Source organism: Microcoleus sp. SVA1B4, from assembly GCF_036700545.1.
In the GTDB taxonomy this organism is placed as follows: Bacteria; Cyanobacteriota; Cyanobacteriia; order Cyanobacteriales; family Microcoleaceae; genus Microcoleus.
In genome coordinates this window covers 1-57,671 of the sequence record NZ_JAUBPB010000022.1, presented here as the reverse complement: position 1 = coordinate 57,671, position 57,671 = coordinate 1, and the positions used below count along the sequence as shown (strand labels likewise).

The following is a 57,671-nucleotide window of genomic DNA, read 5'->3' as shown; positions in this document are numbered from 1 at the left end:
AGATTAAGGATTTTCTCAAATTGATACTGGTGGGCGAGTTCCGTCAGATGAGTACCGAATTGAGCCAGGTCTGATGAAAGTTGAGCTACCAGTTCAACGATCGCAAAATCATCCCCACATAAAGCAGCATCTTCCAACTCAACCACCCATTCTTTTGGTAATGTCGCCAGAAGCATTGGATCGAGGGAATCTGGAACCCCAGAGGCAACAGAACAGAAATAAGAAGGAAAACAATCTGTTCCCCGTTCCCCCTTTTCTGTTTCCTCTTCCTCATATACATACTCTAAACCTAGGTATTGGGCCATCTTAAGAAATAGGGTCTGTTCCCGGAAGGGCTTGCTGATGTAGTCGTTGCAGCCAGCAGCCAAGGCGAGGGTGCGATCGCTCTGGGAAGCTTGGGCCGTAAGTGCAATAATGATACTGTTCTGTCCGTCTTCCATTGCCCGAATTTGCTTCGTAGCTTCGTATCCATCTAACACGGGCATCCGAATGTCCATCCAGGTTAGGTCGGGTTGCCATTGTTGCCAAATCTGCACCGCTTGCTGTCCGTTGGTAGCTTCTTTTACCTCTAATCCTAATTGTGTCAGTAATCTGACCATTAGCAAGCGATTTTCTGCTTGATCATCAACCACCAAAATGCGATGATCCGGTTGACCGGGAGCCAGCCCAATCACGAGGCGATTATTCTCTTCGGGTGTAACATTAACTCCACTGATGGGGCTGACGGGAAGGGTAAAGGTGAAGGTACTCCCCTGTCCCAGAGTGCTGCTGACAGAAATTTTTCCGCCCATGAGTTCCAGCAATTTGCGGCTAATGGTGAGACCTAGCCCAGTACCGCCGATCGATCGTCTCCCAGCTTGGGCTTGCACAAACGCATCGAAGATGGTACTGAGTTCGATCGGTGCAATCCCTACACCTGTGTCAGCGACTACAAACTGGAGAATCTGCCGAGTTGTGGTTAATGCCCCTGTACCGTCCGCCTCAATACTGACTTGCAAAGTAATGCTTCCCCGATCGGTAAATTTGATGGCATTACTCAGCAGATTGAGCAAAACCTGGCGCAGTTTTTGAGCATCGACAAGCATAAATTGGGGAACTTCTGGCGCAATCTCGAAACAAAGGTCAAGTCCTTTAGAACTTGCTCGTTGGGCCAACATATTTCGCAGGGAATGCAGCAGCGCAATTAAGTCTAATCCGCTTTCTTCAACTGTGCAGTGTCCCGATTCAATTTTCGAGAGATCCAGCACATCGTTAATCAAACTCAAGAGGTGATCCCCACTCCGTCGAATTGTTTGCAGGTCTTCTTTTTGGTTGGGAGTTAGGGAGGGGTCATGGGTCATCACCTGAGCAAATCCTAGAATTACGTTGAGAGGTGTGCGTAATTCGTGGCTCATATTGGCTAGGAAGGTACTTTTTGCCAAGTTCGCTGCTTCTGCTGCTTCCATTGCGTGCTGCAGTGCCAGTTCTTTACGTTTGCGATCGCTGATATCTTGCCCAATGCCCAAAAAATGCCCGCTAGAAAGCCGCACGTTTGCCCAAGATGTCTCTAACTGCTGTCCGGTGGCGGTCAGTGTTTTCATATCTTGCCACTTGCCGGTTGCTGATAACATAAAGTCCCCGACACTTTGACGATCAACTGGGTCAGGATAACACTCAGCTAAGATATCTTTTTGCTGCCAATCTTCTAGCGACCAACCTAAAATGTTTTCAAATTCCGGGTTGAGCAATTCCATTTGACCTTGCGCGTTAAATAAAGCAATCATCACTGGGATATTATCGACGATCGCCTGAAACATCTCTTTCTGATAGCGCAGAGCTTCCTCTGCCTGTTGTCGAGCCGTAATATCTCGCAGAAAGGTAGTAAAAATAATTTCACCGTTGATCTCGATCTTGGAAATGGAAGCCTCTGCGGGAAACTCTGTGCCATCTTTGCGCCGCCCAAAAATGGCTCCTCGCTCTGCCATTTGCCTTGCAGAGCCTCCATTATGGGCATAGTGGCGGACGTGGTGATGGTGAGCATCGGCAAGGCGCGAGGGCATCAACATCGCCAGGGGTTTCCCTAAAATTTCCTCAGCCACGTAACCAAAAATTTTTTCGGCTCCCTTGTTAAACAAAGTGATTTGCTGATTGGTATTGATGGAAATGATCGCATCGCTGGCAATTTCTAAAATTCCGGCAAATCGCGCTTGAGAGATTTTTAACTCGATTTCGGATTGTTGGCGATCGGCTTCGTTGCGTTTACGTTCGCTAATATCCCGGCAGATACAGAAGTTCATCATCTCATCTTCTAATTTCACCCGGTTCCAGCTAATTTCCACGTCATATACAGAACCATCCTTGCGGCGATGTCGCGTTTCAAACAGCGGAATAACCTCCTCTCTCTGGAGCATAAGTTGTAGTTCTTCCCTCGTCCATTCAGCATCCCAATCAAACACACTCATACTCAGGGTTTCTTCTAGGCTGTAGCCCAGCATTTGAGCAAAACTGGGACTAGCTTCGACAACTTTTCCGACCCTATCCATGACAACAACACCGTCCAGTGAAGTCTTGAAGAAGGCTTTACTCCGCAGGAGTTCCTGTTCTAGTGCAATTTCGGCTTTTTTGCGATCGCTAATATCTTTCATGAAGCAGTAATGCCCCAAAAATTGATGCTGTTCGTCGTAAGTTGAAATCATCACCAATTGCTTATAAAAAACCGAACCGTCTTTACGAACCCCTCTGCTTTCAACTTCAACTCTGCCCTCTTGCACCATCAGCCAATAGGCTGCAACCAGTTTTTCCAACTCATCGGGATCTACGGTTTTTTGCCAGGACATCCCGATCATTTCTTCTGGCTGATAGCCGGTCACGTCAGAATATGCTTTATTGACATAGAGGTAACGTCCTTGAGTGTCTATTTTGGAAATGCCGGACAGCGCATTTTTCATCACCTCACTCATTTCTCTAAGCTCTGCTTCTGCTTGTTTGCGATCGGTGATATCTTCTGAAAAACAAAGTAGGTACTGGGACTGATGCTGTTCGTCGTAAATGGGAATCTCCACCGTATGCAGCCAACGTTTTCCCAGACTATGACTGTCAATGACTTCTTCGAGAATATCCTCAGTCTTACCTTTTTCAAAAACTTCTCTATCCTTTTGGTCAAAAAAGATAGCCTGTTCTGTTGGGAACAAATCATAGCCACTTTTGCCGATCGCCTGTTCGGCTGAAATGCCAAATAACCGTTCGCTGGTTTTATTCCAAAACTGAAATACGCCAAATTGTTTAGGCTGTGCGTCCTTAACAAAAACCGCCACGGGTAAATTATCCAGAAGTGCTTGTAAGAAATTGCGAGTTTTTTGGATTTCCAGCTCCACTTTTTTGCGCTGGCTAATATCAATAAACGTAACTATAACTTTTTTAAGTTGACCTTTTTGATCTAACTCCGGGTAGGCATTAACTAATACCCACACACAACTATCCATTTCTTTTTTAATTCCTAAAACCTGATTTTTGATAGAACTTCCCGTGGATAAAACCTGATTCACGGGATATTCCTCTAGGGGCATCACGCTGCCATCTTCCCGCACCAAATGCAATGCCGGATCGCTCACGGGTTTTCCCAGCATTTGATCCATTGAAAACCCTAGTAATTCAGCGGCCGTTTCATTACAGAATTGGAGGCAGGTATCTGTCCCATGAATCACAAAACCCGCATTTAAGTTATCGATCAATTGCCGATATCTGGCTTCGCTTACCTGTAAAGCAACTTCAGCTTGCTTGCGCTCCGTAATGTCGGTGTGAGAGCCAGCCATCCGAATTACGTTACCTGCATCATCCCAAAGTGCTTGACCACGATCCAAAATCCATTTGTAGGAACCATCTTTGCAGCGAATGCGATGTTCTGTGATATAGAAAGGAGTTTTCTTGGCAAAATGATCTTGAACGGCTTGCATCACCCATCCCAAATCATCGGGATGTACCAGATTAGCCCATTCGTCTAGAATGTTTTGGATTTCATGGTCTTCATAGCCCAGCATTTCCTTCCAACGACTAGAAAAGAAGACCTCGTTGGTTTGAACATTCCAATCCCAAATGCCGTCATTATTCCCGCGTACAGAAAGTTCCCAGCGTTCTTCACTTTGACGTAGTGCTGCTTCTGCTTGTTTGCGGTCAGCAATATTCCGGGCAATCTTTGAGGCTCCAATTATATTCCCTGCATCGTCTTTAATGGGGGAGACACTCATCGAGACATCGATTAATGTTCCATCTTTCCTCAGCCTCTTTGTATCGTAGTGTTCGATGCGTTCTCCTCGCTGGATTTTAGTGATAATTTCGTTTTCCTCATCTCGATAGTCTGCGGGAATCACTTTTCTCCCTGATTGCCCTACTATTTCGGCCGCTGTATAGCCAAAAATTGTTTCGGCTCCTACATTCCAACTTGTAACTACACCCTCTAAATCTTTACTAAGAATGGCATCTTCCGAAGATTCAACGATCGCAGCTAGTCGGGCGATCGCAATTTCTGCCTGTTCTCGCTGGTGAATTTCCCATTGCAACTGGCGATTAGCTTTTTTGAATTTATCGACTTTGCCATAACTAATTTGTGCGAGATACACGACCCACATCAGGATCAAAACTAAAACTAAACCACCAATTAATACAACTCTTGGCCAATAAAATTTGACATTATTTAGTAGATATGAAGTTGGAAAAACCTCTATCCTCCAGTCTACACCATAGGCTTTCACTACAACTGTTTTATCCTCTGGTTTTTGAGGCAAATACTTTTGACCGTAGATCAAATTTGGGCCATCATATATAGCCACATTGTACCCAGATGACACTTTTAAAATACTCTCAAATAGAGTTTTAAATTGAAAAACTCCGACAATAAACCCATCAAACCGTTCACCTACAAACAAAGGAAAACTTGCTAAAAATCCTTTACCCCCTTGAACAAGTGAAATATTGCCACTTAAGATAGGTTGACGCAAATCACGAGCTACTTGCAAAGTAATTTTCCGACGTAGTTCCCCATTCAAATCTAGGTTTTGCGCTGCCTCATTCCCTGCCAGTGGTGCAACCCATCGCACTTTAAATGATGGATCGACTAATGCGATCGCCTGATAACCGTAAAAATCCTTTACATAAGCCTCAGCATCGGCTTCCCAAAGAGCCTTTGGTGTACCGCCATTGGCTTGCCAGCGACTCGCCATTTGCCGAAGCGTCAAAACTCGAATGGATAATCCTTCGGTTAGTTGTGACTGAATCGCATTGGCTTCCTGCTGAATTAACTGCTCAATGTGAATTTGTGCATTGATGGTTAGCTGTTGCCACGTAAATAAAACAGCAAAAGAAGCCACCACACCAAGCAAAAGAGGTAGCAATCGTTTAAGTGGTGTTTGGTCTAAACTTATAATGACTTTGCGTCGAGGGATCACCATAAATTAAGCGATAGATGAATAGAGCTGTTTTCGATTTATTGGGCTATAATTGGGTAATTTACTGAGGCAAGAGAGCTAAGTCTTGAGCCGGAAAACCAGTTAGTTATAAGGCACTATCTAAACTTTATACCCCCTCAAATGAGCTATTAGATTCCACTGGTAAAGAATGTTGTTCATTAAGCCCTAGCCCTCTAACTAGATTTAGAGATGGCGATGAGCAACATCTGTTCAGATTGTAAATAGGTGTTGTTTGCCAACATTGGCGACAAAACCAGTAGATTTGATGCTGGCGAACGTGACGGAGCATTTGATTCGAGCAGCAGGGGCACTGTGTCATAAAGACCTCTTTTTTAACTAAAGGCTATTTCACTCTTGTTGCAAAATGCTGTAAGCTCGCTTGAAGCAACGATAACAAGACCCTATACAAAAAAAATAAAGATTTGGTAAAGAATATAAAAGGGTTAAGAAAAAGATACAAGTTTAAACATTCCGTAATAAAAATAAGAGCGAAGAGAATTTTTATCCCACAATACGCACCTTGTAATATCACATCTGTTGTGTGATAATTATATACTATTCAGATGCAGCTTTTGAGACTCATTCCTACATAAAATAATTTTCCTGTTCCCTGTTCCTTGATTTGATCTGAGAGTCTAAATCCTAGCCCTACACCTTTGTATGAAGGTATCGCGGGCCGACAGTCTGGTGTAAAAGATGCGGTATCAGGAACAATCGATGCCTTTGCTAGCGACGGAATGCTGTTAGTAGGAGAAGCGCTGAGACAGGGTTTAAGTCCAAGCCAATATTCTGTGATACCGGAGCAGCCTTTAACCTGCATTTCTTACGGCATGATATTGCCAGCAAGTGACACTGAATGGCAAGAAACAGTCATTCGATTTTAGATTTTAGATTTTAGATTTTGGATTGACCCCACGGATAAATTCGGGGGCTTGAGGATTTTAGATTTTGGATTGATTCCACGGATAAATCACGTGGCGGGTACCATCAAGAAATTCTTGGTCAATAATTTTATTCGCAATCAAAGTTCGACGAATTTGTTGGAAAAAGTGCTGGGGCGCAATTCTCCTTTCCTACCGATGAGTGTCGCCGATCGAGATAAATGTATTGGAACCCAAATCGGGCAAGATGCTGGGCGCGCACCAGAAGAATAGGGGTCAATCGATTGCGCGATTTTAGATTTTAGATTTTAGATTTTAGAGGCGACCCCACGGATCAATGCGGGGGCTCTTCTGATTTTCGATTTTCGATTTGGGATTGATTCCACGGATAAATCACGTGGCGGGTACTACCTTTGAAATTCGTGGTCAGGTGCGGATCTTGTCAGGGCAAGTCCGATCGCTGTAACCAGTGGCGTCAATAGGCTCTAAACTGGATTCAGGAAGGCGCGCAGCACAGGTTTAGGAGGGTCATCAGTGACAGAAAAAAGTTATCAATCGTCTTCTCTACCAACCTACGCGCGAAAAGAACTGCGGGAATTAGTTCGATCGCAGTTAAGGGCCCTGTTGGAAGAAGGAGACTTTAAAGGAGCAAAAGCGATTTTGCACCCGGTTCAGGAAGCAGACATAGCTGAAGCTATCGAAGGCCTGCCAGAAACCATGCAAGTAATAGCTTTCCGCTTGCTTTCCAAAGACGAAGCAATCGCAGTCTACGAATATCTCGACTCCAGCGTTCAGCAGTCCCTCTGCGAAAAATTCAAACGCCAAGAAGTCATTGACATTGTAGACAAAATGTCCCCGGACGATCGAGCTAAACTGTTTGACGAACTGCCGGCAATATTAGTCCGTCGCCTGTTGGGTGAATTGAGCCCGACGGAACGGGAAGCAACGGCTCAACTTTTGGGTTACGAAGCCAGTACCGCCGGTCGGATCATGACCCCGGAATATATTTCTCTGAAAGAAAGCTTTACCGTCGCCCAAGCTTTAGACCGAATTCGCTCTTTGGCTAAAACTACCGAAACAATTTATTCTCTTTACGTCACTGACGCCGGACGCAGCTTGACAGGTATTTTATCCCTGCGGGATTTAGTCACTTCGCCCCTCGACAAAACTGTCGGCGAAATTATGACCCGCGACGTAGTTTCTGTTCAAACAGGAACGGATCAAGAAGAAGTAGCTAGGCTGATCCAGCGTTACGATTTTTTAGCTGTGCCCGTTGTAGACCGCGAACAGCGTTTGGTCGGCATCATTACAGTTGACGATGCGATCGACATTTTAGAACAAGAAGCAGCCAAAGATATTTATACCTTGGGCGGCGTCCAATCCGGTGGCGACAATTATTTTCAGACCGATTTAATTACCGTTGCCCGGAAAAGAGTCGTGTGGCTGTTTGTTCTGCTTTTAACTAATACTGTCACCGGCGCAATTATTAGAGCTCAAGAAGATATTTTGAACCAAGTAGTCGCCCTAGCAGCCTTTATTCCCCTGCTGACTGGCACTGGAGGCAATGTCGGAGCTCAGTCCTCAACAGTTGTAATTCGCGGTTTGAACACTGATGAAATTACAGCAATGGGCCCGTTTCAAGTAATTGTTCGCGAGGGGATGGCGGGAGCGCTGCTAGGAGCTATATTGGGAACTGTAGCGACGGGCTGGGCTTACACTCTGCAAGGGAGTTTACCAGTGGCACTCGCGGTGGGAGTGAGTTTGTTTGCGATCGCAATTTTAGCTTCTATTGCCGGTTCAGCTCTGCCTTTTCTATTTCGTTCTTTGGGTTTAGACCCCGCTTTAATGTCTGCTCCCTTTATTACCACCGCAGTTGATGTCCTCGGGGTCTTGATTTATTTCACTTTAGCTCGACAAATTTTGCAGCTTTAATATATTTAATTACATGGCTGTCAATAAAAAACCCATAGTAATTTTAAATTCCGTGATGTACAGCCTCCCAATTCCCAATTCCCTATGCCCTATGCCCTATGCCCAATTCCCTATGCCCAATTCCCAATTCCCAATTCCTAATTAACTTATGTCATCATCCAATTCACCAACAAAAATCCAAAATCCCACGTCGAGCAATTTGTTAGAAACTGCTGAAGTGGTTTTTATTGCTGCCTCTGCTGTGGGATTGGCTGCTAGTTTGGTTTGGGAACAGAGCGTTTATGCTCAAGGCGCGATCGTGATTGCGTTGGTGTTGAATTTTGTGAACCGGCAGAAGCTGCACAAGCAAGTTAAAGCAAGTACGGCGGCCACGTTCGATCGCGTAAATCAACAAGCAGCTACTACCGATCGCGCGATCGAGCAATTGCAACTTGCTGTAAATGCTTTAGACGAAGCTCTTGCTCAAACATCTCGCGAAAATCTCAATGTTGGGCCTGGAGAAAATGTACACTCTCTAATTTCAGCAATTGAGAACCTGCGCCAGCGACTAATAATTTTAGAAAAAACTATTAAAATGATTCAAAGCGAGATCGAACTCACCAGCCGCCAATTCAAACAGCGACCGGAGTTGCAACAAGTCGAAACTTTGACAACAATAATTCTGGACTTGCAGCAGTTTATCAACGAACTGCCACAGTGGGGCAATTTGCAGCAGCGACAGCTAACAGAACTTCAGCAAAAAGTAGACAATGCTTTGGCTCAACTATCTGAAGAAATTGCTGTGATTCCCAACCGCGTGCAAGATGCGCTAGCCCATCGCGGTGGGGAAATTAACCCACAGTTTGGTTCGGGTTTGAATGCCGATCAAAAGAATGGTTATCGACCAAAAACCCAGAATGAGAAAATTCGCCAGAAATATCCCAGAGCTTATGTCAAGTGGAGTCAGGATGAAGACGAAAATTTGAAGCAAGAATATGCTAGCGGTCAACAAATTGACGAATTAGCTCAGAGATTTCAGCGACAGCCTAGTGCCATTCGTTCGCGATTACAAAAATTAGGAATAATCAAATAATGGGAATGGTATAGACAAAAATGAGTAAATCTAAAATCTAAAATCTAAAATCGGCAATAACAAAACGATCGCCCTTTTTTTTCAAAAGAGCGATCGCTTTGTTTCTGTATTCAGTACCGGCTGCTAACAGCGGGCCACTAACATTACATCTCAAGGCTTTTTAGCCTGGGTCTACCTCATTTTAGAAATCTTGGGGTAACAAAGAACTTAAACGCTCCAACAAAGGATCGGAATTCCGAGGAGGAGCAACTTCAGCATCAGGCACTACATTATCATCCGCCACAGAGTCAGACTCAATCGGGCCAGGCTCTACTACTTTTGAAACTGGGGCAAAAGAAACTTGAGCAAACTTACTGTTAACACTCCCCTGCAACTGATCCAACTGCGCGCTGAGTTGACTCAGTTGATGTTCCAGTCCCTCCAAACGGCTTAATTCCTCTGCCGAAACATTGTGCTCAAACTCAGCAAATTTCACCACAAGTTCAGCAATACGCTGTTCCAACCGCTGAAAGTTCTGTGTAGAGCTAGCAGACTCAGATACAGACAAAAACTGCCACAAAGCTTGCTTGCAGAGATTGCTGAAAGTCTGATACTTCGTGAAAGCCAACTCTTTTTCAATAGCGGCCAGCAAAGTTTGATCCGCAGCATCTTCCGTAAACGCCACCGAGAAATTCGCCTTATTTTTTGCCCACAGTGCCATAGGGTTCAAGCCTTAATGCGTTACTTTATCGTGGCTAGCTGAGCCTCAGCATAAATAAACTGTCCCAAAGCATTAGCTTTCCGGGAAGGCTGAGCCAAGTGAGCCTTAAGATTGGCGTCTTTAAGCAAAGGTTGCAAAACCTCCCAGAAAAACTCGCCGCCACCGCCAGTCAGAACCACATCCGTCACACGTTCGGGCAACCACTGCACCAAACGTTCGGACAGTTCGTTAGCGAAAGCCTCTCGCAAATCCTTAATAATCGGATCTAAATTAGTCGGCTTAGTCGCTCCTCTGGGACGGTAGAAACGCTGGCCTTCGGGTTTATTCACCGCTTCCAGTAAAGACAGAGATTGAGGGTCTGCCCCCGGAATCTTTGAGGCAACTTGTTCGTAGAACTTGTTCATTGCGAAGGAATCGCTCTTTGAAGCCGCCCGGGCGAAACGGAAACGATCGACCATTAACAAATCGGTAGTTTGGTGTCCGATATCTACAACAGCCACCGACAGTTCCGGCAACTCCGGCGTAAACTCCTTGTTATCTTGAGCCTCGCACCAAATCAGGCTGCCGAACCCTTCCGGCATCACCCAAACGTGACTGATGTTAATATCCACCCGCTCGCCCCGGTACACCACAACGTGGGGAGAGCGCAGTTGGCTGATAATCTCTTCCTTTTCCTTCTCAAACTGATCCTGCGAATAAAACGGCAAACCCAGCACAACTGCTATTTCGCCTTTCATCTGGAAATATCCAGCACAGGAAAAGACCTTAACCAAAGCATCTACTACTTTCGATTGGTCAGCGCCACCGAGATTAGCGCCAAAATCTGCTGCCAATTGACCGATCGCGTAGCCCTTGCCCTGGTACTCCAGCCACATATCCAACAGAGGGTCTGTTGCTTTGGACTCAAAGCTGCCGCCCCGCACCTTTTCCACGGGCATAGTAGCCACGTTGGCAGGGATGAAAACAACGCTACTCGGGTTGCGACTCACGCAAGCTTTAGTTGCCGTCCGACCCAAATCAGCACTAATAATCGATTTGTTAGAAGCGACTTTAGTCTGCTGGGTCAGCATAGCCGAATTAGGAACAAGCTGTCTAGTTGTCATTGAAATGTGTTACCTCACTGAGCCTCACCATTATCATGCCTTATCCCTTGACACTGCCACGCTTAAAGACAGTGGGTTTTGCGGCGATTCTTCTAACTCTACCTAGATCGGTATCGAAATCAGCACCAAACATTATATTCGGGACGATCGCCCTTAATTGATTTTAGATTTTAGATTTTAGATTTTAGATTTTAGAGGGGACAACAGGGGGCGCGGTCCGGGGGCTTGTACCCTGGATGGTTTCGGTCGAGGAGTATTCTCGATCGATCGCGGCAATACGGCCTGTTGCCTGAGAGTGCATTGTTAAGTTAAATTTAGTTAAGATTCTGAGTGTAAACTTTTGTCGCACTTCTCCCACACCGCGATCTTACCCGATCTGTCCCCAATTCAAGGCATCCTCATTTATGAAAATTTCTTGGCGAACTATACTACTTTGGACTTTACCCGCCTTAGTCATCGGCTTTTTCTTGTGGCAGGGAGCCTTTGCGCCATCCCCCGCAGAAATGAGCAAGAATACCGCCAGCACCCGCCTGAGCTACGGTCGATTCTTAGATTACTTAAACGCCGGTCGAGTGACCAGCGTTGACCTTTACGACGGAGGTCGGACGGCTATTGTCCTAGCAGTCGATCCCGAACTGGACAATCACGAGCAGCGGTGGCGGGTAGACTTGCCCTCAAATGCCCCGGAACTGGTTTCGAGGCTCAGAGACTCCAAAATCAGCTTCGACACTCACCCACTACGCAACGACGGTGCTGTCTGGGGACTTTTAGGCAATCTAGTATTTCCCCTGTTGTTAGTAGGAGGGCTGTTTTTCCTCTTCCGCCGCGGTGGCAACGTGCCAGGGGGCCCTGGCCAAGCCATGAATTTTGGCAAATCCAAAGCTCGCTTTCAAATGGAAGCTAAAACAGGCGTACTGTTCGACGACGTAGCAGGCGTTGAGGAAGCCAAAGAAGAACTTCAAGAAGTGGTGACATTCCTCAAAAAACCCGAACGCTTCACCGCAGTCGGGGCGAAGATTCCCAAAGGCGTGCTGCTAGTGGGCCCTCCCGGAACCGGTAAAACCCTGCTGGCAAAAGCGATCGCAGGCGAAGCCGGCGTGCCTTTCTTCAGCATCTCCGGTTCGGAATTTGTCGAAATGTTCGTCGGTGTCGGCGCTTCCCGCGTTCGGGACTTGTTCAAGAAAGCTAAAGAAAATGCTCCTTGCATTATCTTTATCGATGAAATCGATGCAGTGGGCCGCCAGCGCGGCGCAGGTATCGGCGGCGGTAACGACGAACGGGAACAAACCCTGAACCAGTTGCTGACCGAAATGGACGGTTTTGAGGGCAATACTGGCATTATTATCATTGCTGCCACAAACCGCCCCGACGTGCTCGACTCAGCGTTGCTGCGTCCGGGACGTTTTGACCGCCAAGTTAGCGTAGATACGCCGGATATCAAAGGCCGCTTGGAAATTTTGGAAGTTCACGCGCGCAACAAGAAGCTGTCTCCAGAGATTTCTTTGGACGCCATCGCCCGCCGCACTCCTGGTTTTACCGGCGCTGATTTGGCTAACTTGCTCAACGAAGCTGCGATTTTAACCGCCCGCCGCCGCAAAGAAGCGATTACGATGCTCGAAGTTGACGATGCAGTCGATCGCGTGGTAGCAGGTATGGAAGGCACTCCTTTGGTGGACAGCAAGAGCAAGCGCTTGATTGCTTACCACGAAATCGGCCACGCGATCGTCGGTACAATCATTCAAGCCCACGATCCAGTTCAAAAAGTTACCTTAGTTCCTCGCGGACAGGCCCGCGGCTTGACTTGGTTCATGCCCAGCGAAGACCAAGGTTTGATTTCAAGATCGCAAATTTTAGCCCGGATTAGCGGTGCTTTGGGTGGCCGCGCAGCCGAAGAAGTAGTTTTCGGCGATGCCGAAGTAACCACCGGTGCCGGTAACGACTTGCAGCAAGTCAGCGGTATGGCGCGGCAAATGGTGACTCGCTATGGGATGTCTACCTTGGGCCCGATCGCCCTGGAAGCTCAGCAAAGCGAAATTTTCCTCGGCCGCGACTACACAGCGCGATCGGAATATTCCGAAGAAATAGCTTCTCGGATTGACGGACAAGTTCGATCGATTGTCGATCACTGCTACGACGACGCCCGCCGAATTATTCGCGAAAATCGCACTGTGATCGATCGCTTAGTCGATTTGTTGATCGAAAAAGAAACCATCGACGGCGAAGAGTTGCGCCTAATCGTCTCTGAATACACTTTTGTTCCTGAAAAAGAACAATACGTTCCTCAACTTTAATAGTTGTTTGAACATTAGGGACACGGCATTGCCGTGTCTTTAAAAAGTAGGGACGCAAGACTATTGCCACGTCCCTACTTTTTTATTAAACTGTCAATAATATTAAACCGCCCCTAAACGCCAATTAACGCAGATGAATACTACATTGGCCCTACATACTAAGAATTTGTCATTTTTTTTTATAGCAGCTTTTATTTTTGTTGGTGTCAATACTTTGAGCGCCCGCGCCGAAAAATCAAGATGTTTTGTAGATATTTGCATCGACTCCAGCAGCGTTGAATTAAGCAAATCCGATATTCCCGGTGCTCCCTCTTATCCAGTCAGAACTATTTTAGTAACTCAACAGTTTAGTAACGATAAATTGTTGGCGCAAATGGAAGTTGACTGCCAGCAACGACAGTTGAGAACGGTCAGAGTTAGCCAAGATGGCGAAAATTGGTCGAATTTCTCTCCGAAATGGACTTTAGTCGATGGCCACTCATCTTTGTCTCGGCTGGTTGACTATACTTGTAAATTGGCGATCGCAGAACAAGAGAATAAATAAGTATAGCCTTTCTCAGTAATATGAGGTGTACGCTTGATAAGCGGGCATAGGGCATAGGGCATACCTCACCAAGATTGAGAAGTGCTGTAACCCAGAAAAAAAACAGATCGCCTATATCTTCAACCATTGCCTTGCAGGTGCAAGTCTGTGTGCCCGTAAACTTAGCCGTTTCAACCGCCGAGTGTTAATATTACAATCAATCTAAAATCTAAAATCTAAAATCTAAAATCTAAAATCGGATGACCAACCCCACCGAATATCGGCAAAGACGCGAACAATTAATGGCCAAAATTGGCAGCGGGACGGCGATATTTCGTAGCGCACCCGCAGCCGTCATGCACAACGATGTAGAATATGCCTACCGACAAGATAGCGATTTTTTCTACTTAACCGGTTTCAACGAACCTGCGGCGGTAGCAGTGCTCGCGCCGCACCACGAAGAACACAAATTTGTGTTGTTTGTGCAGCCAAAAGACTTGGAAAAAGAAACTTGGCACGGTTATCGCGCCGGAGTAGAAGGCGCTAAGGAATTGTACGGCGCGGATGAAGCTTTCCCGATTAATGAACTTGCGGAAAAATTGCCGAAATATTTAGAAAAAGCCGATCGCATATACTATCACTTCGGGCGCGATCGTAGTTTCGACCAAACAGTCCTCAATCACTGGCAGCGCTTGATGGCAACCTATCCCAAACGTGGCACAGGCCCGACAGCAATCGAAGATTCCAACATCATTTTACACCCAATGCGGCTGGTGAAAAGCGAAACTGAATTAGCATTAATGCGAAAAGCCGCTAATATCTCAGTTGCAGCGCACAACCGCGCCCAAGAATTCGCTAAACCGGGCAGATACGAATATGAAATTCAAGCTGAAATAGAACATACTTTCGGCTTAAATGGCTGCACTCCCGCTTACCCTTCAATTGTTGCATCCGGCTACAATTCCTGCGTCCTCCACTACATCGAAAACAACCGGCAAATGCAGGAAAACGATTTGTTGCTAATAGATGCCGGTTGTGCTTGCGACTACTACAACGCTGATATTACTCGTACCTTTCCTGTTAGTGGCAAATTTACAACTGAACAACAGATAATTTATGACTTAGTTTTGCAAGCACAATTGCAGGCAATTAGTCAAGTATATCCCGGAAATCCTTACAGCAAAATTCATGAAACAGCGGTGCGCGTTTTGGTGGAAGGTTTAATGGATTTAAAACTTTTGGTGGGCGACATTGAAGAGATAATTAAAGAAGAGAAATACAAGCCATTTTATATGCACCGCACTGGTCATTGGCTGGGATTGGATGTGCATGATGTCGGCGTTTATCAGTACGGCGAAAATCCGCAAGTTTTGCAGGCAGGACAAGTGCTGACGGTGGAACCGGGGATTTATATTTCTCCTTATATTAAACCCGTTGAAGGACAGCCGGAGGTTCCTGAAAAATGGCGCGGTATTGGCGTGAGAATTGAAGATGATGTTTTGGTGACATTGGAAAGTCATGAAGTCTTGACGGCGGGAGTTCCTAAATAAAGGAAAAGTAGAAGGCTTTGGGGAGAAGTCAAGAAAGATTGATTAATTAAGTTAGCAGTAAAGGCTTGAGCTTTGTTAGTATGGGCTTGAAAAAGCTCAAGTCCGCCACTGCCAAACATACAGCCATTATGTGTATTGATCCTACCAAGATCGATCGACCTCTGGAAACCTGCGAAGCATTAGTAGCAGAGCAAAAAGCAAAAATTCGGCAACTAGAAGAGGATTTGCAGCAGCAGAGAGAATTGTGCCAGAAATTAGAAGCACAACTCAAAGCAGTCGAGAATGCTGGCGTTTCGGGTTCGGCAACAGAATTTGATATCACCGAGGACGATCGCATTGGGTTAATCACATCTCTGGAAAAAAGCCAGGAAATGTACCGAACTCTCATCAAACATTATCCCAATGGGTCGGTGTTTTTGTTCGATCGCGATTTGCGCTATACTCTGGTTGACGGCCAAGGTTTGGCAGTAGTTGGTTTGTCCAAAGAACTGTTGGAAGGCAAAACATTGTGGGAAGCATCGCCACCTGAAGATTGGCAACTTTTTGAGACTACATATCGCGCTGCTTTGGCAGGAAAAGAGAATACTTTTGAATATAAATACGGCGATCGCGTTTATTTAACAACAACTGTTCCCGTCAAAAACGACCGAGAAGAAATTTTTGCCGGCATGGTAGTTACTCATGATATCACCGAAAAAAAACAGGCAGAAATAGCGCTGCAAGAAATCAAAAATCAGCTAAAAATTAAATATCAAAAGCGCACAGAAGACTTAAAAACAGCTAACACTCAATTGCGGGAAGAAATTATCTATCGCTGGCAGGCAGAAGAAGCTTTGCGAGAAAGCCAGGAACAGCTAGAATTGTTTTTCTCTCAATCTTTAGATGGTTTTTTATTTATGATGCTGGACGAACCAGTGCACTGGGACGATACAGTTGACAAAGAAAAAGTTTTGGATTATGTATTTACTAACGGGCGGGTAACGAAGGCAAATGATGCTTTGATAGCTCAATACGGGGGTACTAGGGAAGAGTTTATTGGTCGCACGCTTTACTCTTTGTTATCGCACAACTTGACTGGTGGCAGAGAGATAATCAGGGAATTTTTTGATGCTGGCAGAATCCACATCGAAAATGAGAATCGCACGTTTGACGGGGTTCCAGTTTGGATAGAAGGCGACTATATTTGCATTTACGATTCCCACGGCAAAATCGTGGGCTATTTTGGCGTGCAGCGCGATATTAGCGATCGCAAAAAAGCAGAAGCAACCCTCAGAGATAGCGAAGAACGCTTTCGGGCAACCGTCGAACAAGCGGCAGTCGGTATTACGCACCCTGACGCAACAGGCCGCTATTTGCGAGTCAATCAAAAATTCTGCGAGATAGTGGGATATAGTGCGAGCGAACTGCTGTCGCGAACTTGGATGGACGTTACTTACCCAGAAGATATAGATGCAGATTTAGAACAAAACAAGAAATTATTTGCCGGAAAAATTGACAGTTTTAAAATGGAAAAACGCTTGCTGCACAAAGACGGCACTGTAGTTTGGGTAAATATTACAGTATCGCTAATCAAAGAACCGCTGAGTGGGGCAATTTACAATGTAGTAGTGACAGAAGATATTAGCGATCGCAAAAAAACCGAAGCAGCACTGAAAGAGAGCGAAGAAAGGTTCCGACAGCTAGCAGAAAACATTGAAAGCGTGTTTTGGATGGTAAACGTTCAACCCCAGGAAATTATTTATATTAGTCCGGCTTATGCAAAAATATGGGGCAGAAGCTGTGCTGATTTGTATGCTTACGGGCGCTTTTTTACAGAGTCTTTCCATCCAGAAGATCGCGACCGCGTTATTGCTACCTTCACGAAACAAATGGAGTCTGAAAAGGATATCGAATATCGAATTTTCAGATCTGACGGCCAAATTCGCTGGATTCGCGCTCGGGCTTTTCCGATTAGAAATCAAGCTGGTCAAGTTTACCGCATCGTTGGCATTGCAGAAGATATAAGTGAAAGCAAACAGGCAGAAAAAACCATTCGTGAAAGTGAAGAACGCTTCCGCCAGCTAGCAGAAAATATCCAAGATTCCGTCTGGCTAATGTCTGCAGAATTCACCGATTTATTGTATCTGAGTCCAGCTTACGAACAAATCTGGGGGCGCAGTCGCGAAGAATTGTATGCTGATCCATTAAAAATGATGGAGTGGGTGCATCCAGAAGATAAAATCCTGTTGGAAGAGGCAATGGGGCGAGTGTTGCAGGGCGAGTCCACCAATACCGAATATCGGATTTTTCTGCCAGACGGCACAATTCGCTGGGTGTGCGATCGAGCTTTTCCCATTTACGACGAATCGGGTAAAATTTACCGCATCGCCGGTATTTGCGAAGATATCAGCGATCGCAAATTGACCGATGCCCGCATCCAAGCAGCACTCCGCGAAAAAGAAGTATTGCTCAAAGAAATTCACCACCGAGTCAAAAATAATATGCAGGTAATTTCCAGCTTGCTGCAACTTCAAGCTCAATACATTGAAGACGAAGCGACGCTAACTTTATTTGAAGAAAGCCAGACCCGCATCCATTCAATGGCTCTGATTCACGAGCAACTTTATCAATCCGAACATCTCGATCGCATCGCCCTCTCCCCCTACGTCGAAAACTTGGTTGCTAATTTGTATCAATCTTTTGGTTGCGGCAACACTTCAATCAAATTTAATCTCAAAGTTGACCCCATTTATTTAAACATAGAAACAGCAATTCCGTGCGGTTTAATTATTAACGAACTGGTTTCTAACTCTTTAAAATATGCCTTTATCTCAAGTCTTGCTGGTGAAATATCTATCAATTTTAATGAAATAAATAATTCCCAATTTCATTTAACTATTCAAGATAACGGTCGCGGATTTACGGCGAATTTTGACTGGGAAAATACTGAAACATTAGGATTGCGATTAGTAAAAATGTTGGCTTACCAATTAGAGGCGAGTATTGCCATTGACAGTCAGCGTGGAACCTGCTACAGTCTGATTTTCCAAGAGTTAAATTATCGGCAGCGTATTTAACAAAAAATGAACCCTATACAAATTTTGGTTGTAGAAGACGAAGTTATTGTAGCCCAAGACATAGCAGGTCGATTAAAAAAACTGGGATATGTAGTAACAGCTACAGTTTCTTCAGGAGAAGAAGCAATTAAAAAAGCGATCGAAAACCCGCCCGACTTAGTGTTGATGGATATCGTGCTTAAAGGTGACATGGACGGGGTAACAGCAGCCGAGAAAATCCGAACTAATAGGAATGTGCCGACAATATTTTTAACAGCTTATGCCGACGATCAAACGCTGCAAAGAGCGAAACTTACAGATCCATTCGGTTATATTATCAAACCATTTCAACAAAATGATTTGCGGGTGGCGATCGAGATTGCCCTGCACAGACACGAAATCGAAACCAAGATGCGAGAATCTCTCAAAGCCGCGGAAGCAGTCAGAGAGTCGGTGGAAGAAAAATCGCACCGCCAAAACCAGTATATTTCAATGGCCGCTCACGAATTGCGGAATCCCCTCAACGCGATTTTAATCTCTGCGGAACTTCTCGATCGAACTCGCAGCAGTGACGAATCCCAAGTTAGAACCCTGCGGCTGGTGCACTCAGCTACCCAAAAGATGAACCAGCTAATCGATGATATGCTGTTTATGGGTCGAGCAGAAGCAGGCCAACTCAAATGCAATCCATTACCGATAAATTTAGTCGAATTTTGTCAAGACTTGCTCGATCAATTGCAGTTAGGAAATGAAGCCAAGCACAAACTAACATTAATCCCGTCAGATGTTACCAGCGCGATGTTAGATCAACAATTGCTGCACGGCATTATTTCTAACTTAATCGTCAATGCCATCAAATATTCTCCCAACGGCGGGCAAGTCACCTTGGAATTGGAATGCCGTCTAGCAGGCGAGGGAGACAAAGAAGCTATTTTCTGCTTGTCTCCTCAGTGTTTGTTTCCAAATTCCCAATTTACAAATATTAGCTCTACCTTACTAATTATGCGTATCCGAGACGAAGGTATCGGCATCCCAGAAACTGAAGTAGGGAAAATATTTGAAATGTTTTACCGCTGCAAGAATACGGGAAAGATTAAAGGTAACGGTTTGGGATTAACAATTGTTAAAAAAGCTGTGGAATTGCAAGGAGGGGCGATCGCCTGCGAAAGCAAAATCGGCGTTGGTACAACCTTCACCGTCGCCCTTCCTTACGTAGCACTTTCCTGTTCGACTCAACGATAAACAACTTAAATGCCACTACAAACACTAATCAAACTGTTGTAAAATCCACTCCACTGCTACCGCTAAATTTGCTGCAATAAAATCAGGTTTAGTATGGTGCTGATACTCCCCGCTCAACACGCTTTCCCCGTAACCAGTCTGCACCAAAATGCCAGTACAGCCGGCATTGTGAGCCATATCAACATCAGTCGCTTTATCTCCTACCATAAAACTATTCGGCAAATCCAAATCGTATTCCCAAGCCGCTGCTACCAACATCCCTGTATTTGGTTTTCGCCACGTTGTATACCGCGTAAATTCGGGGTTTATTCCGCCTTCTGCTGCGCTTAAATAAGGACAGTAATAAAGAGCATCTAACTTGGCATTTGCTTCATTTTCTAATAACTGACACAGGCGTTTGTGCAAAGCTTCTACGTGGCTAACCGGATAATAATCTCTCGCCGGGCCGGATTGATTGGAAACCAAACAGCAAAATATTTGTTTGTCATTTAAACGGCGTACAGCTTGGGCGACTCCGGGGATTAAATGCAAATCTTCTACTTTGTGAATGTAACCAGCTTCGATATTGAGGACGCCATCTCTGTCAAGAAATACTGCTCGTTTCATTGTTGTATTGTTTTTGATATAATATAAAACTCGGTGGCATCGGAATTGATATTACTTAAGCTTTTCGTCGGCTAGTCCTCCCGCCTACCCGCCAGCCCGCCAGGGAATGAATTCCCTGTCTCATAGCGAAAGTCCTCTAAAAGAGGACTGACTCATTCATTAGTCCTCTTTTAGAGGACTTCAGCTTTGAGGCAGGGGTTTCAACCCCTGTCGGACTATCGGTTTAACGTGTTTGTTGACTCCAATGGACACGGCGCCGTGTCCTCATCATCATTCTAAAATAGATTGTTTGCCTAGCCATTCGCGGAAACTATTATGATACAAACTATAGCAAATTTCTCCTCCAATTTCTTGTTTATTTAAGAACTCGATCCAATTGTCTAACACTTTTTCAACATCGTATTCATCCCGATCAATTATATTGGCGATCGCACTTACAGACAAACCTGTTGGGGATTTTACCAAAACATTGAGCACAGACAACTCGATCGCCGATAAGCCCTCACCTGTCATCCGCAGCCAGTGGTTTTGATAATAGGCTGCTAAACCGGGAGGAAGTTCACAGAGTAGTGAGGACTCTCCCAGATTAGCATCGGGGTGTGAATTCTCGTTAATGGCCCTTAACATCTGACTCAGATACATAAAATTGTTTTCGCTGACAGTGGCGAGTTGTTGGCAGAATTCGGGTTGAGTTAAATCCGGTGCGGTTGATAGGTATTGCTGAATGTAGTTCAGGGCATCCTCGCGATTTTGGGCGGGATAATCTCTTAAATCGAGAGTTTGAGAGGGCGTTTCAATTAACAAACCGGATTTTTCTCTCAAAAACGGGCGGCGGGCGAGGATAAAATAAGTACGATCGCCCAAATATCTCGGCAGATAAAACAGATTTGTGCTGGGAGGCTGACTGGTGCGGGCGATCGCGTCTACAGAATCAATGACTATTATCAACTTTTGGCGATCGTTTAATTTATCGCTAATTTGCTGAAGCAACAAAGACAGAAACCAACTCCCATCATGGGATTCGAGATTTTGAAGTTGAGATTTGAGCTTGACAATTTCGGATGTTTCCCCATTGGCGGCAAGGTATTTGTCAATCAGTTGAGTGCAGACAGAAGCCAGAAAATCTTCAGCTCGATTTTTGCCCTCAACTCCAGCGTTGTAATAGATACTGCGAGGATGGGCTCTGACATATTGGGCGAGGATGGAACTTTTGCCGCAGCCGGGAGTGCCGACTATTGTGAAATAACCGCGGCTGTGGGAGTCTAGAAAGTTGGAAATGGCAGAAAAAACAAACTTGCGCCCGACAAAATTCTCGGTTTTTTCTCGCCGGAGTTGCTGAAATTCTATTGGGTAAGCAGGGGTAGAGATGGGAAGTGATTTCATCCCTTCTAGGCGCAGGAAATATACGCGGCCGGATTCGTCGCCTACCACAATTGTGACTCCATCAGGTGCGATCGCGCAACAGGCGATCGAACTTTCACCTGTGAAAGTGGCAATGACTTTTCCAGTTGTTAAATCCCACACTTTGAGGGTTTTGTCTCTTGAGCCAGAAATCGCCCGTTTCCCATCAGCAGTGACGGCAACTGCATTTACCCAGTTGCTATGACATTTAAGGGTAAACTGTTCATTTCCGGTTGTTAAATTCCAGACTTTGATTGTGTTGTCTCTTGAACCAGAAATCCCCCGTTTCCCATCAGCGGTGACGGCTACTGAATTTACCAAATCGCTATGACCTTCAAGAGTAAATTGTTCATCCCCAGTTGTTAAATCCCAGACGTTGAGGGTGTTGTCCCACGAATCAGAAATCGCCCATTTTCCATCAGCACTGACGGCTACGGTATTTACCCAGTAGCTATGACTTTTAAGAGTAAATAGTTCATCTCTAGTTGTTAAATCCCAAACTTTGATGGTTTTGTCTCTTGAACCAGAAATCGCCCGCTTCCCATCAGCACTGACGGCTACTGAATTTACCAAGTCGCTGTGACCTTCAATAGTAAACAGTTCATTTCCAGTTGTTAAATCCCAGAAGTTGAGGGTCTTGTACCACGAACCAGAAATCGCCCACTTCCCATCACCACTAACGGCTACTGCATTTACTGAGTTGCTGCGATCTTTGAGAGTAAACAGTTCATCTCCAGTTTCTAAATCCCAGACTTTGATGGTGTTGTTTCTTGAACCAGAAATCGCCCGCTTTCCATCAGCAGTGACAGCTACTACATTTACCAAGTCGCTATGACCTTTAAGAGTAAATAGTTCATCTCTAGTTGTTAAATCCCAAACTTTGATGGTCTTGTCATGCGAACCGGAAATCGCCCGCTTCCCATCATTAGTAACGGTTACTGTATTTACCGAGTCGCCGTGACTTTTGAGAGTAAACAGTTCATCTCCAGTTTCTAAATCCCAAACTTTAATGGTCTTGTCATATGAACCGGAAATCGCCCGCTTCCCATCAGCAGTGACAGCTACTGCATTTACCAAGTCGCTATGACCTTTGAGAGTAAACAGTTCATCTCCAGTTGTTAAATTCCAGACCTTGAGGATGTCCCACGAACCAGAAATCGCCCACTTCCCATCACCAGTGACGGTTACTGTATTTACCGAGTCGCCGTGACCTTTGAGAGTAAACAGTTCATCTCCAGTTTCTAAATCCCAAACTTTGATGGTCTTATCCCACGAACCAGAAATTACCCGTTTTCCATCACCAGTGACGGTTACTGTATTTACCGAGTCGCCGTGGCCTTTGAGAGTAAACAGTTCATCTCCAGTTGTTAAATTCCAGACTTTGATGGTCTTGTCTCTTGAACCAGAAATCGCCCGCTTCCCATCAGGGGTGACGGCTACTGTATTTACCGAGTCGCCGTGACCTTTGAGAGTAAACAGTTCATCTCCAGTTGTTAAATTCCAGACTTTGATGGTCTTGTCTCTTGAACCAGAAATCGCCCGCTTCCCATCAGGGGTGACGGCTACTGTATTTACCGAGTCGCCGTGACCTTTGAGAGTAAACAGTTCATCTCCAGTTGTTAAATTCCAGACTTTGATGGTCTTATCCCACGAACCAGAAATCGCCAACTTGCCATCAGGAGTGACGACCACTGCATTTACCGAGTCGCTGTGACCTTCGAGGATACGCAGCACTCCTCTACTAGGAGGAGTGAAACAGGGTGTCAAAGGACGTAACCAAGGTGCTGCTTTGGACTGCTTGGCTACCTCCAGCATTGCCTGAATTTCTGGTTTTGTTAAGTGTGCCAAGCGCCCCCACAATTGCTCTGCGAGTCGTGTCTTATCTCGATTCAAAATATCGGCTGACATCCACAGTACCGATTGAATCAAGTTCAGGGCTTCCACTTTTTCTTGGTTGTACTCTAGGTGAGTTAATACTTCTGAACCGTCAACCAAATTCAAATCATCAATAAGTACCTGTACTCCAAACTCAGGATGCTGAATCTTTGCCATTAGGAAGTTAAAATCCGTCAGCTTTTCATAATATTTTCCTAAATTTCCCGACTTGACATAATTTGGCAGTAAGCTGCCCAGATAAGCACGTTGATAGTAAAGTTTTTCGGCTGCTAACTTGTCAGCAAATTCTCCCATCTCACGCCATCCTCTTTTCTAAATACTCAGTAATCCGTTGATTTACTTCCCGAAAGAGCTTCCGCTTTGAATCCATCTCCCGTTTTGCTTTCAGAAAGTCAAGGAAACTAGCATGATAGATGCTGTAGCAGATTTCTCCGCCTACATTCGGCTTTTTCAAATACTCCACCCACTCATTTAAAACCGCTTCTACGTCGCATTCATCTTCCTTAGCAATTCCAGCAATCATCTCGCGGGGAATCGGCGTTCCAATCTCTAACAAAATATACAATACAATCTCCATCAATTGCCCAGGCTTAGCTTCCAGCCCCATCCGCACCCAGTGGTTTTGATAATACTCTTGCAGCCCGTCTGGCAATTGCTTTAAACTTAAGTCATTGTAATCGCCCTTAGCAATTGCTGGCAAAACATAGCGCAAATACATAAAATTATTTTCGCTTTTGTCGGCCAGTTGCTCGACAAAATTTGTATCGGGAATGCTGCGGGTTTGAATCCAGTTTCTCAGTCCATTTTTATAGTCAGAATCGGCATCAAGAGCAAAGCGAATATATTCTTTGATATCATCCTGATTGAAATTAACATACTTGTTGTCTCTTAAATCAAACTCTTGTACCCGAACTCCAGGAGATACGGACAGCCGCTTATTTCCGAGGTTATAGGGTCGCCTCGTCAGCAGGAAATAAACCCGCTCTGGCAGAGTAGTCGGTAAATGTAAAAGATTTTCTCCCGCTTCTTGTGCGACTTCATCCAGTGCATCAATAGCAATTACCAAACGTTCGCCCAAAGTGAGTTTTTCCGCCACCTTTGCCAGTAAAGTTGGTAAATCGCCATCTTCTGAATTTGGCAATTGATAGCGGTCAATTAATTGCTGGCGAATGCTCTTCAAGAACAATTCTGGTCTGTTGCGGCCTTCGACGAGAATATTGAAATAGCAGGGAGATTTATGTTCGGAGACGTATTTGGCAACGATCGAACTTTTGCCCATTCCCGCATCCCCGATGATTGTAAAATAACCGCAAGGATTTTCGGTGATAAATTGCTGAAAAGCCTTAAAAACAAATTGGCGACCGCAAAAGGTTTTAATTTTTTCTGCTATGAGTGATTCAAATTCTGGGGGGACAGAATTTTGACCATACCAATCTTTTGGGTCAACAATATCTGTTGGTTCTATTCCTAAAACTTTAGCTATGTTCGTAACTGACCATCTTTCTACGCCATTGGGGCAGTCTTTTGTGCCGAGTAAGCGCTTAATTGTGTCCTCGGAAACATTAGTTTTATCCGCGAGTTTTTTGATCGTCAATCCAGCTTGTTGGTATGATTCTCTGAGCTTGATTTTTCCAGTTGCACTCGATTGAACTTTATCGGATTCGCGCATAGTAGGTTTTTAGATATGGTTGTTAGTTTTTCAGTTAATTAGATAATTCGATAGTCCTACATTCCGACAGGGAATGAATTCCCTGTCTCATAGCGAAAGTCGTCTGAAGACGACTAAAGATTAGTATTTTAGTCGGTTTCAACCGACTTTTGCTATTAGCCAGGGAATTAATTCCCTGGCGGACTTCGGGAAAATCCGACAGTCCGAAAGTCGTCTGAAGACGACTAAAGATTAGTATTTTAGTCGGTTTCAACCGACTTTTGCTATTAGCCAGGGAATTAATTCCCTGGCGGACTTCGGGAAAATCCGACAGTCCAAACTTACGCAGTCTGACCAAAGAAACCGGGTTTTTACCCGAATCTACGGGTGAGTGGGAAGTATTTTCGTAAAAACCCGGTTTCTGATTCCCCATTCGTAAATCCTAATTTAAATATTTCTGTCTGTCTAGGGCAGATAGGTTGTAATCTCCTGCCCTATCTGCCCCAAAAATTAGGGCAAAGCATAAATTTAAACTCGCCCTATCTGCCCTAGACTCTCGCTGTTGGCTTGGGTAGAGTAATTGTAGAAACAAAAACTTATCAGTATTTAGGAAAGGAAACAGTTATGAACTTTAACTTATTCGGCAACTCGCAACCTGATGAAGATTATAGCGAAATTAAGAAAGAAATGCTGCGAGAATCATTGCGGCAAGTTCGCCAAAGCTACAATCTTGCCCTTTTTGTCACCGCCGCATCGGCAATGGTTACTTTCGGATCGATCGCACTTCTATTTTGTGAGAAAATCTCAGAGGCTACTCTCACTGCTTCGGGCGGATTGTTGACAAGTTTGGGCAGCGTTGAGTTTGCCAAGCAAAAGAAGAAGGAAATGCAGCAGATGATGGATGATTTGGAAGACTAACATCGAGTTTTAGCTCCCCAACTTCTTTCCTCGTCCCCCGGCTTGGCTCCTGTGAAGCGCACACAAGCAGCGAGGCAGAGCCTCTAGATAGGGGTTCCCAGGCACGGCCTGGGAACCAGCTAAGATATCCTAGTTCTTAGCCGCCCCAAACCTTCTTTAAAACATCTTGAGGAGAGATGTCTGCCATTTTGCCAGTAGGAGATTTAATGCCCAAAAATCGATCGCCCTTTGGCAACAATTTCGCCGGTTCAGTCGGGCCAAACAAAGCTATTGTATAAGTTTGAACCGCCACAGCTAAGTGCATCGGCGCACTGTCCGTACATATCATCAAATTAGCAGCAGCAATGGTGGCAGCCAACTTGCCGACATCATCCGGCGAGATAACTTTTACATTCGGACATGACTCGACTAACTTTTTCACGAAGTCTGCATCTTCGGGGCCTTTCACAACAACAACTGGCAAATTCGGCTGCCGCTGCTGACAATCTTCAATTATTTGCTTCCAGTTGTCTGTAGGGTAAATTTTGTCAATACCTTTAGACACAGCTAATTGACTCGAACCGCCGTGAATTAGAATGTAACCGCTTTCTTTGATTCCCAACCGCTGCTGTTCGGCTTCCGCCCACTGAATGTCCTGTTTAGGTACATTAATTGCGATCGCCGGACAAGGATTTGTAATGTTAAATCCTTGCAGCAAATCATGGTACATTGAAGCGGCGTACTGTTCAGTTTTCAGCGGTACTGCAGCAGTGAGAAATCGAGCGCCGTTGGTTCCCGAATAGCCAACTCTCTGCGGAATGCCGGTCAGCCACAGCAGCAACCCTACAGTCCACCGCTGGCCGAGGGAAATAACTGCTTCGTATTCGCGATCGCGAATTACGCCCAGTAAATTGCCCAAATCTGCCATAGCGTTGCGGTCTTTGAAATTGTACGTCAAGACTTCTTTGACGGACTTGCAGACTCGGTAAGCACTTTTTGCCCTCGGTTCCACGATGACATCAATTTGCGCGTCGGGATAAGACTGCTTGAGGTCATCAAGAGTGGGGAAAAATAAAATTTGGTCGCCAATCCCGCCAGGGACAAGTGCTAGTATTCGCATCATAAACGATCGGGCTATTATTGATCGAGGTAGCTCTCAGAGATCGGCTCTCAACTATCAGCTTATAGTATTTCTAGACCTTAAAAGCTACTGGCTGACAGCTAAACAACTGACTCAAAAGTACAGGACGCTCTTATTATATATATCTAGTTGGGTTAAAAACGGTTAGTAAATGCACTTATTAATTCCTGCAGCAGGTTCGGGACGACGGATGGGGAGTCAGCGGAACAAACTGCTGCTGACTTTGCTCTCTAAACCTTTGCTGAGTTGGACTTTGGCTGCGGCTGAAGCTTCGCAGCACATTAGCTGGATTGGCATCATGGGTCAGCCAGACGATTTTCCTGATTTTAAAGCCATTCTGAGCGATTTATCTTTGGTTAAGCCCGTGGAACTGATTCAAGGTGGCGCTACCAGGCAAGAGTCAGTTTACAACGGTTTGCAGGCTTTGCCGCCGAATGCCGATCGAGTGTTGATTCACGACGGCGCGAGGTGTTTGGCAACTGCTGAATTGTTCGATCGATCTGCAGAGGCCCTCTTGACCTGTCCAGGCTTGATTGTCGCCGTCCCGGTCAAGGATACGATTAAGGTCGTAGATGAGCGTCGGATCGTGCGAGACACCCCAGACAGAAGCAATTTGTGGGCAGCCCAGACTCCCCAAGGATTTGAAGTGAAATTGTTAAAGCAGTGTCACGAAGAAGGGCGACAAAAAGGTTGGGAAGTTACCGACGATGCGGCTTTGTTTGAAAAATGCGGTTTACCAGTGCAAATTGTGGAGGGAGAAGAGACGAATTTGAAAGTCACAACGCCCGTAGATTTAGCACTAGCGGAATTTATTTTGCGACAGAGAACAGATAAGAGTAAATAGAATGTGTTGAGTATTTTTAAGAACGGGCAAGATGCCCGTTCCACAATCAATAATTTGTGTGTTGTGAAACAGGCATCTTGCCTGTTTAATAATTTGTGTGTGGTGGAACAGGCATCTTGCCTGTTCAATAATTTGTGTGTGGTGGAACAGGCATCTTGCCTGTTCAATGTTCAATAATAATTTGTGTGTGGAACAGGCATCTTGCCTGTTCAATAATAATTTGTGTGTGGAACAGGCATCTTGCCTGTTCCTTATGTTATCTTAGAAAGATCATAGCTGGAAGTAAAAAATATGATTTCTGTTGCACCGATCGCACCTCAGTTACTCATAGGCGAAAAGCGAGTAGTGTTGAGAAATATTACTTGGCAGGGTTATCAACAACTGCTACAGATTTTGGGCGATAACCGAGTGGCTACATTGATATTCGATCGAGGGATTTTAGAAATTACCATGCCATTAGAAGAACACGAATTTTCAGCACGCTTAATCGAACTTTTGATTCGGATTTTGGTAGTAGAGCTAGGTTTAAAAATCAAAACAATGGGTTCGACCACCCTCGATCGATCGGACTTAGAGCGCGGTGCAGAACCAGATAATGCCTATTACATCCAAAATCAGCCCCTCGTCGCCGGTCGTACAGTAGATTTAGCAACAGATCCGCCACCCGATTTAGTCGTAGAAATAGATATCACCCATACCGATATTAACAAGCCTGCTCTCTATGCCAGTATGGGAGTACCGGAGTTTTGGCGGTACAATGGTAGAGAATGGCGAATTTATAAGCTAGAGAACGATGAGTATTTGGAAGTATCTGTCAGCCCCACTTTTCCGATCGTGCCCAAGGAAAAGCTCTACGAATTCTTGGCAGCAGCGCAGGTAGATGAAGTAGAAGCGGAGGTGAATTTCCGCAACTGGGTGAGAGAGATGACGAATATTAATACAAGTGGAGGATGAAAGCAATGGAATATAGCGGTACATGGCGGATCACAGAGATGGCAATGTGGGATAGTGATTATTTGGACATGGAAGTTGAAGCCTATATCGAGATTGATGAAGCAGGTTCAGGAGAATTTCAATTCGGTTTAGTATCAGGTGACATTGACGGCGAAGTCGTAAAAGATGGAAAGGATCAGCGATTTGAGTTTACATGGGACGGTAATGACGAGAACGATGCTGCATCTGGTAGCGGTTGGCTCAAATTAAAGGATAAAAACTCGGTAGATGGTCGAATCAAATTCCACCAAGGCGACAGTTCTAGTCTTGTTGCAAAGCGCATGAAATAGGCAATCAGCGATCGTACTATTTTATGCCATTTTTTTAACCGCAGATGAACTCAGATAAAATCCCCTCCGCGTTCATCTGTGTCAGTCCGCTGATATCTGCGGTAACAAAATCCCAATCTAACCAATAACCAATAACAACTGACTGAGGTTTCTCATGAAGGATTAATCGGAAACTCACCCTCACTATCAACCTCTGGGGCACTTTTAACTAAATCCAAAAACGCAAACACGGCCGGAATTAACAGCCCATCCCTCAAAACAGCCACCCCGATTACCCTCTCAAAATCCGACGGTAAACTGCAAACTTTCACCGAAGATGGTATCGGTTCCGCGGCCAAACGGGGCAGAATAGCTGCACCCAAACCTTGCATCACCATACTGACAATCGTTGAATCTTCGCTGAGTTCGTAACCGATATTTATGGGAAAGTCCGCAGTCGTCAAATACTTGCGAAGCGGTATCGAACAAGCATTTTCAATCGGCTGCAAAATCAGCGGATAATTCGCTAATTCTTCCCAGGTAATCTTAGCAGTTTTACATTGCGCCTTCGGCGGCAGCAAAACCAGATATTTATCCCGCAAAATTTCTCTAGTTTCAAATTCATCGGAGATGGGAAGAGAGACAAAGCCGATGTCTGCTTTGCCCGATCGCAAAGCCTCTTCCACAGCTTGGGTATAATAAACTTCGGTAATGCTAACCGTAATTTTGGGGAAGCAACTGCGAAATTTAGCAATAATACCTGGTAGGATATGAGTGGCGACACTCCGAAAAGTAACTATCCGTACCTGGCCTCCCTGCAAACCTTTTTCTAAATCCGCTTCTTTTACCATCATTTCTAAGGCGCAGGCTATTTGACGCCCGTGACTCACTACCCTTTCCCCCACTGGCGTCAGTTGAGCACCGTGTCGCCCCCGGTGAAACAATTGCACTCCCAATTCTGTTTCTAAAGAGGCGATGGCGTGGCTGACGGCGGATTGGGACAGTTCCAATTGCAAAGCCGCCTCGCTAAAGTTTTCACAGTCTGCTACAGCTATCAAAGCTTGAATCTGAGAGAGTTTCATCCGCCGCGTATTGATTTCGTTCATAGCGTTTGTGCCAGTAGTACCCAAATTGTCACAAGGGCTTCGATATATCGATTTTATTCATACAAGCTATGCAAGCAATGCTTTGATTGTCAATTGCCGCAGAGTTAAGGTTAATTTATCAGGTAACAGATAGACTTTTACAGGGTTTGCACGACAACAATATTGTGCTGTACTTGCGTTGAATTTATTACAGTCGCAAGCTATTTTTTGTAGTTTTAGTGGTGCAATTTTTGTAAAAGTCATCACTTTAAGGTGTTGGCTATGTCTACTTACAACAGTCGGATCAACCCCCGAATCATGATGTTTTTTTTGATTGCTGATCGAGCTAAACCATCCGAAAAACCGAAAGGGCTATCTCTCTTTTCAGCTATAAAAAAAATTGGGCAGTTTTTGCTCTACCTCATTTCGAGTGAGGACGAACTGAGAATTTGGCAGACGTGCGATCGCTATGGTAACACTTGGTGGCACGGTTGCGATCGGGCTACAGGTCGCTCTACCTGCGTGGCGACGGATGATGAAATGCGCGCTTGGATCGATCGGCGTTATTGCCAATAGTAGTGTGTGGGTTGCGGGGAAATCAAGTGAAATACAGCCCTCAATTAGCAATTACCCATTAGCAATTACCCATTAGCAATTACCCATTAGCAATTACCAATTACCAAGTAGGAGATGCTATGCTTCAAATATCTTCCGAATGTGCAGCGCCAGATCGCATTATTCTGATGGAAAACGAGGTATACAGATTGCCTCAAACTCATCGAGAAATTCAAGTTTTGTCAGGAATTGCTTGGATCACGGTTGACCAACAGGACATCATCTTGCAAAGTTCTGAAAAAGTATCGCTTCCACCCAGCAAAAACTTTGCTGTCATATCCGCTCTCAACAATAAGCCGCTGATTATGGCCGTCTGGCAAGACAAAAACCCAGTCATGGGATTTTAGATTTTAGATTTTAGATTTTGGATTGAAGAATTGGGAATGACTGATTGTGTATGGGTTTGAAGCACGGGTCTACAGTTGCCTTCTTTTTTGAAACTGGTATCAGAACCTAGAGATGGAGAAAAAAATTGGCAGGAACACCCCAAAAAGCTCTATCTTAATAGTTATCACTTAGCTATTGGAGGACTCGATCGGTGCACCGCCGCTCTTACCACTTCAGCTATCTCGCAGCTATAAGTATTGTGTTATCGCCCGCACTCAGCTTGCTGGCAATTTCAGACGCCCGCGCTTATGCCCCAATTATAAATGCGAGGCGCGCCCAAGCGAGCGACCAGGCTCAGGCAACTGACCCCAAAACGCAAGCAGACGAACTCTTTGAAACAGGAGTAAAACAGCACCGCGAGGGTTTGTTTCGAGAAGCAATCGAGACTTTTGAGCAAGTTTTGGCAATCCGCAAGCAACTAGGCGACCAAGCGGGAATCGGAGAAACCCTCAACAATATGGGGGAAGTTTATGGTGAAATGGGTTTGAGGCCCAAAGCTTTGGAAGTTCTGCAGCAAGCTTTAGTCATTCACCGAGAAATCAGCGGAGGGCGTCGTATCGCGCGCACTCTCAATCTCATCGGTTTCGTCAACCGGATTGGGGACAATTTTTCCGAAGCGATGAAACTGCACCAAGAAGCTTTGGAACTTGCCAAAACTACCGACGACCAAATTGAAATTGGAGAATCCCTCCACAACATCGCGGCCGTGTACGCAGAACAGGTCAATTACGCCAAGGCGATCGAATTTTACCAGCAAGCGCGAACGATTCGCACGGCCGCCGGCGATAAACGCGATTTAGGCCGTACCCTCAATAATATGGGCGGCGTCTACTACAACATCGGCGACTTTAATAGAGCGATGGAATTTTACCACCAAGCTTTAGCAATTCGCCGGGAAATCGGAGACAGGGCTGGCGTCGGCCGCCTCCTCAACAACATGGCACTTACCTCCCGCAAACTCGGCAAAGATACTCAAGCGCTGATATATTTTCAGCAAGCAATACCGATGTTAGAAGCAATCGGCGACAAGACAAGTATCGGACGCTTGCTCAACAATATGGGCGCAATTCATGAAAGTCTCGGTCAAAATGCTCAAGCTCTCGAATCCTACGAGGAAGCTTTAAAAATTGCTCGTGAGGGCGGTGACAAAGCCGGAGAAACTACAGCGAGGGAGGGCATTAAGCGATTGTCTTCCAGTCAGCTTGTACCGCAATAATAGACTGTTAGTTGCTAGAACAATCAATCAATATAAGCTATGGATATCCGTACCGAAAAGCCAGAAGATGTAGAAGCTGTTCGCAACGTTAATATTGTGGCATTCGGACGAGAAAATGAGGCAAATCTAGTCGATCGATTGCGGGGAATTGCATCTACATTTTCCTTCGTTGCGGTAGAATCCGATCGCATTGTCGGACACATTTTATTCAGTCCGGTTGTCGTCGCAGGAAAATGTTCTAGAAATTTGTCGATTCTGGGGTTGGCACCAGTCGCAGTTCTTCCAGAATACCAGCGGCAAGGTATAGGAACGCTGCTGATTCAGGAGGGTTTAAAAGAGTGCGGGCGAGCGGGATTTCAGGCAGTGGTTGTGCTCGGTCATCCAGATTTTTATCCGCGTTTTGGGTTCATTCCTGCTAGTAGAAAGAATTTGGGATGTGAATATGATGTGCCCGATGAAGCATTTATGGTGTTGGAGTTAGAAAGCGGAGCCTTGCAGGATTGCAGCGGAACTGTGAAGTATCCATCGGAGTTTAGTCTCTGCGAGTGACTTTCGCGGCGGTTTTTCTTATGATGTATTATAAAAAAGCTGAACAGAGGCGCTAGAATTTGATTAATATCGCGATCGAAAGGTGAAATATGCAAAGCTCCATTCTGCTGGGCAGCGAAGAAGTGGCGAAGCGTGCTCAGAAGCTGTACGATGAGCAAATCCGTCAAGAAGTAGAGCGAGAAGAGAATATTGGCAAAATGGTCATTATTGATATCGAAACAGGCGATTATGCAGTAGACAAAATGGGTTTAGAATCCGCACGGCAGTTGCGGAAAAAGAATCCGAACGGTCGGTTCTTTGGGATTCGGATTGGGTACAAGGTTGCGGCTGCAATTGGTGGAGTGATGGAGCGGGTTTCAGAGTGATTTCCGGAATCGTAACCGATAGGCACGCGACGGTTTCTGTACCATTTCGTTTGCCCGATCGACCCGACGTTACAATTGAATTTGTGATAGACACAGGATTTACCGACTTTCTCTGCTTACCCCTGGAAGTTGTATCTATCTTGGGGTTGCCTTTTGAGTACAATATGCGTGCGAATCTGGCTGACAATAGCAATGTAGTGCTTCCGGTGCATACCGCTACGATTCTTTGGAATGCAGAGGAGCGAGATGTCCGCGTACTTGCAACAGGAGCAAGACCTCTACTTGGAACTGCTTTGCTGGATGGATATGAACTGGTTGTGCAGTTTACAGAAGGTGGACTGGTCACAATTGAGGAGTTGTAAGTTTTCAATAAATCCCTTGTGTCAGCGGCACAACTATTACCCCGCAAAGTTATTTAAACGCCCCCTTTCCCCTTCTCCCCTTTTGCACCTTGCAAAGCAAAAATCGGAGTTTGAGCAGATTTCCCCTTCAGAGCAACAGATCCCAAAGCCTCGCAAATAAAGTTTAGCTCGATCGACTCACACACCCTTTCACCAATCAAAATTTGGTTTTCCCCCGCCTTGCTCATCAACCGAGCCGCCGTATTCACCGTATCGCCGAGAATATTAAACTCCCTGCGCCCTCGCGGTTCCCCAACCTCAGCAGCAAACACCGGCCCCAGGGATAGCCCAATTTGACAGCTTACTTTTACTTCTTCACCCGCGATAATTACCAGAGGCAAACCTGCAATCATATCTCGGATCGCAATCGCCGCACTAGCCGCGCGGCTGGCGTCATCCCTGTTAGCGTCGGGCACGCCAAAATAAATCAGCATATCCGAACCGTCTAAGTGCGCCGTTACTTTTTGCAACACGCCTCCTTTAGCTGAGACTACAGCATCGATCGACGCAAACACCCTAGAAAAAGCCACTATCAGATTGACTTCTTCCTCCAGCGAAGCTTTGTCTACAGACTCTGGTAAACCAATCAAGTTGACAAACATCACCGTCGGTTCAGGAAAATCCGGCGGAATTTTCCGCCTGTCTGCATTTTCCACCAGCAGTCTCAGGATAGTTTTGGGAATATAACTAGCAAGGGGTTCAAGCCGATTCACAGCTTCCCCGATTTCTTTTACCAAGCCCGCAACGCTGCGATCGAGCAAGACCGAACTCGGCATCCGCCGCCCAGTCAAAGTGATATCATACTCTCCGAGTCGATCGTCCGTTAAATCGTCCGCCACCAAAAAATAACCCTGCTTCCCAGGTTCAAAACGAAATTGCTCTCCCAAAGACTCTCTAGCAGTTTCAGTCACACACACCCGCCCCACAGTCCCAGAACCCTCAGCTTGCTTGGCTTGCTGGACTGAATGCCCCAGCAGTACGTGAGCCATCCGCAGCGGCGTACCAATGTCAGCACTAATATAGCGCCCGCAGTGGATGCCCACCCGCATCCTCAAAGACAAAACACCCCGCGCCGTTTCAATATTGGCAAATTCAGCCATCGCCCGCTGCATCCGCAAACCCGCCCGCACCGCCCTCGCTGTATCCTCTTGGTAAACTCCTGACGGAAACTGCACCAGCATCGCATCTCCGGTAAACTCCAGCAAATCCCCGCCCGATTTGCTGACAATTTCAATCATTGAGGCAAAATAGTCGTTAATCACGCCCAGCAGGGTTTCAGCTCCCTTGCGCCCCTGGGTAGCGTTCGCTTCCAACAGCGAGGTAAACCCTGCCAAATCCGTGAACAGCAAGGTGCCTGTTTGCCACTGGTAGCGCACCTCGCCTGGGTTGGGCGGAGATTCGGACACGGGCCTGGGCACGTAGTCGTGGAGGATGTAGCGCAGAGTTCGCAGGTGATCGAAAACCCCCATTAGCGTTGCGGGGGACGGATCTACCCACGCAGCAGCGTACAGTTGGGCGGAAAGGAGCGATCGCAGTCGCAGTTCGATCGCAGCCAGGGGAGGATTGTAGGTTAATCTATTAATAATTTCCACCTAAGTTTATTCTTAAAAAATAGGGTAAGTTCTATTGATCGAGATGCTACACCAGTAACTCGACCTATACCATTATGATAAGTTTCCAGTGACTCCATACCAGCCAAACCCACAACCCACTAGAGAAACTTCCGAACGTCACAGCTTGCTAGCTCCCGATTTGATCCGAGCTGCTCGATCGGCCTATGGTATGTATCTGAAAGTGCATTCCGAGCAGATGCAGCGTCCGGCGGGTGTAGTTGTCAGTCAAGGAAGCGATCGAGGTCAGGTAATTTTTGCTTCGCAGCCGATTTTATTGCCCGGTGAACGTTTTGTTACTTTTGAGGAAATTGAATCTCAAATGTATTAATTGCTAATTGGTCATTGGTGGTAATTGGTAATTGATAATTAAGCATTGGGCATGGGGAATTGGTAATTAGTCACTAATATTATGTCCGCTCGAACGCTCGCACTAAAATAGGTTTCTAGTGAAGAGCCATGTTTTCAGGATTTTATGAAAACTTGCATTCTTGACTATTAATACCTTTTATGATGGGTAATTGACCGTACAAGCTCTAACAACTGAGAACTAACTATTGAGAAGTAACAAGTGATACATAACCCCAGTCAACAGTGAACAGTCAACAGTCAACTTAATGGAAATAATCTTTAATTGCCTTGTCATGGCGATCGTCTTTATTGTCGGATCGGCTATTGGCAGCTTTCTAAATGTGGTAGTCTATCGGTTGCCTGCGGGTTTGTCGGTGATCAACCCTCCTTCTCGCTGTCCCAAATGTTTAAATCAACTCAGAACTTACGAAAATATACCCGTTTTCGGTTGGCTGTGGCTCCGAGGCCGCTGCAATCACTGCCGCAGTCGGATTTCTGTCCGCTATCCACTGGTGGAAGCAGCTACGGGTTTGCTGTTTTTGCTAATCTTTTGGCGGTTTGGCGTAACAGTGCAAACTCTTGGTTTTTGGGCTTTGTTTAGCTGGCTGTTGGCTTTGTCTTTGATTGATTGCGATACAATGACTTTGCCTAATTCTTTAACTCGATCGGGTTTGGTGCTCGGATTGGTTTTCCAAATGGCGAAAGGTTTGTGGCCGACATTTAGTCCGATCGACTCGGTAAACTATCTGGTACTCGATGGGATCGCGGGAGCAGTTGTCGGGTTGTGGCTGTTTGACGCGATCGGACTCGCCGGGACGATCGGGCTGGGGCAGAATGCTATGGGCGCCGGAGATACCAAATTGGCCGCCTTGATGGGAGCTTGGCTGGGGTGGAAATACTTGCTGCTAGCGGGATTTATCGCCTGTATAGCCGGGGCTTTTGTGGGTGGCGGGGCGATCGCCCTCGGCTGGCTCGATCGGCGTCAACCCATGCCTTTCGGCCCGTTTCTGGCTCTCGGTGCAGCAATTACTGCTCTGTGGGGCGAAGCGATCTTATCTACTTACTTGCAGTTGTTTTTCCCGAATTTTAGTTTCTGATCGGCAGGCAGTCAGGCGCGATCGAACATAACATTGTCTCAAAAATTGGTAAAATTGTTCCGTGTCTTGGATTACACTTACAACAACTAGCTTTCGTTGGGAAGCGGAATTAATGCAGCAGCTCCTAGCTGCTCATGAAATCCCGGCCCGGATTGTAGACTTGGGCATAGCATCTTATTTGGGGGCTGGAAGTGCTACAGCCCTGCAAGTTCTTCCAGAACACCAGCGAACAGCATCGCTCCTCATCAGTCCCGTTGAAGATGAGCCAGAAGCGGGTGATTAGTCATTAGTCATTAGTCATTAGTCACTGAACAACTAGCAATTGACAACTAGCAACTAACAACTAACAATTACTAATTACCAATTACCAATTCCCAATTACCAATTACCAATTACCAATTACCAAGTTTTAATGTCTCTATTTGATTGGTTTGCAAATCGACGAAAATCAGTACCGAACTCCCAAGAACGGCCGGAACGAGAAATTGCGGACGGACTTTGGAATAAATGCGAAGCTTGCGGTGCCCTCAGTTATACCAAAGACCTGCGAGCAAATCAAATGGTTTGCTTGGAATGCGGGCATCATATCAGAGTTTACAGTGACGATCGCATCGAGCAGTTGATCGATCCCAACACCTGGGTGCCCCTTAACGAAGGACTGCACGCCACAGATCCTCTGAAATTTCGCGATCGCAAAAAATATAGCGATCGACTCCGAGAATTTCAAGAAAAAACAGGCCACCTAGACGCCGTAGAAACAGGCATCGGCAAACTCGAAAATTTGCCAGTCGCCCTCGGAGTCATGGAATTTCAGTTCATCGGCGGCAGCATGGGCTCAGTAGTCGGAGAAAAGCTGACTCGCCTCATCGAACACGCCACGCGGGAACGCCTGCCCGCGATTATTGTCTGCGCTTCCGGTGGTGCAAGAATGCAAGAAGGAATGCTCAGCTTGATGCAAATGGCTAAAATTTCCGGAGCTCTGGAACGCCACCGGGAAGCGAGACTGCTTTACATCCCGATTTTGACCCACCCGACCACCGGCGGCGTCACCGCCAGTTTTGCCATGCTGGGAGACATTATAATTGCAGAGCCAAAAGCTACTGTAGCCTTTACGGGCGGCCGGGTAATCGAGCAAACTCTGCGGGAAAAGCTGCCGGAAAATTATCAAACTTCCGAATACTCCTTCGCCCACGGTTTTGTAGACTTGATTGTACCCCGGACTCAATTAAAGAAAACTCTCGGTCAGCTTATCAGCCTCCACCAGCCCCAGCCTTTCTTGGCAGACTCGGAATTCCCCGCCCTCAATGGCAGCGATAGCCACGCTTTGCCCCCGCAGACTCACGCTTTCAAACTTTCTCCCTAAGCTGCCGCGCCGGAGGATTGTCTGTTGGTGAGTCCGGGGGAGAGACGAAAAATTTCTGAGGAATTGCTCAAAACCCGGCTTCGAGGAAAAATATTGAGTTGGGTAGCCTGAGATGTTGCACCATTCTCAATAAGCTTTTTAGGAACAGGCAAGATGCCTGTTCCACAAAGAGTGAATTTTCTTGTGGAACAGGCCGAAAAGCCTGTTCTTGAGAATGGTGCAAGATGTGAGGTAGCCAGACATTCACGCAGACACCGGGTTTTGATCCCCGGCCGCCCAACTCCTATTGGTAATAACGACCCAGCAGTGGGATGATATTGATCGGAAGTTGATTGGCCCTGAAGTTAGGCTGGGCAAAAATGCCTAGTCGCAGTTAGCGGTTAGTTAGCTTGCGATAGATCGAACAAAATCTCAGAACAAACTAACAGAACAAGCTAACAGCGCTTTCTAAAATTGTCCGGCTTTCAGTTAATAGCCGTCAACTCAATTTTGACCTGTCAGCGACCTAAAAATTATGGGTTTTGCAGACCTGTCCATCGCAGAAATAGCAGAGGACTTCAACGTCCCTGTTGAAGAGGTGATCCGCTTGTGCGATGAGTTGGAAATTGCCTACAAGCACCCTCAAACCCGTTTGGCTTTGGAGGATGTTAAGGCAATTATGTCCACTCTCGAAAAAAGGCGCGACTCAAAACTTCTTGCAGATTAGAGCGCAAAATTCCTCTACCTTTAAAGGTATGGCTGCACAAACTTTCGCCAGTTGTCGCAGAAGGAGGGAATTTTGAACAGAAATCTGTTTGCCAGCTATGCTCTCTTAGCGTTCAATAATTTGCCGGATTTTTTTAAGGAGAACCATGCTTAAAAGATATTTCATTGCTCTGACCGCTGTATTCTTGACATTTCAGTTATTTGTCAGCAGTGCGATGGCTATCGAACTGAGTCCTGAACTTCGCACTCTGCCTTTGAATGACAAGGGTACTCCAGTGGTGCTGAGCCTCAAACAAGTTGAGCAAGGCAAACGCCTGTTCAATTCGGCTTGCGCTCAATGTCACGCTGCGGGCATGACCAAAACTGACCCGAACGTGAATTTGAGCCCGGAAACTCTGGCTTTGGCCAACCCGCCCCGGAATAATATTGAGTCCCTGGTGGACTTTATGAAAAATCCCACCACTTATGACGGGTTTGAGGAAATTTCGGAACTGCATCCGAGCATGAAGAGTGCGGATATTTTCGCTGAGATGAGAAATCTCTCGGATGACGATTTGTACGCGATTGCCGGTCACATTCTGTTGCAGCCAAAAATTGTCTCCAAGCAGTGGGCTGGTGGCAAAGGCGCTCGCTAATCGATTTTAGATTTTAGATTTTGGATTTTGGATTTTGGATTGGGAGAGGGCTGAAGTTCGGCAAGGATTGCTGGCTGGTCGTTTTTCGCTCTAAAATCTGAAATCTAAAATTTACGTCCGGCTCATTGATTCTCGCAAAAGGTTGTAGTCCCTCATGCTGCGTCGTGGTGCTTTTGTCTGCTTTCTGTTGGGGATGTTAATTATTTTGCCACTCGTGCTGTTGGCTCCTCAACCTGTTTTGGCTGCTGCCGATTCTTACGTGAATAGGTATTTACAAGCCAGCGAACCTGTGGCTTTGGAGTTGGACTCTGAGGGACATACTCGCTTGTTTTCGGCTCAGGATTTGTCTGCGGGCAAGGTGTTGTTCGAGCAAAGTTGCCTGAATTGTCACGTCGGAGGTGCTAATTTGCCCGATCCGACGATATCTCTGTCTTTGGCTGACCTCAAGGGGGCAACCCCTCCCCGCAACAACATCAATAGTTTGGTGGCGTATCTGAGAGAACCCATGACTTATGACGGTACTGAGGAGACTTTTTGGTGCCGCCAAGTGCCGGAAAGCTGGATGCCACAGGCTGAGATTGAAAATTTAGCGGCTTTTGTGATCCGGGCCGCTCAGAAAGCTCCGGGCTGGGGCGTGGAGAATTTTGAGAGTTGAACTGCCACTGCCAAAAAGTGGTAAATTACTCGGAAGAAGGCGATACGAGTGTGCGATCGCGCCTGTTTTAACAGGTAAAATATCTAAAGAATCACCCTTTGCGTGTCCATTAGAGGAGAACTGCGTTGAAAAGACTCTTATCGATCGCCCTATTAGCGTTCGCAATTTTTACCGTCGGCTTTGGTCGCCCTGCTTTGGCAGGTGATGCTGTTAAAGGAGCTAAAATCTTTAGCTCCAACTGTGCTGCTTGTCACATCGGTGGCGGCAACGTGGTTATGGCCCAGAAAACCTTGAAAAAGACGGCTCTTGAGAAGTACGGCATGAATTCTCTGGAAGCTATTACCACTCAGGTAACTAAGGGCAAAAATGCTATGCCTGCTTTCGCCGGCCGCTTGAAGCCCGAACAAATCGACGATGTAGCAACCTACGTGCTCGAGCAATCTGAGAAAGACTGGAAAGGCTAAACTGCCTCTTGGAAGTCGGGCAACCTGGGCGGGTTTGATTTAATTTAAAACTTGTCCTCCCGATCGCACCCTCTCTCACCCTTTGGCGAATAAACATCGGTTTGCAGCAATCTTAACCTATTTGGGAAAGCGCGCCAGAAATCCGATTTTTATTAGCTCAAGGGCGAGGGAGGGACATTTTATTTTAGATTTTAGATTTTAGATTTTGGATTGAAGAATTGAAGAATTGAAGAATTGAAGATTTGAAGATTTGAAGATTTAAAGATTTGAGATTGCTAAATGCTGACTTTGTATAAACTGTCAAGCACCTAATATTAAGATTCATGTATTGAAGCCAGTCATAAATTGGAGTTGTGTGCTAGGATGTAAACCCTTTACTACCAAAGCCTTGAAATCCAAATTAAAGTCGATCGGGGATCTGGAATCTACACCTGCCATGAACGTAAAAACATCAGCAAAAGTTAAAACTCCAGTTAAAACTCTCGGAGACGCTGCATCTGGGGCGATTGAGAAATATTTCCGCAAAAGTGTAGCGCACGAGGCTGAAGTTATCAAAGACAAAGACGCGGAAGAACTTCATCAAATGCGCGTGGGATTGAGACGTTTGCGATCGGCTGTGACTGGTTTTGCTCCGGTTTTAGATTGGCCAAAAGAGGCTTCTGAACGTAAAATTGGTAAGGTGGGGCGGATTCTGGGAACTCTCAGGGATTTGGATGTGATGCTCGAAAGTCTCCAAAATCGCTATTACCCGAATTTGCCGACTGAGGAACAGGAAGTTTTGGATAAGGCTTTGTCGAATTTGCTCAAACAGCGCCACCGGGCTTTGAAAGGGGTGAGGGCGATTTTAGAGCACAAAACCTACGAATCGCTGAAGCAGTCGATCGAGGATTGGCTGGAAAAACCGAAGTTTCAGGCGATCGAACATTTGCCAATTGCTGAGGTTTTGCCAGATTTACTGTTACCTCAAGTCAGCGAGTTTTTTCTCCATCCGGCTTGGCTGTTGGGTACAGAATATGAAGATGGCAAAGTTAAAGTTGCTAAGGATTTGAATGCTGAGGCTGTCGAACAGAAGTTAGCAGCCGAGGGAACTATTCTGCACGATTTGCGGAAGCAAGCTAAGCGGGTTCGCTATTTGATGAATCTGTTTGGCGATTTTTACAGCGAGACTTACGAAGTTTATGTCGAAGATGTGAAAGCTATTCAGGAATGTTTGGGCGATATTCAAGACAGTGAAGTTTTAGGCGAGTTTCTGACAGATTTTGTCAATCGCGATCTGGAAAAAGAGTTGCCGAAATTGGCTGCTTTGTTGGTCGAAAATCGCTATGCAGCTTGGCAAAAATGGCAGGTTTTGCAACGCAGGTATTTGAGTTCGGAAATGCGGCAAGGTTTTCGATCTGCTTTAATTCATCCTGTGGTTGAAGATGCTGCTAATGGAAAGTTGCCCCAGGAAAGTTAGGTTTTTCGGGCCCTGAGAATGCGATCGACTGCCGGGAGGGACTAAAAGAGGGATATTTGTAGGGACACAGCCTTGCAGTGTCCTTCATTGTATAACTCAATAAAGGGCGATCGCTCTTGGGGAGAGGTTCAAGAAAAAACCTTAACAATTATTCTTTCCAGTAACGAGTTAAAACCCGAATTACTTCACGAGTGTGAAGTAAAAGAAAGGGCGATCGCGTTTTTTACCATAGCAACTCACGACTGCAACCACTTCATAAACTTATTCGTCGCAGTACCAATAGACTCTCCGACTTGTTTCTTCAACCGCCACCGCTGAAACGCTTTTTCGTAATCTTCGCCTTCAGTTTGATAAACATTCCAAGCATTCAGCGACAATCCCAAGCCCCACGTTAGTAAAATGAACAGTGACCAAGAAAGCTCGTGCGAACCTGCTAGATTAAACAAAACTAAAAAAGTATTGATAATGCCGTACTTGGTCACATTTTTCTGCAATTTGCGACGACGGTAAGAGTTAAAAACCAGCTTTTCTTGAACTTCTCCTCTAGTTGCTAACCATTGCTGTTCCGCCGCTACAATATCCTGTTCGGAAATGCCCAATTCCGCTGCAATCTCGAAAAGCTGCACTCTGGATAATTCCCCTTCATCCTGTCGCCGCGCGATCGCAAGCTGTAAAATACCCTGAGCATCCTCTGAACCGTAAACTTGACTTATTTGACTTTCATTGGTTGCCATAACAGGTTTCCGATAATTCCTGACATCATTTCTATCATAGATATAGACGCAGTTAAACGATAGGTAGTGACATTGGCGGATTTCAACACCCGGACATTTGAGTGAGCAAGACTCCTGACTATGGGAGAGGAAATCGAAGAACCGATATATTTCCCCAAATGGCAACTAATTAATTTCCCGAACTGTGACTAAGTTGGCTATCTCGTTTCAACATAAATTGATAAAATATCCCAAACAAAATCACCGCAATCATTCCCACCACTAAAGAACCTTCACCCTCATGCCAATATTTAAACAAATCTAGGCGATAAGATGCAACTAACAATGCCATTCCCGCCACTCGCAAAACATTAATAATAAAACCCAAAATGACAGCGACACCTATTACCAAAGCCTTATTTTGTTTAGTAGGAAACATCACCAAACAAATTACAGCTAAACCTAATAAGTAATTCATTGCCTCTATACCCGAACAACCCCCATTTACCAACACCCTTCCTGTCGGCAAAGCAACATAATTACCATCGCGTGTTACATCAAAACCGACATACCACAAAGAATAATAAGCAAATTTAGCAGTAAGCGAGGTAACAAAATCCACTAAAGGTAACGTAATGACACTGGGGGTGCCATGAAAAAATAGTATTACCAATTCACGCCAATATAGTTTTAAGTTCTGAAAACCTACCGCCAGTAGGCTCACACCTAAACCAGACAAAAAAGGTGCCAGTCTTAAAAAAGGCTCGGATTTACTGGAAACCACAGCACTTTGAAATAAAATAAAAGCTATTAATAGCGTCCCTGCTATTGTCGATAATAGGTCACTTTTTATCTCACGCTGTTTGAGAATATCCTGGTTGTCCCAAAGCAGGGAACCCACAGCGAACCAAAAAACTATACTCATCCAAAAATGAGCAACATCGTCCAGCTTCCACAGGAGTGTCATATTCAGAGTTACTAAGGCTGTGGCGATAATGATGAGCCAAAAAATTTTTCTCTTGAACATTTTAGATATTAGTTATTAGTTGATCGATGAGAGCCATACTGCGGACTGTTTTTGATTGCCAACCCTAGAATAAGGGTTTCCAGCCGATTCGGCAATCGAAGTACCAACGGAAAATCGATGGTTTTAGACTCCGAACTAAAAAACAGTCCAGACTATTCTTAGATGATATCATAAAAATAGTAGGGGATGTGGACAACTCAGTAGCTTGAACCCCTTCTACGGAAAGGACTTGGAGGATTTTAATCGCCGTTAATCTTTGAGATGAGGTTAGTAGACACTCTGGAATTTGATGAATGGTGAAACTCAGATGCAACGCATAGCTCAGCATTAGGACACCTAGTGAAAAGACTGTTACTCGAAATGATTGCTTGGATGCCTAGCACTTGTTTACTGGGCCCCTGTAAGCAAAGACTAAAAAGCGAGTAAATCAATCAAAATTAAAAATACAGCCTCTTCCATGTTCATGAAGCACACTATAAAGCTATATTGTGTGGTGTTAATCCTCCGGGTGCGGATCTGCGAAATATTGGTCGATAAAACTTACAGATTGACGGGTGTATCCGCACAAAACAGCAGGCGATCGCTCTTCTTGTGTGTACCACATCTACATGGAATATGCTGTAACTCTTAATAACAGCGGTAACGCTACAACTGCGTTTCATATCGCCTTAAAAGTCCGGGGTTTTCAGAGTGCGGCGCTATCAGATACTAAGAAACCTGGTTTCACCAAGAAACCAGGTTTTTAGCTCGAACATAAAATCATCAGTTTGGCATCAAGCCAGAATCGAAAATTAGTTCAAACGATCGCCTATTCAGCTTTTTGAGCCTGAGCACGTTGCTTTTTGAACATAGCACCAAACCCAACAGCGGCTCCAGCAGCAAGCATTGTTAAAGGTTCAGGAGTAGCTTCAGTGTTGCTAGTGCCGGTGCTGACAAAAACATCGCTATCGCCCTTGCTACCAATACCCCGGACGTGCATCCCTAGTCTCAAAGTACCATCATTCAACGCGTCAACTACGTTTTTATAATTTCCAGTAAAGCTCAATCCCAAAACCTCACCAGTTTGGACACCGTCCCGCGTACGATTTATCCCAGCTGCAAAATCCGTAGACCAAGGAGTAGCAAGGTTATTAGTTTGTGGCAGAGGAGTAGCTCCCTCTGTAAAGTTAACACCAGAACCATTTATAATGCCAAAGGCGCTCAATAAATTGGTATTAGAACCTGTGTCGAAGTGAACTGCAGCAAGAAAGATATCGGCGGCGGATTCGTCTTTATTGTCATTGAAAATGTTGAATAAAACGTTATTGGAGCCATTATCTAGGACATCAAACCTAAAGCTATTTACATAGGCATCTCCCGATGTATTATCGCTAGCAATATTACTAAAGCTGAAGGCAGAGGCAGGTGCTGCGGATACTGCACTAAGAGTAGCTACACCGGCAACAGCTAAAATAGATTTGACTAAGTTTAATTGGAATTTCATGGCTGACACCTTTATTCTTATGTTGACTGGAAGCAGGTTTTTTTCCTTCACATATTCAATCTAAAGCAAAGCACAAGTTAATGCAAGTAGGTTTGATAAAGATTCGATGAAGATTGGGAATAAGCTGATTGGATTTAGGCAAAATGCCTAAATTGATGGCTTCTAGCTAGCTATTTCCTATGGCGTGCATCAAAAAATAGGGGTGCTGCCATCCGGATTTTAGTCCTGACTTCTCTCTCTTTTAAAAAGCTATAACTCACCTTCCTAAACAGGGGTGTCACACAGCATAATTACTGATAAAACTCTTTTTAAGCTCTAAAGTATGCCCTTAAAAAGTTTTTTATCCGTGAATGTACGGTAGAAAAGTTTAAGTGAGAGCTTGATTGGTGGGTAAAAACAGGTAAAAACCGATGATGACAGTGGAATCTGCGGAATGTGGGCTATAACTCAGGACAAAATCTTGGATCATATTCGGTGCGTGGATTCTCGCTTTCGGATTCAGCAACCAGCGCCATTTAGACTTATATATTGCACCATTACCAAGAACCGGCTTTGGGGCCCGTTCCACAAAGAATGAGTTTTCTTGTGGGGAGTAGGGGGTGGGCAGGAGAGGCCGCCCAAAACAGGCTTATCGATCATGGTGCAACATCTCAATTTAGAGACCAATGGTTTCGGTGCTCGTTATTATCTGTGACGCCGGAACTTTGGCAGACTAAAGGGACGACTGGACTTTCTGGGACATTGTTTTTCGGAACACCTCTACCGTCAGGGCTGTTTCGGGGCAACCACGGGGAGTAGGGGTCGGATTGCCCCTAGGGAAAACCAGCTTTTTGTAGGGTTCGTGCCAAGAATGCCTACCCATCCAGGATTTGTTAGGCCTTTGGTGGGATTGGGGCAGCCACGGGATTGGGGCAACCACGGGATTGGGGCAGCCACGGGGGGATTGGGGCAACCACGGGGGGATTGGGGCAACCACGGGGGGATTGGGGCAACCACGGGGGGATTGGGGCAACCACGGGATTGGGGCAACCACGGGGGGATTGCCCCTACAAGAGAATGAAACAGCCCTGCGTCTACCGTCTCACTCTTTTAAGATACAAGGGGCGGGTTTTTGGGATTGTCAATTATTGGCCGGTATTGTTGGTGAGGGGATCCCCTACCATATTAGGGGTTATCGATCGGACATAATATGACAAGCTGAGCCAGCAAAAGCGGAAACACGCCGAAAATTCGATCGACTGGTTGGTCTGGTGCGACGAAGCCTGAGAAAGGGCCTGGAGGGAAAATCAACCGATTTCTTCTGTCAATTCGCTACTCTAGCTGCCACTGGTTTAGGGTGATGGAAGGGGAAGCATTGTGCGATCGGGCGATCGCAAGCTGTAAAATACCTTGAGCATCCTCTGAACCGTAAACTTGGCTTATTTGAGTTTCATGAGTTGCCGATAATTTCGGAAATTATTTTTCTCATGTATATAACCGCAGTTAAACCGCAGGTAGGAATAGGTCGCGGATTTCAACACCCTTTTAATAACAGGCTTTCCGGCCTGTTCCACAAAAGAGTCTACTTATTGTGGAACAGGCCGGAAAGCCTGTTCCCGATAGAGGTACAAAACACCCATAACTAACCCAAAGTATACATCCAGCCATCCCTCGCGCAAATCCTCACAATTCCGTCCCAAACTACAGGCGTCGCCTCAAAAGACAAACCCGGCTTAAATCTCCCCGATTCTATTACTTTCAAACGGTAAAACTCCCCTTTAGCATTTCTCAAAGCATTCTGATCCCCCGACTTCGCTCGTTCCCAATTCAAATTGAACAAATAAACACCGTTGTATCCCGCACTGATCAGTTTATTGCCATCGGTAAAAATCGGAGTTGAAATTGAAGAACCAATCGCTTTTTTAAATACTATTACCGGAGTATCGTAAGACTGGTTTCGCCAAGGCACAAAAGTTTTTTTACCTGTAATCATATCTTGGGAACCGATGTACAAATTGCCGTCGAGCGCATTTGTGGCAAACAGCGCCGGAAACTCCCCTGGATTGTACTCATCATTCAAAGCCACCGAGCCAATTATCCCGCCTTCCCAGCTAGAAAGTCGGCGATTCCCCGTCGGCAAAAACCATTCGACGCTGGCATTCGGTTCTTTATTTGGATTCAGCTTCAGCACTCCGCCGTTGCCCTGAATGTATTGTTTTTCAATGGCACAAAACAGTTTACCTGATTTAGAAATTACTGCACTTCCATCCAAATCTGAACCAGTATAAAAATCCCAAACAATCTTTTTAGTTGCAATGCTAATACCGTAAATATGACCGGAACCAGCAGCTATAAATATTCTATCTTTGAGCCTTGATGGCGATGATTCCGCTACCAAGTTGCCGCCGTGCTTGCTGATATCTGCTGCTGCATAAAGCTGTACCTCCGACAAGATATTTGGCTGCTTGATGCCTTCTTTGATTTTTGCACTGCTTGTGGAACTATCGAGAAAATAGCCGATCGCATTTTCCCCCGCATTGAACAAAACGCCACCGCCGATGTACAAAGCGCTGCTGTCATTATCCCGGCTGTAGCTGGGCGTTTTCCTGATGTCTAATTTCCAAAGTTCCTTGCCAGTTCTAAAAGATATTGCCCTAAAACTCGGCACGATACTTTTGCCACCACCGCCACTGCGGCTTCCCTGCAAAATTACAATTCTGTTTTCGGCGCTAGCTTTTTGATCGATATAAATCGTTGATGAACCTTTGATTACATCATCAAATTTATAGCGCCAAACTTCTTTATTAGTAGCAATATCTATTTTTCGCAAATTGTGGTCATAAGCACCTATAATTAAATAAGTTTTTCCCCCGTCTCTGGTAATTGTCGGCTGTCCTGTCCAACCGGCACCGCTCCAAACTACAGACCGCCTTCCCAGAAAAGTGCGGCCGCTGCCGAGTTGAAATTTGTCGATTAACTTCAAGCTTTTCGGAACACCTCTGCCGTAGAACCGACGCTTGTCGTTACCTAAAAAGGTCGGGACTAATAATTCTATTTCTGGGTCTGCTTTAGCCAGGAAATTGTTAAGATTAGTTTCTAATAAAGCTTGATCCGAGGATTCAGTTTGGCTCAGTTTGATAACAGCAGGAGGAACAGCAGCACTCAGCAAAAATTGTCCTAGCTGTTGATTGAAGGTTCTCCGAGATGATAAGCTCATATTAGATCGAGATAATCAGCCTTAATATTAAAACATAATGATCAGCAACAACTCAACTAAAACATCTCGCGCTAAACTGCTAGAGGACTGATACCAATTTAATGTGAAGTTGCACATATCTCGATCCCCCTAAATCCCCCTTAAGAAGGGGGACTTTGAGCGGAATCTTGTCCCCCCCTTATTAAGGGGGGCTAGGGGGGATCTGATTCTACGGGGCCTCATAAAAAATTGGTATGACAAGCTTACCCAGCACGAGTAAAAGTATATTTGATTATGGTGAACCGTCTTGCTCAATCCCAAAGCCTTTACCTGCGGAAACACGCCGAAAATCCGATCGACTGGTGGCCTTGGTGCGACGAAGCCCTAGAAACGGCCCGAAGCGAAAATAAACCGATTTTCCTGTCAATTGGCTACTCTAGCTGCCACTGGTGTACGGTGATGGAAGGGGAAGCATTTTCCGATCGCGCGATCGCCCAATACATGAATTCGCATTTTATACCGATAAAAGTCGATCGCGAAGAACGCCCGGATATCGACAGCATTTATATGCAAACCTTGCAAATGATGACCGGTCAAGGCGGTTGGCCGCTCAACGTTTTTCTCACTCCAGACGAGCGAGTTCCCTTCTACGGAGGCACTTATTTCCCCGTAGAACCGCGCTACGGACGCCCCGGATTTTTAGAAGTTTTGCAAGCAATTCGCCGCTTTTACGACACAGAAAAAGGCAAAGTAGAAGCCTTCAAAGCAGAGATTTTAGGCAACCTCCAACAGACGGCAGCGCTGTCAGGAGTAACCGCCGAATTAAATCGCGAACTCTTCCAAAAAGGCTTAGAACTCAACACCGGAATTATTGCGGGCAGCAACCCCGGCCCCAGTTTTCCGATGATACCTTATGCTGAGCTAGCACTGCGGGGAACGCGATTTAATTTTGAATCAAAATACGACAGCAAACAAGTCTGCACTCAGCGCGGATTAGACTTAGCATTGGGCGGCATTTATGACCACGTAGGAGGCGGATTTCACCGCTATACGGTTGATGCGACTTGGACTGTGCCACACTTTGAAAAAATGCTCTACGACAACGGTCAAATTGTTGAGTATTTAGCAAATTTGTGGAGCGCGGGAATACAAGAACCCGCTTTTGAAAGTGCGATCGCGGGGACAGTAGAATGGTTGAAGCGAGAAATGATTGCGCCAACAGGCTATTTTTATGCTGCACAGGATGCGGACAGCTTTACCCCCCCAACCCCCCCTTACCAAGGGGGGGCGGAAAATTCAACCCCCCCTTACCTAGGGGGGGCAACGGGGGGGTCAGAACCGGAAGAAGGAGCATTTTATGTCTGGACTTATGCCGAACTGGAACAACTATTAACTGCTGAGGAATTGGCGGAAATTAAAGCACAGTTTACTGTTAGTCGCAGCGGCAATTTTGAAGGCAAGAATGTATTGCAGCGCCGCCATCCGGGAAAACTGAGCGACACGGTAGAAACGGCTTTGGCTAAACTCTTTGCTGTTCGCTACGGTGGCCATCCCGATACTGTAAAAACCTTTCCGCCAGCCCGCAACAATCAAGAAGCTAAAAACGACAGTTGGCCGGGTAGAATTCCCGCAGTTACTGACACGAAAATGATTGCTGCTTGGAATAGCTTAATGATTTCGGGTTTAGCCCGCGCTGCGGCGGTTTTTGGAAATTTGGAATATCTGGAATTAGCTGTGAAAGCGGCTAATTTTATTTTAGACAATCAGTGGACGGATGGGCGGTTTCAGCGTTTGAATTATGACGGACAATCTGCTGTTACCGCGCAGTCGGAAGATTATGCTTTGTTTGTGAAAGCTTTGTTGGATTTGCACCAAGCGAGTTTGACTTTAGGCAATGGGGAAGAGGCAAAACAGTTGCCGAATTCTCAGTTTTGGTTGGAGAAAGCTGGGCAGGTGCAAGAAGAGTTTGATGAGTTTTTGTGGAGCGTGGAATTGGGAGGATATTACAATACTGCTAAGGATGCTAGCGGAGATTTGTTGGTGCGGGAACGCAGCTATATAGACAATGCAACTCCGGCGGCGAATGGAATTGCGATCGCCTCTTTGGTTCGTCTCGCGCTGTTGGGCCCGAATTTAGAATATCTCGATCGCGCGGAGCAAGGTTTGCAAGCTTTCAGCAGTATTGTGCAAGATGCTCCGCAAGCTTGTCCGAGTCTACTTTCGGCGATCGACTGGTATCAGCATTCTACCCTGATTCGCACGTCTAGCGATCGAATTTCTGGCTTGATTTCCCAGTATTATCCGACTGCTGTCTGTCAGATTGAGGCTGATTTACCTGAAGGTATTATCGGGTTAGTTTGCGAGTGTTTAACTTGCAAGGAACCTGCGAAAAGTCAAGAGCGACTGTTGGAGGAAATTTTGCAAAGTCAAACGCGAGTTTAGCACCAATACTGTCTATATTATTGAACCGCGAAAACGCGAAAAACGCGAAGGAAGAAGGAGGAAGCAGAAGGAAGAAGTAGATTATCTTCTACCGGGAAGGAAGTACATCTTCAATCGGCTCCTCAATAGACTTTTTGCAAAAGTCCTTTTAAGCAAATTTTCGGACGGGCAAGATGCCCATCCCACAAGAAAAAAAACTTTTTGTGGGATGGGCATCTTGCCCGTCCCAGCTATTTTTGCAAGAGGTCTAATCTTCCAAAGAATCTCAGTGGCTTCAGCCCGCTTGACTGTCAACAAATGCAAATACTTTCCGGCGGCACGGCAACTCGAACGCTGTCGCCGACTTGGTGTCGCTGCAAGTCATCTCTGTGCAAGTTTTGTCGGCGAAGGGCGATCGAACTTTTAGCAGTCAACCGCACCGTATAGCGCGTGTCAGTGCCAATATAAATAGCCTCTTCTACTATTCCCGGCCAGCTATTTTCATCGTCATAATTAGCCGGATAAATAGCAGCTTTTTCTGGACGCAACACCAGGGTGACAACTTTCCCAGGGGGGATATCTTCGGCTGTTGCAACTAACACGGGCAACTCCTGGTCAACCAACACTATTATTTTACCGTTTTGCTTTTCTACTACTCGACCACTTAAAAAATTGCTGTCGCCAATAAAATCAGCAACAAACCGCGTTTTAGGATATTCATAAATATCAACTGGCGTGCCGACTTGTTGCAGTTTTCCTCCATCCATCACTGCAATTCTGTCCGACATCGTTAGCGCTTCTTCCTGATCGTGAGTTACATAAATAAACGTAATTCCCAATTTTCGCTGCATTTTTTTTAATTCTAATTGCATCTCTTTACGCAATTTCAAATCCAGCGCTCCTAGGGGTTCATCCAACAGCAAAACAGACGGCTGTTTGACTAATGCCCTTGCTAGTGCTACTCGCTGCTGCTGTCCCCCTGAGAGTTGGCGGGGATAGCGTTTTCCTACCTCGGTTAACTGTACTAATGCTAAGGCTTCAGCAACGCGATCGCCAATTTTTTTCTGAGGCAAATTCTCCATTTCCAACCCAAAAGCGACATTTTGTGCTACTGTCATGTGCGGAAATAAAGCATAGTTTTGAAATACCGTATTTACTGGGCGGTGAAAGGGTGGGCGATTTTGCATCGGTTGGCCGTGAATGTAAATTTCGCCGGCTGTGGGAATTTCAAAACCAGCAATCATTCGCAAAGTTGTAGTTTTGCCACAGCCGGAAGGGCCGAGTAAAGAAAAGAATTCTCGATCGTAAATTTGCAGGTTGATGTTATCTACAGCTAAGAAATCTTTACTGCGGGCACTTTTAAATACTTTGGAAACTTCTAAAACTTCGACAGAGTGCATTGTGTTAGTATGTGTGAGTATAAAAAGCTGAGTTATAGTCCGGTTAAACTGATATCTTGCACCATTCTCAATTACTGGTTTAGGAACGGGCAAGATGCCCGTTCCACAAGAAATTTATTCTTTGTGGAACAGGCATCTTGCCTGTTCTTGAGAATGGTGCAACTCCAAAACAAGCTAAAAAATTAAGTAAACCAGCCCCGGCAGAAACCTGTTTTATATCTACTTTCCGGCCCCTGCTTTAACTTCCGTCCAAGCTCGATCGTACAATGCGGTTGCTTTCCCGACATCCTCCAATAATTTCATTTTGCCAAACACCTCAGCCGGTGGGTAAATTTGAGGATTTTTCAAATCGTTCGGGTCAATTAAACCTTTATCAATTGCTGCTTTGTTGGGCGATCCGAAGTGGGTAAAATTGGAAATTTGGGCGCCGACTTCTGGCTGCAAAATAAAGTTAATAAATTTCTCCGCTAACTCTTTCTGGGGCGCACCTTTGGGAATAGCCATGTTGTCCGAAAAAATGATTGTTCCTTCTTTGGGAATAGCGTAACGGAGATTAGGATTTTCTGTCATCACTTGGAAAATATCACCGCTCCATTCCATTGTCAAATTTACTTCTCCTTGATCTAGCATATTTTGCCCGGTGTCGGGGACAAAAGCTGCAATGATATTGTTACTTTTAATCAGCAAATCGCGGGCTTTGTTAATCTCTTCGGGATTGGTTGTATTTGGGTCAAATCCTAAATACATTAAAACTCCTGCTAATGTGTATCTAGCATCGTCTTGCCACGCTACTTTTCCGGTATATTTAGGGTCGAACATCACCCCCCAACTATTAATTTCTCCCTGGACTGTTTTCACGTTGTAGCCAATTCCCATAGTTCCCCACTGGTAGGGCAGCGAATATTTGTTGCCTGGATCAAAAGCTTGATTAATAAACTTAGGTTCTAGGTTCTTTTGGTTGGGAATATTGTTTAAATTCAGCGGCTCAATTAGATTTTCCGCGATCATGATTTTCACCATGTAATCGGCAGGAAATATTAAGTCGTAACCGGGGTTTCCCTGTTTGAGTTTGGCATAGAGTGCGTCGCTGTTCTCGAAAGTGTCGTATTGAATTTTAACATTGTTCTCTTTCTCGAATTGGGCGATCGCTTCTGGGGCGATATAACTTGCATAATTGTAAATGCTGAGCACTTGCTGTTGGTTGCCACCTGTGGGGCTACAGCCGAAAGCCACCGTTGCACTCATCACAAATAAAAGTAGGAAAGTCAGCAGGCGTTTCATAGGTTTTGTTAGTTGCAGACAAAAATAATTATGACACAGAAAGCAATTATTTTAAGTTTTCTGAACTTTTAACGATGATACAACCAGCAACAAAGAAGCCAACAACATCAAAGTTGAAATGGCATTAATCGCTGGCGTCACTGAGAATTTTATCATGCCATAAACAAATAATGGTAGCGTCATGGAACCGACGCCCGTGGTAAAAAATGTCACGACAAAATCGTCCAGCGACAGAGTAAAAGCCAGCAGTGCCGCGCTGAAAATAGCGGGCCAAATCAGAGGGAGAGTGATGCGCCAAAAAGCCCGCCATTCGTTAGCGCCTAAGTCAAAAGCTGCTTGTTCTAATTGAGGATCTAGTTCCGCCAAACGCGCCCTGACAGTAATAGTCACAAAGGAAATATTAAAGACAACATGACCTATAATTACGGTAGGTAAGCCGAGATTCAGGCGAATTCCCGTGAGATTTTCTACGATCCGAAATACTAGGGTAAAGAAAACTAGCAGCGAAATGCCGATCGTAATTTCGGGCATGATAATCGGCAAAAACAGTAAAGCTTCTACAGCTTTGCGCCCCGGAAAATGAAAGCGTTCGAGTGCTAACGCGAGCATTGTACCAAAAATTGTCGCTAACACCGTCGAAATAGCTGCAATTAGCAAGCTGTTGTTAAGGGCTGTCCAGATTCCGGCGCTGCTACTCGTAGCAATCGTCGCGCCTGCATTGCTAAACAAACTGCGGTACCAATCGAGGGTAAAACCGCGCCAAACGGCATTGAATCTGGAGGCGTTAAAGGAGTAAATAATTAAGATGAGAATTGGCAAGTAAAGAAAGGCAAATGCTAGTGCAGCTTGTACCCAAAGCCACTTTTTGCCGATCGCCCGCACGAGTAAATCTAGTTTAGTCATTAGTCAAAAATAGGTTAGCCTGTAGGGGCGGGTTTTACAGACAATCTGTGCCTAAGACCAATAATCTCATAAACCCGCCCCCACCCAACTGTAAATCTCAATCTACCTGTTTAAGTTTCATCAGACACGCGGAAGTAAATTAACACCGGAATCAATATGATTACCGTTAACAGCATAGAAAGCGCCGAACCAAAAGGCCAATCGCGGGCTCTCATAAACTGATTCTGAATCAAATTTCCCACCATAACTGTTTTAGAACCACCTAATATATCCGGTGTGATGAAAGCGCCGACAGCGGGAACAAAAACTAAAATAGAGCCTGCCACAATACCGCGAGTTGTCAATGGTAAAAATACGCGCCAAAAAGTGCGAATATCATTTGCACCTAAATCGTGAGCGGCTTCTACTAATGAAAAATTGAAGCGTTCTATGCTAGAATATAAAGGCAGAACCATGAAAGGTAAATAGCCATAAATTAGACCGATCGCCACAGCGAAAGGCGTAAAAAGCAAGTTTAACGGTTCGCTAATAATTTGCAGGCTTTGCAGGGCTGTGTTAACTACTCCTTCGCTACGCAGCAGTATGATCCAGGCGTAGGTTCTCACTAAAAAATTAGTCCAAAATGGAATAATTACCAGCAAAAGCAAAGCATTTCGCCAGCGAGGAGAACGGGTGGCGATGAAGAATGCTAGGGGATAGCCAACTAACAAGCAAGCGGCAGTTGTTAGAAAAGCCAGCCAGAGCGATCGCCCAATTACTCCTAAGAAAAGTCCACTGAACAAACGCTGGTAGTTGCTGAGAGTAAATATCCAAGTAACACCGCCGTAAGTACCGCGTTCTAAGAAACTGTACAACAGTACAATTAGCAAGGGCCAAATGAAGAAAACCATCAGCCAGGCCGTAGCGGGAAATAAGAGCAGCAACAGGTTAGTCTGCTGGCGGTTTTTGACACTCATTATTTACTCAAGCGAAATTTAGCACATAATGCAACACATTTTATATCAAATCCGCATTTTATGAATTATGTCATCATTAATAAATTATCAAGAGGTACGCAATGTCAGGAGAATCGTCAACCCCCAAAATAGTCGTCGTCGGTGCAGGATGGGCCGGTTTAGGCGCTACCTATCACCTAGCCCAGCAAGGCTATGATGTCACCCTGCTAGAAGCAGGCCCTTATCCGGGTGGCTTAGTTGCAGGGTGGAAAACCGCCGGCGGGCGTTCCGTAGAAGCAGGCATTCATGGCTTCTGGTATCCCTACAAAAACATCTTTTCCCTAGTCAAAGAATTAGGACTCGATCCCTTCACACCTTGGACTCGTTCTTGTCAGTATTCACCCGCGGGATTGGAAGTAGAATCGCCAATTTTTCAGGACGAACCGCGCCTTCCCACACCGTTAGGAACCTTTCTTTACACCAGATTTAAAAGGCTGCCATTAGTCGATCGGCTTTCAGCGTTGCCCTTACTCTACGCCGTCCTAGATTTCGACAATTCCGACGAAGCTTGGCGCAGGTACGATCGCGTCACAGCCCGCGAACTATTCAAACAGTTTGGCGTTTCTGCAAGACTGTACCGCGATGCTTTTGAACCGATGTTATTAGTAGGTTTATTTGCACCAGGAGAACAATGTTCTGCCGCCGCAGCTTTGGGAATGCTGTATTATTTCATCTTAGCACATCAACCGGATTTTGATGTAGTTTGGTGTCGCGGAACTGTCGGAGAAAAAATCTTTCGTCCCTGGGTCGATCGCCTGGAAAAACTCGGTGCAAAAGTATTGACAAAGCAGCGAGTTACTGATTTAAGAGTTGACAGCAACAACCGAGCCACAGGCGTTGTTTGCGGCGAAGAAACCTTCGATGCAGATGCAGTTATTTTTGCAGTTGGCGTCACCGGAATGCAAAAAATTATCAGCAGCAGCCCAGCTTTGCAAAGCCGCCAAGAGTTTCGGGACGCGATGAATTTGGGTGCAGTTGACGTGTTAGCTGTTCGCCTGTGGTTTGACCGAAAAATTGACATTCCACTGCCTTCTAATGCCTGTTTTGGATTTAGTTCAACTACAGGCTGGACGTTTTTTGATTTGAATGCTTTGCACGACGAATTTCGAGACGAACCGGGAACAGTTGTCGAAGCTGACTTTTATCACGCAAACCAATTAATTCCCCTAAAAGATGAGGAAATAGTTTCCTTAGTTCAGCGGGATTTAGCGACTTGCATTCCGGCTTTTCGGGAGGCAAAAGTAATTGACAGCAGCGCGATTCGGCTGTCGCGGGCTGTGACGCATTTTGCCCCTGGCAGCTATCAGTATTTGTTGCCAGCGGTAACAAGTTATGATAATGTATTTATGAGCGGCGATTGGGTTGTGACCCGGCACGGTTCTTGGTCGCAGGAAAAAGCTTATGTTACTGGTTTGGAAGCGGCAAATTTGGTAATTTCGCGTTTCGGAATCGGAAACAAAGCGACAATTATTCCCGTGGAAGCTGATGAACCGCACATTCAAATTGGGCGAAAGATTAATCAGTTTACTCGCAGTATGACTAAAACTTTCATTCCCGATTTTTGGCTGCCATAAAAAGAAGGAATTCTGCAACGCATTTAACAGATATCTTGCACCATTCTCAATTAGCCGTAGGGGGCGGGTTCGCCAACAGCCTTAAAGCTTGCAAATAGGTTCTCTAAACCCGCCCAACCCCACGAAAAATCCTCTTATTGATATTGCTGCAAGATGTCAGATTTAACTGAGATGTTAGGAAGAATGGGGATTCCCGTCTGGTTAGCTAAGGATCGCGAATTAAATAACTTACAATTTTAATTGTTATTGTGGGATGGGCGTCCCGCCCGTCCAAAAAGGA

At 45.5% G+C, this 57,671-nt stretch carries 50 protein-coding genes (1 of these 50 running past the window's edge); 32 read left to right on the top strand and 18 right to left on the bottom strand.

Translation table 11 applies throughout. From position 1 onward, the window contains the following. A protein-coding gene (locus QT987_RS12855; RefSeq protein WP_333240346.1) for a PAS domain S-box protein crosses the window boundary here: on the bottom strand, positions 1 to 5,423 show its 5' portion. 46 nt of this gene lie to the left of the window's left edge; only the first 5,423 of its 5,469 coding nucleotides appear in the window; it begins with the start codon at positions 5,421 to 5,423; its stop codon lies beyond the left edge, outside the window. A 674-nt stretch (positions 5,424 to 6,097) separates the two neighbouring features. Between QT987_RS12855 and QT987_RS12850 the strand changes: the two genes are divergently transcribed. The 4 genes from QT987_RS12850 (at position 6,098) to QT987_RS12835 (ending at position 9,326) form a co-directional block, all read left to right on the top strand. Next, positions 6,098 to 6,325: a hypothetical protein gene (locus tag QT987_RS12850; RefSeq protein WP_333240344.1), complete on the top strand. Its 228-nt coding sequence runs from the start codon at positions 6,098 to 6,100 to the stop codon at positions 6,323 to 6,325. A gap of 90 nt (positions 6,326 to 6,415) precedes the next feature. Continuing rightward, complete coding sequence (locus QT987_RS12845; RefSeq protein ID WP_333240342.1) at positions 6,416 to 6,595, top strand: hypothetical protein; 180 nt, start codon at positions 6,416 to 6,418, stop codon at positions 6,593 to 6,595. Positions 6,596 to 6,856: 261 nt separating this feature from the next. After that, on the top strand, positions 6,857 to 8,254 hold the full coding sequence (mgtE, locus tag QT987_RS12840; protein WP_333240340.1) for a magnesium transporter: 1,398 nt from the start codon (positions 6,857 to 6,859) through the stop codon (positions 8,252 to 8,254). A gap of 148 nt (positions 8,255 to 8,402) precedes the next feature. Further along, positions 8,403 to 9,326: a hypothetical protein gene (locus QT987_RS12835; protein WP_333240338.1), complete on the top strand. Its 924-nt coding sequence runs from the start codon at positions 8,403 to 8,405 to the stop codon at positions 9,324 to 9,326. A 181-nt stretch (positions 9,327 to 9,507) separates the two neighbouring features. Here QT987_RS12835 and QT987_RS12830 read toward each other — a convergent pair whose 3' ends face one another. Then, positions 9,508 to 10,026 carry a hypothetical protein gene (locus QT987_RS12830; protein ID WP_333056950.1) on the bottom strand — a complete coding sequence of 173 codons (519 nt, stop codon included), beginning with the start codon at positions 10,024 to 10,026 and terminating at the stop codon, positions 9,508 to 9,510. Positions 10,027 to 10,046: 20 nt separating this feature from the next. Then, a complete protein-coding gene (locus tag QT987_RS12825; protein ID WP_333041971.1) occupies positions 10,047 to 11,129 on the bottom strand; it encodes a ParM/StbA family protein in 1,083 nt (360 codons plus the stop codon). Positions 11,130 to 11,533: 404 nt separating this feature from the next. Here QT987_RS12825 and ftsH2 point away from each other — a divergent pair, with 404 nt between their 5' ends. From ftsH2 to QT987_RS12800, 5 genes are all read left to right on the top strand, one after another. Next, positions 11,534 to 13,420 (top strand): ATP-dependent zinc metalloprotease FtsH2, encoded by a 1,887-nt coding sequence (gene ftsH2 / locus QT987_RS12820; protein ID WP_333082514.1) that lies wholly within the window; start codon positions 11,534 to 11,536, stop codon positions 13,418 to 13,420. 133 nt (positions 13,421 to 13,553) lie between these two features. Continuing rightward, positions 13,554 to 13,964, top strand: a complete 411-nt coding sequence (locus QT987_RS12815) for a hypothetical protein (RefSeq protein WP_333240336.1) — start codon at positions 13,554 to 13,556, stop codon at positions 13,962 to 13,964. A gap of 239 nt (positions 13,965 to 14,203) precedes the next feature. Next, entirely contained in the window at positions 14,204 to 15,493 is a 1,290-nt protein-coding gene (locus QT987_RS12810; RefSeq protein WP_333240334.1) for an aminopeptidase P N-terminal domain-containing protein, read from the top strand. A gap of 80 nt (positions 15,494 to 15,573) precedes the next feature. Next, entirely contained in the window at positions 15,574 to 18,549 is a 2,976-nt protein-coding gene (locus QT987_RS12805; protein WP_333240331.1) for a PAS domain S-box protein, read from the top strand. 6 nt (positions 18,550 to 18,555) lie between these two features. Continuing rightward, positions 18,556 to 19,770, top strand: coding sequence for an ATP-binding protein (locus QT987_RS12800; RefSeq protein WP_333240329.1), 1,215 nt, complete (start codon positions 18,556 to 18,558; stop codon positions 19,768 to 19,770). 24 nt (positions 19,771 to 19,794) lie between these two features. Here QT987_RS12800 and QT987_RS12795 read toward each other — a convergent pair whose 3' ends face one another. From QT987_RS12795 to QT987_RS12780, 4 genes are all read right to left on the bottom strand, one after another. Continuing rightward, positions 19,795 to 20,376, bottom strand: coding sequence for an HAD family hydrolase (locus QT987_RS12795; protein ID WP_333240327.1), 582 nt, complete (start codon positions 20,374 to 20,376; stop codon positions 19,795 to 19,797). Positions 20,377 to 20,646: 270 nt separating this feature from the next. Then, positions 20,647 to 23,967, bottom strand: a complete 3,321-nt coding sequence (locus tag QT987_RS12790; RefSeq protein WP_333240325.1) for an AAA family ATPase — start codon at positions 23,965 to 23,967, stop codon at positions 20,647 to 20,649. 1 nt (position 23,968) lies between these two features. Then, a complete protein-coding gene (locus tag QT987_RS12785) occupies positions 23,969 to 25,342 on the bottom strand; it encodes an AAA family ATPase (RefSeq protein WP_333240323.1) in 1,374 nt (457 codons plus the stop codon). 34 nt (positions 25,343 to 25,376) lie between these two features. Next, complete coding sequence (locus QT987_RS12780; protein ID WP_333240321.1) at positions 25,377 to 25,754, bottom strand: hypothetical protein; 378 nt, start codon at positions 25,752 to 25,754, stop codon at positions 25,377 to 25,379. Between the two features lie 191 nt (positions 25,755 to 25,945). Here QT987_RS12780 and QT987_RS12775 point away from each other — a divergent pair, with 191 nt between their 5' ends. Further along, a complete protein-coding gene (locus tag QT987_RS12775; RefSeq protein WP_333240319.1) occupies positions 25,946 to 26,239 on the top strand; it encodes a TRADD-N-associated membrane domain-containing protein in 294 nt (97 codons plus the stop codon). Positions 26,240 to 26,375: 136 nt separating this feature from the next. On the opposite strand, the gene QT987_RS12770 is transcribed toward QT987_RS12775, so the two are convergent. After that, entirely contained in the window at positions 26,376 to 27,338 is a 963-nt protein-coding gene (locus tag QT987_RS12770) for a glycosyltransferase family 9 protein (RefSeq protein ID WP_333240400.1), read from the bottom strand. 172 nt (positions 27,339 to 27,510) lie between these two features. Here QT987_RS12770 and ispD point away from each other — a divergent pair, with 172 nt between their 5' ends. From ispD to QT987_RS12750, 4 genes are all read left to right on the top strand, one after another. After that, complete coding sequence (gene ispD, locus QT987_RS12765) at positions 27,511 to 28,203, top strand: 2-C-methyl-D-erythritol 4-phosphate cytidylyltransferase (protein WP_333240317.1); 693 nt, start codon at positions 27,511 to 27,513, stop codon at positions 28,201 to 28,203. Between the two features lie 6 nt (positions 28,204 to 28,209). Beyond that, positions 28,210 to 28,380 carry a hypothetical protein gene (locus tag QT987_RS12760; RefSeq protein WP_333240315.1) on the top strand — a complete coding sequence of 57 codons (171 nt, stop codon included), beginning with the start codon at positions 28,210 to 28,212 and terminating at the stop codon, positions 28,378 to 28,380. Positions 28,381 to 28,494: 114 nt separating this feature from the next. Next, the gene (locus QT987_RS12755; protein WP_333240313.1) at positions 28,495 to 29,157 is read left to right on the top strand and encodes a Uma2 family endonuclease; all 663 of its coding nucleotides are present in this window, start codon (positions 28,495 to 28,497) and stop codon (positions 29,155 to 29,157) included. Further along, positions 29,154 to 29,486, top strand: coding sequence for a hypothetical protein (locus QT987_RS12750; RefSeq protein WP_333240311.1), 333 nt, complete (start codon positions 29,154 to 29,156; stop codon positions 29,484 to 29,486). Before QT987_RS12755 ends, QT987_RS12750 begins: the two co-directional genes overlap by 4 nt. Positions 29,487 to 29,638: 152 nt before the next feature. Here QT987_RS12750 and QT987_RS12745 read toward each other — a convergent pair whose 3' ends face one another. Then, on the bottom strand, positions 29,639 to 30,571 hold the full coding sequence (locus QT987_RS12745; RefSeq protein WP_333240309.1) for a LysR family transcriptional regulator: 933 nt from the start codon (positions 30,569 to 30,571) through the stop codon (positions 29,639 to 29,641). A gap of 261 nt (positions 30,572 to 30,832) precedes the next feature. Between QT987_RS12745 and QT987_RS12740 the strand changes: the two genes are divergently transcribed. The 6 genes from QT987_RS12740 to QT987_RS12715 all read left to right on the top strand — a co-directional run bounded on the left by QT987_RS12740 (position 30,833) and on the right by QT987_RS12715 (position 34,044). Next, positions 30,833 to 31,126 (top strand): hypothetical protein, encoded by a 294-nt coding sequence (locus QT987_RS12740; RefSeq protein WP_333240307.1) that lies wholly within the window; start codon positions 30,833 to 30,835, stop codon positions 31,124 to 31,126. A 119-nt stretch (positions 31,127 to 31,245) separates the two neighbouring features. Next, on the top strand, positions 31,246 to 31,512 hold the full coding sequence (locus tag QT987_RS12735; protein WP_333240305.1) for a hypothetical protein: 267 nt from the start codon (positions 31,246 to 31,248) through the stop codon (positions 31,510 to 31,512). A 191-nt stretch (positions 31,513 to 31,703) separates the two neighbouring features. Next, positions 31,704 to 32,768: a tetratricopeptide repeat protein gene (locus QT987_RS12730; protein ID WP_333056917.1), complete on the top strand. Its 1,065-nt coding sequence runs from the start codon at positions 31,704 to 31,706 to the stop codon at positions 32,766 to 32,768. Positions 32,769 to 32,807: 39 nt separating this feature from the next. Next, positions 32,808 to 33,317 (top strand): N-acetyltransferase, encoded by a 510-nt coding sequence (locus QT987_RS12725; RefSeq protein WP_333240303.1) that lies wholly within the window; start codon positions 32,808 to 32,810, stop codon positions 33,315 to 33,317. An 89-nt stretch (positions 33,318 to 33,406) separates the two neighbouring features. Continuing rightward, positions 33,407 to 33,682 carry a hypothetical protein gene (locus tag QT987_RS12720; RefSeq protein WP_333240302.1) on the top strand — a complete coding sequence of 92 codons (276 nt, stop codon included), beginning with the start codon at positions 33,407 to 33,409 and terminating at the stop codon, positions 33,680 to 33,682. Continuing rightward, complete coding sequence (locus tag QT987_RS12715) at positions 33,679 to 34,044, top strand: clan AA aspartic protease (RefSeq protein WP_333240300.1); 366 nt, start codon at positions 33,679 to 33,681, stop codon at positions 34,042 to 34,044. The genes QT987_RS12720 and QT987_RS12715 overlap by 4 nt, the downstream gene beginning before the upstream one ends. A 53-nt stretch (positions 34,045 to 34,097) precedes the next feature. Here QT987_RS12715 and QT987_RS12710 read toward each other — a convergent pair whose 3' ends face one another. Beyond that, positions 34,098 to 35,675: an adenylate/guanylate cyclase domain-containing protein gene (locus QT987_RS12710; protein WP_333240298.1), complete on the bottom strand. Its 1,578-nt coding sequence runs from the start codon at positions 35,673 to 35,675 to the stop codon at positions 34,098 to 34,100. An 88-nt stretch (positions 35,676 to 35,763) separates the two neighbouring features. On the opposite strand from QT987_RS12710, the gene QT987_RS12705 reads away from it, so the two are divergent. The 9 genes from QT987_RS12705 to QT987_RS12665 all read left to right on the top strand — a co-directional run bounded on the left by QT987_RS12705 (position 35,764) and on the right by QT987_RS12665 (position 42,419). Then, positions 35,764 to 36,024 carry a hypothetical protein gene (locus tag QT987_RS12705; protein WP_333058467.1) on the top strand — a complete coding sequence of 87 codons (261 nt, stop codon included), beginning with the start codon at positions 35,764 to 35,766 and terminating at the stop codon, positions 36,022 to 36,024. 286 nt (positions 36,025 to 36,310) lie between these two features. Further along, complete coding sequence (locus tag QT987_RS12700; protein WP_333240296.1) at positions 36,311 to 37,141, top strand: prepilin peptidase; 831 nt, start codon at positions 36,311 to 36,313, stop codon at positions 37,139 to 37,141. Between the two features lie 61 nt (positions 37,142 to 37,202). Then, complete coding sequence (locus QT987_RS12695) at positions 37,203 to 37,424, top strand: hypothetical protein (RefSeq protein WP_333058464.1); 222 nt, start codon at positions 37,203 to 37,205, stop codon at positions 37,422 to 37,424. Positions 37,425 to 37,553: 129 nt separating this feature from the next. Continuing rightward, complete coding sequence (gene accD, locus QT987_RS12690; RefSeq protein ID WP_333240294.1) at positions 37,554 to 38,504, top strand: acetyl-CoA carboxylase, carboxyltransferase subunit beta; 951 nt, start codon at positions 37,554 to 37,556, stop codon at positions 38,502 to 38,504. Positions 38,505 to 39,018: 514 nt separating this feature from the next. Then, a complete protein-coding gene (locus QT987_RS12685) occupies positions 39,019 to 39,210 on the top strand; it encodes a translation initiation factor IF-2 (RefSeq protein WP_333058460.1) in 192 nt (63 codons plus the stop codon). Between the two features lie 145 nt (positions 39,211 to 39,355). After that, positions 39,356 to 39,844 (top strand): photosystem II cytochrome c-550, encoded by a 489-nt coding sequence (psbV, locus tag QT987_RS12680; protein ID WP_190663569.1) that lies wholly within the window; start codon positions 39,356 to 39,358, stop codon positions 39,842 to 39,844. A gap of 154 nt (positions 39,845 to 39,998) precedes the next feature. Beyond that, positions 39,999 to 40,499, top strand: a complete 501-nt coding sequence (gene psbV2 / locus QT987_RS12675; RefSeq protein ID WP_190733403.1) for a photosystem II cytochrome PsbV2 — start codon at positions 39,999 to 40,001, stop codon at positions 40,497 to 40,499. Positions 40,500 to 40,624: 125 nt separating this feature from the next. Next, complete coding sequence (gene petJ / locus QT987_RS12670; RefSeq protein WP_333240292.1) at positions 40,625 to 40,963, top strand: cytochrome c6 PetJ; 339 nt, start codon at positions 40,625 to 40,627, stop codon at positions 40,961 to 40,963. Positions 40,964 to 41,399: 436 nt separating this feature from the next. After that, positions 41,400 to 42,419, top strand: coding sequence for a CHAD domain-containing protein (locus QT987_RS12665; RefSeq protein WP_333240290.1), 1,020 nt, complete (start codon positions 41,400 to 41,402; stop codon positions 42,417 to 42,419). A 236-nt stretch (positions 42,420 to 42,655) separates the two neighbouring features. Here QT987_RS12665 and QT987_RS12660 read toward each other — a convergent pair whose 3' ends face one another. Together QT987_RS12660 and crtA are read right to left on the bottom strand one after the other, a co-directional pair. Next, positions 42,656 to 43,153: a 2TM domain-containing protein gene (locus QT987_RS12660; protein ID WP_333240288.1), complete on the bottom strand. Its 498-nt coding sequence runs from the start codon at positions 43,151 to 43,153 to the stop codon at positions 42,656 to 42,658. Positions 43,154 to 43,322: 169 nt separating this feature from the next. Further along, positions 43,323 to 44,159: a cyanoexosortase A gene (gene crtA, locus QT987_RS12655; protein WP_333240286.1), complete on the bottom strand. Its 837-nt coding sequence runs from the start codon at positions 44,157 to 44,159 to the stop codon at positions 43,323 to 43,325. Between the two features lie 554 nt (positions 44,160 to 44,713). Between crtA and QT987_RS12650 the strand changes: the two genes are divergently transcribed. Continuing rightward, positions 44,714 to 44,905 carry a hypothetical protein gene (locus QT987_RS12650; RefSeq protein ID WP_333240284.1) on the top strand — a complete coding sequence of 64 codons (192 nt, stop codon included), beginning with the start codon at positions 44,714 to 44,716 and terminating at the stop codon, positions 44,903 to 44,905. A gap of 62 nt (positions 44,906 to 44,967) precedes the next feature. On the opposite strand, the gene QT987_RS12645 is transcribed toward QT987_RS12650, so the two are convergent. Both QT987_RS12645 and QT987_RS12640 read right to left on the bottom strand, forming a co-directional pair. Then, the gene (locus QT987_RS12645) at positions 44,968 to 45,693 is read right to left on the bottom strand and encodes a PEP-CTERM sorting domain-containing protein (protein WP_333240282.1); all 726 of its coding nucleotides are present in this window, start codon (positions 45,691 to 45,693) and stop codon (positions 44,968 to 44,970) included. 1,570 nt (positions 45,694 to 47,263) lie between these two features. Next, a complete protein-coding gene (locus QT987_RS12640; protein ID WP_333240280.1) occupies positions 47,264 to 48,838 on the bottom strand; it encodes an outer membrane protein assembly factor BamB family protein in 1,575 nt (524 codons plus the stop codon). A gap of 273 nt (positions 48,839 to 49,111) precedes the next feature. Between QT987_RS12640 and QT987_RS12635 the strand changes: the two genes are divergently transcribed. Continuing rightward, positions 49,112 to 51,259, top strand: a complete 2,148-nt coding sequence (locus QT987_RS12635) for a thioredoxin domain-containing protein (RefSeq protein ID WP_333240278.1) — start codon at positions 49,112 to 49,114, stop codon at positions 51,257 to 51,259. A gap of 290 nt (positions 51,260 to 51,549) precedes the next feature. On the opposite strand, the gene QT987_RS12630 is transcribed toward QT987_RS12635, so the two are convergent. The 4 genes from QT987_RS12630 to QT987_RS12615 form a co-directional block, all read right to left on the bottom strand. Then, positions 51,550 to 52,638, bottom strand: coding sequence for an ABC transporter ATP-binding protein (locus tag QT987_RS12630; RefSeq protein WP_333240276.1), 1,089 nt, complete (start codon positions 52,636 to 52,638; stop codon positions 51,550 to 51,552). 219 nt (positions 52,639 to 52,857) lie between these two features. Then, positions 52,858 to 53,919 carry a spermidine/putrescine ABC transporter substrate-binding protein gene (locus QT987_RS12625; RefSeq protein WP_333240274.1) on the bottom strand — a complete coding sequence of 354 codons (1,062 nt, stop codon included), beginning with the start codon at positions 53,917 to 53,919 and terminating at the stop codon, positions 52,858 to 52,860. 51 nt (positions 53,920 to 53,970) lie between these two features. Continuing rightward, complete coding sequence (locus QT987_RS12620; RefSeq protein WP_333240272.1) at positions 53,971 to 54,822, bottom strand: ABC transporter permease; 852 nt, start codon at positions 54,820 to 54,822, stop codon at positions 53,971 to 53,973. A gap of 110 nt (positions 54,823 to 54,932) precedes the next feature. Beyond that, entirely contained in the window at positions 54,933 to 55,778 is an 846-nt protein-coding gene (locus QT987_RS12615; protein WP_333240270.1) for an ABC transporter permease, read from the bottom strand. Positions 55,779 to 55,879: 101 nt separating this feature from the next. On the opposite strand from QT987_RS12615, the gene QT987_RS12610 reads away from it, so the two are divergent. Beyond that, positions 55,880 to 57,391: an FAD-dependent oxidoreductase gene (locus tag QT987_RS12610; RefSeq protein ID WP_333240268.1), complete on the top strand. Its 1,512-nt coding sequence runs from the start codon at positions 55,880 to 55,882 to the stop codon at positions 57,389 to 57,391. Positions 57,392 to 57,671 lie beyond the last annotated feature (280 nt).

Excerpts from the sequence above, each read along its gene's own strand:
- QT987_RS12835 (WP_333240338.1), top strand. The coding sequence starts at position 8,403 with ATGTCATCATCCAATTCACCAACAAAAATCCAAAATCCCACGTCGAGC.
- QT987_RS12830 (WP_333056950.1), bottom strand. The coding sequence starts at position 10,026 with ATGGCACTGTGGGCAAAAAATAAGGCGAATTTCTCGGTGGCGTTTACG.
- QT987_RS12825 (WP_333041971.1), bottom strand. The coding sequence starts at position 11,129 with ATGACAACTAGACAGCTTGTTCCTAATTCGGCTATGCTGACCCAGCAG.
- ftsH2 (WP_333082514.1), top strand. The coding sequence starts at position 11,534 with ATGAAAATTTCTTGGCGAACTATACTACTTTGGACTTTACCCGCCTTA.
- QT987_RS12815 (WP_333240336.1), top strand. The coding sequence starts at position 13,554 with ATGAATACTACATTGGCCCTACATACTAAGAATTTGTCATTTTTTTTT.
- QT987_RS12810 (WP_333240334.1), top strand. The coding sequence starts at position 14,204 with ATGACCAACCCCACCGAATATCGGCAAAGACGCGAACAATTAATGGCC.
- QT987_RS12805 (WP_333240331.1), top strand. The coding sequence starts at position 15,574 with ATGGGCTTGAAAAAGCTCAAGTCCGCCACTGCCAAACATACAGCCATT.
- QT987_RS12800 (WP_333240329.1), top strand. The coding sequence starts at position 18,556 with ATGAACCCTATACAAATTTTGGTTGTAGAAGACGAAGTTATTGTAGCC.
- QT987_RS12795 (WP_333240327.1), bottom strand. The coding sequence starts at position 20,376 with ATGAAACGAGCAGTATTTCTTGACAGAGATGGCGTCCTCAATATCGAA.
- QT987_RS12790 (WP_333240325.1), bottom strand. The coding sequence starts at position 23,967 with ATGGGAGAATTTGCTGACAAGTTAGCAGCCGAAAAACTTTACTATCAA.
- QT987_RS12785 (WP_333240323.1), bottom strand. The coding sequence starts at position 25,342 with ATGCGCGAATCCGATAAAGTTCAATCGAGTGCAACTGGAAAAATCAAG.
- QT987_RS12780 (WP_333240321.1), bottom strand. The coding sequence starts at position 25,754 with ATGGGGAATCAGAAACCGGGTTTTTACGAAAATACTTCCCACTCACCC.
- QT987_RS12775 (WP_333240319.1), top strand. The coding sequence starts at position 25,946 with ATGAACTTTAACTTATTCGGCAACTCGCAACCTGATGAAGATTATAGC.
- QT987_RS12770 (WP_333240400.1), bottom strand. The coding sequence starts at position 27,338 with ATGCGAATACTAGCACTTGTCCCTGGCGGGATTGGCGACCAAATTTTA.
- ispD (WP_333240317.1), top strand. The coding sequence starts at position 27,511 with ATGCACTTATTAATTCCTGCAGCAGGTTCGGGACGACGGATGGGGAGT.
- QT987_RS12755 (WP_333240313.1), top strand. The coding sequence starts at position 28,495 with ATGATTTCTGTTGCACCGATCGCACCTCAGTTACTCATAGGCGAAAAG.
- QT987_RS12750 (WP_333240311.1), top strand. The coding sequence starts at position 29,154 with ATGAAAGCAATGGAATATAGCGGTACATGGCGGATCACAGAGATGGCA.
- QT987_RS12745 (WP_333240309.1), bottom strand. The coding sequence starts at position 30,571 with ATGAACGAAATCAATACGCGGCGGATGAAACTCTCTCAGATTCAAGCT.
- QT987_RS12740 (WP_333240307.1), top strand. The coding sequence starts at position 30,833 with ATGTCTACTTACAACAGTCGGATCAACCCCCGAATCATGATGTTTTTT.
- QT987_RS12735 (WP_333240305.1), top strand. The coding sequence starts at position 31,246 with ATGCTTCAAATATCTTCCGAATGTGCAGCGCCAGATCGCATTATTCTG.
- QT987_RS12725 (WP_333240303.1), top strand. The coding sequence starts at position 32,808 with ATGGATATCCGTACCGAAAAGCCAGAAGATGTAGAAGCTGTTCGCAAC.
- QT987_RS12720 (WP_333240302.1), top strand. The coding sequence starts at position 33,407 with ATGCAAAGCTCCATTCTGCTGGGCAGCGAAGAAGTGGCGAAGCGTGCT.
- QT987_RS12700 (WP_333240296.1), top strand. The coding sequence starts at position 36,311 with ATGGAAATAATCTTTAATTGCCTTGTCATGGCGATCGTCTTTATTGTC.
- accD (WP_333240294.1), top strand. The coding sequence starts at position 37,554 with ATGTCTCTATTTGATTGGTTTGCAAATCGACGAAAATCAGTACCGAAC.
- QT987_RS12685 (WP_333058460.1), top strand. The coding sequence starts at position 39,019 with ATGGGTTTTGCAGACCTGTCCATCGCAGAAATAGCAGAGGACTTCAAC.
- psbV (WP_190663569.1), top strand. The coding sequence starts at position 39,356 with ATGCTTAAAAGATATTTCATTGCTCTGACCGCTGTATTCTTGACATTT.
- psbV2 (WP_190733403.1), top strand. The coding sequence starts at position 39,999 with ATGCTGCGTCGTGGTGCTTTTGTCTGCTTTCTGTTGGGGATGTTAATT.
- QT987_RS12665 (WP_333240290.1), top strand. The coding sequence starts at position 41,400 with ATGAACGTAAAAACATCAGCAAAAGTTAAAACTCCAGTTAAAACTCTC.
- QT987_RS12660 (WP_333240288.1), bottom strand. The coding sequence starts at position 43,153 with ATGGCAACCAATGAAAGTCAAATAAGTCAAGTTTACGGTTCAGAGGAT.
- crtA (WP_333240286.1), bottom strand. The coding sequence starts at position 44,159 with ATGTTCAAGAGAAAAATTTTTTGGCTCATCATTATCGCCACAGCCTTA.
- QT987_RS12640 (WP_333240280.1), bottom strand. The coding sequence starts at position 48,838 with ATGAGCTTATCATCTCGGAGAACCTTCAATCAACAGCTAGGACAATTT.
- QT987_RS12635 (WP_333240278.1), top strand. The coding sequence starts at position 49,112 with ATGGTGAACCGTCTTGCTCAATCCCAAAGCCTTTACCTGCGGAAACAC.
- QT987_RS12630 (WP_333240276.1), bottom strand. The coding sequence starts at position 52,638 with ATGCACTCTGTCGAAGTTTTAGAAGTTTCCAAAGTATTTAAAAGTGCC.
- QT987_RS12625 (WP_333240274.1), bottom strand. The coding sequence starts at position 53,919 with ATGAAACGCCTGCTGACTTTCCTACTTTTATTTGTGATGAGTGCAACG.
- QT987_RS12620 (WP_333240272.1), bottom strand. The coding sequence starts at position 54,822 with ATGACTAAACTAGATTTACTCGTGCGGGCGATCGGCAAAAAGTGGCTT.
- QT987_RS12615 (WP_333240270.1), bottom strand. The coding sequence starts at position 55,778 with ATGAGTGTCAAAAACCGCCAGCAGACTAACCTGTTGCTGCTCTTATTT.
- QT987_RS12610 (WP_333240268.1), top strand. The coding sequence starts at position 55,880 with ATGTCAGGAGAATCGTCAACCCCCAAAATAGTCGTCGTCGGTGCAGGA.